This window comes from Methylosinus sp. PW1 (genome assembly GCF_000745215.1).
GTDB lineage: Bacteria > Pseudomonadota > Alphaproteobacteria > Rhizobiales > Beijerinckiaceae > Methylosinus.
The window spans coordinates 1,235,655-1,288,693 of sequence record NZ_JQNK01000009.1 but is presented as its reverse complement, the minus strand read 5'-3'; the positions used below and the strand labels follow the sequence as shown (position 1 = coordinate 1,288,693).

At 65.5% G+C, this 53,039-nt stretch carries 66 protein-coding genes and 1 other RNA gene (2 of these 67 cut by a window edge); 40 read left to right on the top strand and 27 right to left on the bottom strand.

The genetic code is table 11. The features are described from left to right. The 22 genes from rplC to K369_RS15700 all read left to right on the top strand — a co-directional run. Positions 1–496, top strand: the 3' portion of a protein-coding gene (gene rplC / locus K369_RS15805) for a 50S ribosomal protein L3 (RefSeq protein WP_036295463.1). Its footprint begins 218 nt before the window's first position; 496 of the gene's 714 nt are visible here — the last part of the coding sequence; its start codon lies beyond the left edge, outside the window; it ends in the stop codon at positions 494–496. A gap of 6 nt (positions 497–502) precedes the next feature. After that, entirely contained in the window at positions 503–1,123 is a 621-nt protein-coding gene (rplD, locus tag K369_RS15800) for a 50S ribosomal protein L4 (RefSeq protein ID WP_026191477.1), read from the top strand. Beyond that, positions 1,120–1,416: a 50S ribosomal protein L23 gene (locus K369_RS15795; protein ID WP_024881009.1), complete on the top strand. Its 297-nt coding sequence runs from the start codon at positions 1,120–1,122 to the stop codon at positions 1,414–1,416. The genes rplD and K369_RS15795 overlap by 4 nt, the downstream gene beginning before the upstream one ends. Positions 1,417–1,438: 22 nt before the next feature. Then, positions 1,439–2,278, top strand: a complete 840-nt coding sequence (rplB, locus tag K369_RS15790) for a 50S ribosomal protein L2 (RefSeq protein ID WP_036292388.1) — start codon at positions 1,439–1,441, stop codon at positions 2,276–2,278. Positions 2,279–2,281: 3 nt separating this feature from the next. Then, on the top strand, positions 2,282–2,560 hold the full coding sequence (rpsS, locus tag K369_RS15785; RefSeq protein ID WP_024881007.1) for a 30S ribosomal protein S19: 279 nt from the start codon (positions 2,282–2,284) through the stop codon (positions 2,558–2,560). Between the two features lie 5 nt (positions 2,561–2,565). After that, positions 2,566–2,952 (top strand): 50S ribosomal protein L22, encoded by a 387-nt coding sequence (rplV, locus tag K369_RS15780; RefSeq protein ID WP_018266635.1) that lies wholly within the window; start codon positions 2,566–2,568, stop codon positions 2,950–2,952. Positions 2,953–2,964: 12 nt separating this feature from the next. Then, the gene (gene rpsC / locus K369_RS15775) at positions 2,965–3,708 is read left to right on the top strand and encodes a 30S ribosomal protein S3 (protein ID WP_036292387.1); all 744 of its coding nucleotides are present in this window, start codon (positions 2,965–2,967) and stop codon (positions 3,706–3,708) included. 18 nt (positions 3,709–3,726) lie between these two features. Further along, positions 3,727–4,140 carry a 50S ribosomal protein L16 gene (gene rplP / locus K369_RS15770; protein WP_018266633.1) on the top strand — a complete coding sequence of 138 codons (414 nt, stop codon included), beginning with the start codon at positions 3,727–3,729 and terminating at the stop codon, positions 4,138–4,140. Between the two features lie 11 nt (positions 4,141–4,151). After that, positions 4,152–4,367, top strand: a complete 216-nt coding sequence (gene rpmC, locus K369_RS15765) for a 50S ribosomal protein L29 (protein WP_018266632.1) — start codon at positions 4,152–4,154, stop codon at positions 4,365–4,367. Positions 4,368–4,377: 10 nt separating this feature from the next. Then, positions 4,378–4,620, top strand: a complete 243-nt coding sequence (rpsQ, locus tag K369_RS15760) for a 30S ribosomal protein S17 (RefSeq protein ID WP_018266631.1) — start codon at positions 4,378–4,380, stop codon at positions 4,618–4,620. Positions 4,621–4,712: 92 nt separating this feature from the next. After that, the gene (rplN, locus tag K369_RS15755; protein ID WP_018266630.1) at positions 4,713–5,081 is read left to right on the top strand and encodes a 50S ribosomal protein L14; all 369 of its coding nucleotides are present in this window, start codon (positions 4,713–4,715) and stop codon (positions 5,079–5,081) included. Next, entirely contained in the window at positions 5,081–5,398 is a 318-nt protein-coding gene (gene rplX / locus K369_RS15750; protein ID WP_018266629.1) for a 50S ribosomal protein L24, read from the top strand. Before rplN ends, rplX begins: the two co-directional genes overlap by 1 nt. Beyond that, on the top strand, positions 5,391–6,083 hold the full coding sequence (gene rplE / locus K369_RS15745; RefSeq protein ID WP_036292386.1) for a 50S ribosomal protein L5: 693 nt from the start codon (positions 5,391–5,393) through the stop codon (positions 6,081–6,083). The genes rplX and rplE overlap by 8 nt, the downstream gene beginning before the upstream one ends. Before the next feature lie 39 nt (positions 6,084–6,122). Continuing rightward, on the top strand, positions 6,123–6,428 hold the full coding sequence (gene rpsN, locus K369_RS15740; protein WP_018266627.1) for a 30S ribosomal protein S14: 306 nt from the start codon (positions 6,123–6,125) through the stop codon (positions 6,426–6,428). 12 nt (positions 6,429–6,440) lie between these two features. Beyond that, positions 6,441–6,839: a 30S ribosomal protein S8 gene (rpsH, locus tag K369_RS15735; RefSeq protein ID WP_018266626.1), complete on the top strand. Its 399-nt coding sequence runs from the start codon at positions 6,441–6,443 to the stop codon at positions 6,837–6,839. A 35-nt stretch (positions 6,840–6,874) separates the two neighbouring features. Beyond that, positions 6,875–7,408, top strand: coding sequence for a 50S ribosomal protein L6 (gene rplF / locus K369_RS15730; RefSeq protein WP_024881002.1), 534 nt, complete (start codon positions 6,875–6,877; stop codon positions 7,406–7,408). Between the two features lie 11 nt (positions 7,409–7,419). Beyond that, on the top strand, positions 7,420–7,782 hold the full coding sequence (gene rplR, locus K369_RS15725; RefSeq protein ID WP_018266624.1) for a 50S ribosomal protein L18: 363 nt from the start codon (positions 7,420–7,422) through the stop codon (positions 7,780–7,782). Positions 7,783–7,972: 190 nt separating this feature from the next. Beyond that, the gene (rpsE, locus tag K369_RS15720; RefSeq protein WP_018266623.1) at positions 7,973–8,545 is read left to right on the top strand and encodes a 30S ribosomal protein S5; all 573 of its coding nucleotides are present in this window, start codon (positions 7,973–7,975) and stop codon (positions 8,543–8,545) included. 14 nt (positions 8,546–8,559) lie between these two features. Then, positions 8,560–8,748, top strand: a complete 189-nt coding sequence (rpmD, locus tag K369_RS15715; protein WP_018266622.1) for a 50S ribosomal protein L30 — start codon at positions 8,560–8,562, stop codon at positions 8,746–8,748. Between the two features lie 14 nt (positions 8,749–8,762). After that, positions 8,763–9,245 carry a 50S ribosomal protein L15 gene (gene rplO / locus K369_RS15710; RefSeq protein ID WP_036295460.1) on the top strand — a complete coding sequence of 161 codons (483 nt, stop codon included), beginning with the start codon at positions 8,763–8,765 and terminating at the stop codon, positions 9,243–9,245. Positions 9,246–9,561: 316 nt separating this feature from the next. Then, a complete protein-coding gene (secY, locus tag K369_RS15705; protein WP_036292385.1) occupies positions 9,562–10,896 on the top strand; it encodes a preprotein translocase subunit SecY in 1,335 nt (444 codons plus the stop codon). Then, on the top strand, positions 10,893–11,474 hold the full coding sequence (locus K369_RS15700) for an adenylate kinase (protein WP_036292384.1): 582 nt from the start codon (positions 10,893–10,895) through the stop codon (positions 11,472–11,474). Before secY ends, K369_RS15700 begins: the two co-directional genes overlap by 4 nt. A 64-nt stretch (positions 11,475–11,538) precedes the next feature. Here the strand turns inward: K369_RS15700 and K369_RS15695 are convergent, their stop codons facing one another. Beyond that, positions 11,539–12,843 carry a metallophosphoesterase gene (locus K369_RS15695; protein ID WP_036295457.1) on the bottom strand — a complete coding sequence of 435 codons (1,305 nt, stop codon included), beginning with the start codon at positions 12,841–12,843 and terminating at the stop codon, positions 11,539–11,541. Between the two features lie 118 nt (positions 12,844–12,961). On the opposite strand from K369_RS15695, the gene K369_RS15690 reads away from it, so the two are divergent. Next, positions 12,962–13,252 carry a hypothetical protein gene (locus tag K369_RS15690; RefSeq protein WP_024880996.1) on the top strand — a complete coding sequence of 97 codons (291 nt, stop codon included), beginning with the start codon at positions 12,962–12,964 and terminating at the stop codon, positions 13,250–13,252. Positions 13,253–13,304: 52 nt separating this feature from the next. On the opposite strand, the gene K369_RS15685 is transcribed toward K369_RS15690, so the two are convergent. Beyond that, on the bottom strand, positions 13,305–14,006 hold the full coding sequence (locus K369_RS15685; RefSeq protein ID WP_036292383.1) for a phosphatase PAP2 family protein: 702 nt from the start codon (positions 14,004–14,006) through the stop codon (positions 13,305–13,307). A 114-nt stretch (positions 14,007–14,120) separates the two neighbouring features. On the opposite strand from K369_RS15685, the gene K369_RS27225 reads away from it, so the two are divergent. Beyond that, positions 14,121–14,474 carry a hypothetical protein gene (locus tag K369_RS27225; RefSeq protein WP_198033137.1) on the top strand — a complete coding sequence of 118 codons (354 nt, stop codon included), beginning with the start codon at positions 14,121–14,123 and terminating at the stop codon, positions 14,472–14,474. A 37-nt stretch (positions 14,475–14,511) separates the two neighbouring features. On the opposite strand, the gene K369_RS15675 is transcribed toward K369_RS27225, so the two are convergent. Next, complete coding sequence (locus K369_RS15675; protein ID WP_036292380.1) at positions 14,512–15,480, bottom strand: beta-ribofuranosylaminobenzene 5'-phosphate synthase family protein; 969 nt, start codon at positions 15,478–15,480, stop codon at positions 14,512–14,514. A gap of 178 nt (positions 15,481–15,658) precedes the next feature. On the opposite strand from K369_RS15675, the gene K369_RS15670 reads away from it, so the two are divergent. From K369_RS15670 to K369_RS15615, 12 genes are all read left to right on the top strand, one after another. After that, on the top strand, positions 15,659–16,033 hold the full coding sequence (locus K369_RS15670; RefSeq protein ID WP_036292379.1) for a 4a-hydroxytetrahydrobiopterin dehydratase: 375 nt from the start codon (positions 15,659–15,661) through the stop codon (positions 16,031–16,033). An 89-nt stretch (positions 16,034–16,122) separates the two neighbouring features. Continuing rightward, positions 16,123–16,896 (top strand): dihydropteroate synthase, encoded by a 774-nt coding sequence (gene folP / locus K369_RS15665; RefSeq protein ID WP_198033196.1) that lies wholly within the window; start codon positions 16,123–16,125, stop codon positions 16,894–16,896. Continuing rightward, on the top strand, positions 16,893–17,402 hold the full coding sequence (gene folK, locus K369_RS15660; protein WP_036292376.1) for a 2-amino-4-hydroxy-6-hydroxymethyldihydropteridine diphosphokinase: 510 nt from the start codon (positions 16,893–16,895) through the stop codon (positions 17,400–17,402). The genes folP and folK overlap by 4 nt, the downstream gene beginning before the upstream one ends. Positions 17,403–17,970: 568 nt before the next feature. Then, positions 17,971–18,741: a bacterial ammonia monooxygenase, subunit AmoC gene (amoC, locus tag K369_RS15655; protein ID WP_084570631.1), complete on the top strand. Its 771-nt coding sequence runs from the start codon at positions 17,971–17,973 to the stop codon at positions 18,739–18,741. Between the two features lie 257 nt (positions 18,742–18,998). Further along, positions 18,999–19,757, top strand: a complete 759-nt coding sequence (amoA, locus tag K369_RS15650; RefSeq protein WP_018265152.1) for a bacterial ammonia monooxygenase, subunit AmoA — start codon at positions 18,999–19,001, stop codon at positions 19,755–19,757. A gap of 157 nt (positions 19,758–19,914) precedes the next feature. Further along, positions 19,915–21,210 carry a bacterial ammonia monooxygenase, subunit AmoB gene (amoB, locus tag K369_RS15645; RefSeq protein WP_036290909.1) on the top strand — a complete coding sequence of 432 codons (1,296 nt, stop codon included), beginning with the start codon at positions 19,915–19,917 and terminating at the stop codon, positions 21,208–21,210. A 158-nt stretch (positions 21,211–21,368) separates the two neighbouring features. Then, positions 21,369–21,947, top strand: coding sequence for a hypothetical protein (locus K369_RS15640; RefSeq protein ID WP_036292374.1), 579 nt, complete (start codon positions 21,369–21,371; stop codon positions 21,945–21,947). Between the two features lie 136 nt (positions 21,948–22,083). Then, positions 22,084–23,112 (top strand): sulfate ABC transporter substrate-binding protein, encoded by a 1,029-nt coding sequence (locus K369_RS15635; RefSeq protein WP_036292373.1) that lies wholly within the window; start codon positions 22,084–22,086, stop codon positions 23,110–23,112. A gap of 17 nt (positions 23,113–23,129) precedes the next feature. Continuing rightward, positions 23,130–23,996, top strand: a complete 867-nt coding sequence (gene cysT / locus K369_RS15630) for a sulfate ABC transporter permease subunit CysT (RefSeq protein WP_036292372.1) — start codon at positions 23,130–23,132, stop codon at positions 23,994–23,996. Continuing rightward, positions 23,989–24,882 carry a sulfate ABC transporter permease subunit CysW gene (gene cysW / locus K369_RS15625; RefSeq protein WP_036292371.1) on the top strand — a complete coding sequence of 298 codons (894 nt, stop codon included), beginning with the start codon at positions 23,989–23,991 and terminating at the stop codon, positions 24,880–24,882. Before cysT ends, cysW begins: the two co-directional genes overlap by 8 nt. A gap of 22 nt (positions 24,883–24,904) precedes the next feature. Next, entirely contained in the window at positions 24,905–25,978 is a 1,074-nt protein-coding gene (locus K369_RS15620) for a sulfate/molybdate ABC transporter ATP-binding protein (RefSeq protein WP_036292369.1), read from the top strand. Positions 25,979–25,999: 21 nt separating this feature from the next. Beyond that, entirely contained in the window at positions 26,000–26,374 is a 375-nt protein-coding gene (locus tag K369_RS15615) for a VOC family protein (protein ID WP_371033317.1), read from the top strand. A gap of 56 nt (positions 26,375–26,430) precedes the next feature. On the opposite strand, the gene K369_RS15610 is transcribed toward K369_RS15615, so the two are convergent. Continuing rightward, positions 26,431–27,060: a hypothetical protein gene (locus tag K369_RS15610; RefSeq protein WP_036295451.1), complete on the bottom strand. Its 630-nt coding sequence runs from the start codon at positions 27,058–27,060 to the stop codon at positions 26,431–26,433. Between the two features lie 195 nt (positions 27,061–27,255). On the opposite strand from K369_RS15610, the gene K369_RS15605 reads away from it, so the two are divergent. Further along, complete coding sequence (locus tag K369_RS15605; RefSeq protein WP_245278216.1) at positions 27,256–28,614, top strand: UDP-N-acetylglucosamine-peptide N-acetylglucosaminyltransferase; 1,359 nt, start codon at positions 27,256–27,258, stop codon at positions 28,612–28,614. A gap of 122 nt (positions 28,615–28,736) precedes the next feature. Here the strand turns inward: K369_RS15605 and K369_RS15600 are convergent, their stop codons facing one another. From K369_RS15600 to K369_RS15520, 17 genes are all read right to left on the bottom strand, one after another. Next, positions 28,737–28,973: a hypothetical protein gene (locus K369_RS15600; protein ID WP_036292367.1), complete on the bottom strand. Its 237-nt coding sequence runs from the start codon at positions 28,971–28,973 to the stop codon at positions 28,737–28,739. Between the two features lie 244 nt (positions 28,974–29,217). After that, positions 29,218–30,651, bottom strand: coding sequence for a homospermidine synthase (locus tag K369_RS15595; RefSeq protein WP_036292366.1), 1,434 nt, complete (start codon positions 30,649–30,651; stop codon positions 29,218–29,220). A 205-nt stretch (positions 30,652–30,856) separates the two neighbouring features. Beyond that, positions 30,857–31,672 carry a glutamate racemase gene (gene murI / locus K369_RS15590; RefSeq protein ID WP_156967946.1) on the bottom strand — a complete coding sequence of 272 codons (816 nt, stop codon included), beginning with the start codon at positions 31,670–31,672 and terminating at the stop codon, positions 30,857–30,859. A gap of 127 nt (positions 31,673–31,799) precedes the next feature. Further along, a complete protein-coding gene (gene truB / locus K369_RS15585) occupies positions 31,800–32,699 on the bottom strand; it encodes a tRNA pseudouridine(55) synthase TruB (RefSeq protein WP_036292365.1) in 900 nt (299 codons plus the stop codon). Beyond that, positions 32,696–33,121, bottom strand: a complete 426-nt coding sequence (gene rbfA / locus K369_RS15580) for a 30S ribosome-binding factor RbfA (RefSeq protein WP_026191473.1) — start codon at positions 33,119–33,121, stop codon at positions 32,696–32,698. Before rbfA ends, truB begins: the two co-directional genes overlap by 4 nt. A gap of 10 nt (positions 33,122–33,131) precedes the next feature. Next, positions 33,132–33,467 (bottom strand): hypothetical protein, encoded by a 336-nt coding sequence (locus K369_RS15575; protein WP_036292364.1) that lies wholly within the window; start codon positions 33,465–33,467, stop codon positions 33,132–33,134. 2 nt (positions 33,468–33,469) lie between these two features. Further along, entirely contained in the window at positions 33,470–33,760 is a 291-nt protein-coding gene (locus K369_RS15570; protein WP_036292363.1) for a hypothetical protein, read from the bottom strand. A gap of 91 nt (positions 33,761–33,851) precedes the next feature. Then, on the bottom strand, positions 33,852–36,551 hold the full coding sequence (gene infB, locus K369_RS15565) for a translation initiation factor IF-2 (RefSeq protein WP_036292361.1): 2,700 nt from the start codon (positions 36,549–36,551) through the stop codon (positions 33,852–33,854). Beyond that, positions 36,544–37,260, bottom strand: coding sequence for an RNA-binding protein (locus tag K369_RS15560; RefSeq protein WP_036292359.1), 717 nt, complete (start codon positions 37,258–37,260; stop codon positions 36,544–36,546). The genes infB and K369_RS15560 overlap by 8 nt, the downstream gene beginning before the upstream one ends. Before the next feature lie 20 nt (positions 37,261–37,280). Further along, positions 37,281–38,900, bottom strand: coding sequence for a transcription termination factor NusA (nusA, locus tag K369_RS15555; protein ID WP_036292358.1), 1,620 nt, complete (start codon positions 38,898–38,900; stop codon positions 37,281–37,283). Positions 38,901–38,924: 24 nt separating this feature from the next. Continuing rightward, positions 38,925–39,707 (bottom strand): ribosome maturation factor RimP, encoded by a 783-nt coding sequence (gene rimP / locus K369_RS15550; RefSeq protein ID WP_036292357.1) that lies wholly within the window; start codon positions 39,705–39,707, stop codon positions 38,925–38,927. A 187-nt stretch (positions 39,708–39,894) separates the two neighbouring features. Next, positions 39,895–40,296, bottom strand: coding sequence for an 8-oxo-dGTP diphosphatase MutT (gene mutT, locus K369_RS15545; RefSeq protein WP_036292356.1), 402 nt, complete (start codon positions 40,294–40,296; stop codon positions 39,895–39,897). A gap of 11 nt (positions 40,297–40,307) precedes the next feature. After that, complete coding sequence (locus tag K369_RS15540; protein ID WP_036292355.1) at positions 40,308–40,820, bottom strand: lipoprotein; 513 nt, start codon at positions 40,818–40,820, stop codon at positions 40,308–40,310. A gap of 75 nt (positions 40,821–40,895) precedes the next feature. Next, positions 40,896–41,297 carry a hypothetical protein gene (locus K369_RS15535; protein WP_156967944.1) on the bottom strand — a complete coding sequence of 134 codons (402 nt, stop codon included), beginning with the start codon at positions 41,295–41,297 and terminating at the stop codon, positions 40,896–40,898. 63 nt (positions 41,298–41,360) lie between these two features. Next, positions 41,361–42,059 carry an HAD family phosphatase gene (locus K369_RS15530; protein WP_036292353.1) on the bottom strand — a complete coding sequence of 233 codons (699 nt, stop codon included), beginning with the start codon at positions 42,057–42,059 and terminating at the stop codon, positions 41,361–41,363. A gap of 154 nt (positions 42,060–42,213) precedes the next feature. Then, positions 42,214–43,461 (bottom strand): bifunctional glutamate N-acetyltransferase/amino-acid acetyltransferase ArgJ, encoded by a 1,248-nt coding sequence (gene argJ / locus K369_RS15525; protein WP_036292352.1) that lies wholly within the window; start codon positions 43,459–43,461, stop codon positions 42,214–42,216. 102 nt (positions 43,462–43,563) lie between these two features. Further along, complete coding sequence (locus K369_RS15520) at positions 43,564–44,448, bottom strand: peptidylprolyl isomerase (protein WP_036295443.1); 885 nt, start codon at positions 44,446–44,448, stop codon at positions 43,564–43,566. Positions 44,449–44,697: 249 nt separating this feature from the next. Here K369_RS15520 and K369_RS15515 point away from each other — a divergent pair, with 249 nt between their 5' ends. After that, positions 44,698–46,008 carry an MFS transporter gene (locus K369_RS15515; RefSeq protein WP_036292351.1) on the top strand — a complete coding sequence of 437 codons (1,311 nt, stop codon included), beginning with the start codon at positions 44,698–44,700 and terminating at the stop codon, positions 46,006–46,008. A gap of 111 nt (positions 46,009–46,119) precedes the next feature. Here K369_RS15515 and K369_RS15510 read toward each other — a convergent pair whose 3' ends face one another. The 3 genes from K369_RS15510 to ssrS all read right to left on the bottom strand — a co-directional run bounded on the left by K369_RS15510 (position 46,120) and on the right by ssrS (position 50,102). Further along, positions 46,120–49,077, bottom strand: coding sequence for a bifunctional [glutamine synthetase] adenylyltransferase/[glutamine synthetase]-adenylyl-L-tyrosine phosphorylase (locus K369_RS15510; protein ID WP_036292350.1), 2,958 nt, complete (start codon positions 49,075–49,077; stop codon positions 46,120–46,122). Positions 49,078–49,325: 248 nt separating this feature from the next. After that, positions 49,326–49,916: a 5-formyltetrahydrofolate cyclo-ligase gene (locus K369_RS15505; protein WP_036292349.1), complete on the bottom strand. Its 591-nt coding sequence runs from the start codon at positions 49,914–49,916 to the stop codon at positions 49,326–49,328. A gap of 30 nt (positions 49,917–49,946) precedes the next feature. Continuing rightward, a non-coding RNA gene (gene ssrS, locus K369_RS25645) (6S RNA) lies at positions 49,947–50,102 on the bottom strand. Between the two features lie 155 nt (positions 50,103–50,257). Here ssrS and K369_RS15500 point away from each other — a divergent pair. Continuing rightward, the gene (locus K369_RS15500; RefSeq protein ID WP_084570812.1) at positions 50,258–50,548 is read left to right on the top strand and encodes a type II toxin-antitoxin system RelE/ParE family toxin; all 291 of its coding nucleotides are present in this window, start codon (positions 50,258–50,260) and stop codon (positions 50,546–50,548) included. Continuing rightward, the gene (locus K369_RS15495) at positions 50,542–50,859 is read left to right on the top strand and encodes an XRE family transcriptional regulator (RefSeq protein WP_036292347.1); all 318 of its coding nucleotides are present in this window, start codon (positions 50,542–50,544) and stop codon (positions 50,857–50,859) included. Before K369_RS15500 ends, K369_RS15495 begins: the two co-directional genes overlap by 7 nt. Before the next feature lie 4 nt (positions 50,860–50,863). Here K369_RS15495 and K369_RS15490 read toward each other — a convergent pair whose 3' ends face one another. The 3 genes from K369_RS15490 to K369_RS15480 all read right to left on the bottom strand — a co-directional run. Further along, positions 50,864–51,604 carry a class I SAM-dependent methyltransferase gene (locus tag K369_RS15490; protein WP_036292346.1) on the bottom strand — a complete coding sequence of 247 codons (741 nt, stop codon included), beginning with the start codon at positions 51,602–51,604 and terminating at the stop codon, positions 50,864–50,866. Next, positions 51,604–52,824, bottom strand: coding sequence for a tRNA 2-thiouridine(34) synthase MnmA (mnmA, locus tag K369_RS15485; protein ID WP_036295440.1), 1,221 nt, complete (start codon positions 52,822–52,824; stop codon positions 51,604–51,606). The genes K369_RS15490 and mnmA overlap by 1 nt, the downstream gene beginning before the upstream one ends. A 140-nt stretch (positions 52,825–52,964) precedes the next feature. After that, a protein-coding gene (locus tag K369_RS15480; RefSeq protein WP_036292345.1) for a GNAT family N-acetyltransferase crosses the window boundary here: on the bottom strand, positions 52,965–53,039 show its 3' end. Its footprint extends 639 nt past the window's final position; only the last 75 of its 714 coding nucleotides appear in the window; its start codon lies beyond the right edge, outside the window; its stop codon occupies positions 52,965–52,967.

Here is a 53,039-nt window from a genome sequence, read left to right as displayed (position 1 = left end):
GGTCGAGCCGAAGCTGAAGCTCGCCGAGTTTCGCGTCGAGGAGACGGAGCTGCTTCCCGTCGGCGCCGAGATCACGGCCGATCATTTCGTCGTCGGCCAGTTCGTCGACGTGACCGGCACGACGATCGGCAAGGGCTTCGCCGGCGCGATGAAGCGCTGGAACTTCGGCGGTCTGCGCGCCACTCACGGCGTGTCGATCTCGCATCGCTCGCATGGTTCGACCGGCGGCCGTCAGGACCCGGGCAAGACCTTCAAGAACAAGAAAATGGCCGGCCATATGGGCGTCGACCGCGTGACCACGCAGAATCTGCGGGTCGTGCAGACTGATGTCGAGCGCGGCCTGCTGCTGGTCGAGGGCTCCGTGCCTGGACATGCCGGCGGCTGGATTTTTGTGCGCGACGCGGTGAAGCGGTCGCTGCCGGCCGAAGCGCCGCAGCCCGGCAAATACCGTCTGGCGGAAGCTCCCGCCGCGCAAGAAGACAAGAAGGAGGACTGAGCCGTGGTGCAGATCAGCGTCACGTCGTACGACGGCCAGGATGCCGGCTCGATCGAGCTGGCGGACGAGATTTTCGGGCTCGAACCGCGCCAGGATCTCATCTTCCGCATGATCCGCTGGCAGCTCGCCAAGCGGCGCGCCGGCACGCATGCGGTGAAGAACCGCGCCGACGTCGCCCGCACGGGCAAAAAGCTGCATAAGCAGAAAGGCACGGGCGGCGCTCGTCACGGATCGCGGCGCGCGCCGCAGTTCATCGGCGGCGGTCGCGCCTTCGGTCCGGTGGTGCGCAGTCACGAGCACGACCTGCCCAAGAAGGTGCGCGTTCTCGCTCTGAAGCACGCGCTCTCGGCCAAGGCCAAGGACGGCGCCATCATCGTCTGGGAGAGCGCTTCGCTCACCGAGCCGAAGACCAAGCTGCTCAAGGCCGGTTTCGACAAGACCGGGCTTTCCAGCGCGCTCATCATCGACGGCGCGGAGCCGCAGGCCAATTTCGCGCTGGCTGCGCGCAATCTGCCGCGGATCGACGTGCTGCCGGTCCAGGGCGTCAATGTCTATGACATTCTGCGCCGGGAGAAGCTGGTGCTGACCCGCGCGGCGATCGATGCGCTGGAGGCGCGCCTGAAATGAGCAAGGATGTGCGCCATTACGACGTGATCGTCTCCCCGGTCATCACCGAGAAGGCGACGATCGCTTCCGAGCAGAACAAAGTGGTCTTCAATGTCGCCAAGACCGCCACCAAGCCGCAGATCAAGGCGGCTGTGGAGGGGCTTTTCGACGTGAAGGTCGAGGCCGTCAACACGCTGCTGCGCAAGGGCAAGCTGCGCGCCTTCAAGGGCGTGCGCGGCCGCCAGTCGGATGTGAAGAAGGCGGTCGTCACACTGGCCGAAGGCCATAAGATCGACGTGACGACGGGACTCTAAAGGCAGGCTCGAGGACAAAACCATGGCGCTGAAGACATTCAAGCCGGTCACGCCGAGCCTTCGTCAGCTCGTCATCGTCGACCGCAGCGATCTCTACAAGGGCAAGCCCGTCAAAACCCTCACCGAGGGCAAGACCTCCAAGGGCGGCCGCAACAATAATGGGCGCGTGACCGTGCGCTTCCGCGGCGGCGGCCATAAGCAGGCCTATCGCCTCGTCGACTTCAAGCGCCGCAAGCTCGATGTCGTCGGCAAGGTGGAACGGATCGAATATGATCCGAACCGCACCGCCTTCATTGCGCTCATCCGTTATGCGGATGACGAGCTGTCCTACATTCTCGCGCCGCAGCGTCTTTCGGTCGGCGACGAGGTGATCTCGGGCGCTCAGGTCGATGTGAAGCCCGGCAACGCCATGCCGATCGGCAATATTCCGGTCGGCACGATCGTCCACAATGTGGAGATCAAGATCGGCAAGGGCGGCGCGATCGCGCGCTCGGCGGGCAATTATGCGCAGATCGTCGGCCGCGATCAGGGTTATGTGATCATTCGCCTGAACTCGGGCGAGCAGCGCCTCGTTCATGGTCAGTGCTTCGCGACCATCGGCGCGGTGTCGAACCCGGATCACATGAACATCTCGCTCGGCAAGGCGGGTCGTTCGCGCTGGCTCGGCCGTCGCCCGCATAACCGCGGCGTCACCATGAACCCGGTCGACCATCCGCACGGCGGCGGCGAAGGCCGCACCTCGGGCGGCCGTCATCCGGTCACGCCCTGGGGCAAGCCGACCAAGGGCAAGAAGACCCGCACGAACAAGAAGACCGACAAATTCATCGTGTCCTCGCGGCACGCCAAGAAGAAGAAGGGCTGATCCATGGCTCGCTCTATCTGGAAAGGCCCGTTCGTCGACGGCTATCTGCTGAAGAAGGCGGAGACCGCGCGCGGCTCGGGACGCAGCGATATCATCAAGATTTGGAGCCGCCGCTCCACCATTCTGCCGCAGTTCGTGGGTCTCACCTTCGGCGTGCACAATGGCCACAAGCATGTGCCGGTGTCTGTCAGCGAAGACATGATCGGGCACAAGTTCGGCGAATTCTCTCCGACGCGGACCTTCCATGGTCATGCGGCGGACAAGAAGTCGAAGAGGGGCTGACGAACATGTCCAAGCCGAGCAATCCGCGCGCGCTGGCCGACAATGAGGCGAAAGCCGTCGCCAACACGCTGCGCGTCTCCCCGCAGAAGCTCAATCTTCTCGCCCAGCTCATCCGCGGCAAGAAGGTGGATCGCGCTCTCGCCGATCTCGAGTTCTCGCGCAAGCGCATCGCTCACGAGGTGAAGAAGACCCTCGAGAGCGCGATCGCCAACGCCGAGAACAATCACGGTCTCGACGTGGACGATCTGATCGTCGCGCAGGCCTTTGTCGGCAAGTCGCTGGTGATGCGGCGCTTCGCGGCGCGCGCCCGCGGCCGCTCGAGCCGCATCGAGAAGCCCTTCGCGAATCTGACGATCATCGTCCGCGAAGTCGAAACGCCGGCGAAAGCCTAAAGGGAGCCAACGATGGGTCAGAAGGTCAATCCGATCGGGCTGCGCCTCGGCGTCAACCGCACCTGGGACTCGCGCTGGTTCGCGAGCAAGGGCGAATACGCCAAGCTTCTGCACGAGGATCTCGCCATCCGCGCAGCGGTGGCCAAGAATCTCAAGCAGGCGGCGGTGTCACGCATCATCATCGAGCGTCCGCACAAGAAGTGCCGTGTGACGATCCACTCGGCGCGCCCGGGCGTCGTCATCGGCAAGAAGGGCGCGGATATCGACAAGATCCGCAAGCTGGTCGGCAAGCTCACCGGCAGCGAAGTGGTGATCAACATCGTCGAGGTGCGCAAGCCTGAGGTCGAGGCCACTCTGGTCGCCGATTCGATCGCTCAGCAGCTCGAGCGCCGCGTCGCCTTCCGCCGCGCCATGAAGCGCGCCGTGCAGTCGGCGATCCGGCTCGGGGCGCAAGGCATTCGCATCAATTGCTCGGGCCGTCTCGGCGGCGCGGAGATCGCGCGTCTGGAATGGTATCGCGAGGGTCGCGTGCCGCTGCATACGCTGCGCGCCGATGTCGACTATGGCGTCGCCACCGCGCATACCGCTTATGGCACTTGCGGCATCAAGGTCTGGATCTTCAAAGGCGAGATCCTCGAGCATGATCCGATGGCGCAGGACAAGCGTCTGGCCGAGCAGGCCGCCGGCGGCGGTGAGCGCGAACATCATGGCGAGCGTCGCCGTCGCGAGCCGCGCGAGCCGCGCGACGCGGCCTAATTTCGAGAGTTCGACATCATGTTGCAACCCAAACGCACCAGGTTCCGCAAGGCCTTCAAAGGCCGCATTCACGGAAACGCCAAGGGCGGCTTTTCCCTGAATTTCGGGCAGTTCGGCCTCAAGGCTCTCGAGCCGGAGCGCATCACTGCGCGCCAGATCGAGGCGGCCCGCCGCGCCATGACGCGCCATATGAAGCGCGCTGGTCGCGTGTGGATCCGCATCTTCCCCGACGTGCCGGTTTCCAAGAAGCCGACCGAAGTGCGCATGGGTAAGGGCAAGGGCGCGCCGGAGCTCTGGGCCGTGCGCGTGGCGCCGGGCCGCATCATGTTCGAGGTCGACGGCGTGTCCGGCGAGCTCGCTCGCGAGGCTCTGACGCTCGCCGCCGCGAAGCTGCCGATCAAGACGCGCTTCATCGAACGCATCGCCGAGTGAGGATTGCGACCATGAGCACGAACAAGCAACGCGTCTCCGACCTCCGCGCCCTCTCCTTCGACCAGCTGGACGAGGAAGTGCTGAAGCTGAAGAAAGAGCAGTTCAATCTGCGCTTCCAGCGGGCGACCGGCCAGCTCGAGAACACGGCGCGCGTGCGCGTCGTTCGTCGCGACATCGCCCGGGCCAAATCCATCGCCGCGCAGAAGCGCGCTGAACAACAGAGTTGAGAGAGCGCCAATGCCGAAGCGAATTCTCCAGGGCGTCGTCGTCAGCGACAAGCAGAACAAGACCGTGGTGGTGAAGGTGGAGCGCCGCTTCACCCATCCGCTGTTCAAGAAGACCGTTCGTCGCACGAAAAATTATCATGCGCATGACGAAGCGCAGACCTTCAAGGTCGGCGACGAGGTCACGATCGAGGAGACGGCTCCGATCTCGCGGCTGAAGCGCTGGCGAGTGGTGGAAGCCGCCGACAAGGCCTGATGAGGCCTTCAAAAAGACGAGACGAGTGAGATGGTTTTCTCGGACGAAGTCGGGGGACCGAAACCAGACCGAGACGAAAGGCGGGATAAGCCATGATACAGATGCAGACAAATCTCGATGTCGCCGATAATTCTGGCGCCCGCCGCGTCATGTGCATCAAGGTGCTGGGCGGCTCCAAGCGCAAATACGCCGGCGTCGGCGACATTATCGTCGTCTCGATCAAAGAGGCGATTCCGCGCGGTCGCGTGAAGAAGGGCGACGTGCTCAAGGCGGTCGTGGTGCGCACGGCCAAGGACATCAAGCGCGCCGACGGCTCGGTGATCCGCTTCGATTCCAATGCGGCGGTTCTGATCAACAATCAGAAGGAGCCGATCGGCACGCGCATCTTCGGACCCGTGCCGCGCGAGCTGCGCGCCAAGAACCATATGAAGATCATTTCGCTCGCGCCGGAGGTGCTGTAATGGCCGCGAAAATCAAGAAAGGCGACAAGGTCGTCGTTCTCGCCGGTCGCGACAAGGGCCGCACGGGTCAGGTGATTCAGGTGCTGCCGACGGAAGGTCGCGCTGTGGTGGAGGGCGTTAATCTCGTCAAGCGCCACCAGCGCCAGACGCGCCAGCAGGAGGCGGGGATCGTCACCAAGGCGGCGGCGCTCGACCTGTCCAACATCGCGATCGCCGATCCCAAGGACGGCAAGCCGACGCGCGTCGGTTTCAAGACTCTCGATGACGGCCGCAAGGTCCGCATCGCCAAGCGTTCGGGAGAACAGATCGATGGCTGAGGAAAAGAAGCCGAAAGCCGCCAAGGCTCCGAAGGCGGAAGGCGAGGCCAAGAAGGCCGGCAAGGCGAAATCCGCGCCTTCTTCTTCGCATGATGATGGCGAGCGCCGTTCGGCCGGCCCGAAATCGCTTCCCGAGGGCGCGTATGAGGTGCGGCTGAAGAAGCACTATGACGAAGTCGTTCGCGCCAAGCTCATGGAAGAGTTCGGCTATAAGAACGCGTTCGAGGTGCCGGCGATCGAGAAGATCGTGCTGAACATGGGCGTCGGCGAGGCAGTCAACGACAGCAAGAAGGTGACGGCCGCGGCCGGCGACCTCGCGCTGATCGCGGGCCAGAAGCCGGTGGTGACGCGCGCCCGCAAGGCGATCTCGACCTTCAAGGTTCGCGAGAACATGCCGATCGGCGCCAAGGTCACGCTGCGCAAGACGCGCATGTATGAGTTTCTGGACCGCCTGATCACGATCGCGCTGCCGCGCGTTCGCGATTTCCGCGGTCTCAATCCCAAGTCCTTCGACGGACGCGGCTCCTACGCCCTCGGCATCAAGGAGCATATCGTGTTTCCCGAGATCGACTATGACAAGGCCGAGTCGATCCTCGGCATGGACGTCATCGTCGTGACGACGGCGAAGACGGACGACGAGGCGCGCGCGCTCCTGCGCGCGTTCAATTTCCCGTTCCGGCAGTGAGACGATAAGTCTCAAACGCGGAAACCGAAGGCATAGAAAATGGCCAAGAAGAGTTCGATCGAGAACAACAAGCGCAGGGCGAAGCTCGCCAAGGCCTATGCGGGCCGCCGCGAGCGGCTGAAGGCGAAGGCGAATGACGAGGCGCTGACCGCCGAGGAGCGGTTCGAGGCGCGTCTCAAGCTCGCCGAGCTGCCGCGCAATTCCGCGGCGATTCGCATTCGCAATCGCTGCGAGGTTTCGGGACGTCCGCGCGCTTTCTATCGCAAGCTGAAGCTGTCGCGCGTGGCGCTGCGTGAGCTCGGCTCGCGCGGCCTCATTCCCGGTCTCGTGAAGTCCAGCTGGTAAGGGAGAGAGCGAATGTCGATCAGCGATCCGTTGGGCGATCTGCTCACCCGTATCCGCAATGCGCAGATGCGCCGCAAGGACAAGGTCCAGACGCCGGGCTCCCGCCTGCGCGGCCATGTTCTCGACGTGCTGAAGGAAGAAGGCTACATCCGCGGCTACACGACCACGGATTTCGGCAATGGCCGCACCGAGTTCGAGATCGAGCTGAAATATTTCGACGGCGAGCCGGTCATCAAGACGATCGAGCGCGTCTCGCGTCCAGGCCGCCGGGTCTATGCGGGCGTCGACAAGACGCCGCGCGTGGCCAATGGCCTCGGCATCACCATCGTGTCGACGCCCAAGGGCGTCATGGCCGATCACAAGGCCCGCGAGAACAATGTCGGCGGCGAGGTGCTTGCCAAGGTCTTCTGACCGAAGCTCGCAGGAATTGGGATAGGACTTCAACCATGTCTCGTATCGGCAAGAAGCCCGTCATCGTGCCGGCCGGCGTGACCGCGAAGGTCGACGGTCAGCTCGTTCAGGTGAAGGGCGCGAAGGGCGAGCTGCAGTTCCGGGTTCCCGACGATGTCGCGGTGACTCAGGACGGCAATTCGATCAAGGTCGACCCGCGCTCCAACAGCAAGCGCGCCCGCGCGCTGTGGGGCACGTCGCGCGCCCAGGTGAACAATCTCGTGGTCGGCGTCACCGCCGGCTTCGAGAAGAAGCTCGAGATCAACGGCGTCGGTTATCGCGCCGCGGTCGCCGGCAAGAATCTGCAGCTCGCGCTCGGCTATTCGCATGACGTGAACTATCCGATCCCGGCCGGCATTGCGATCGTGACGCCCAAGCCCACGGAGATCACCATCTCCGGCGTGGACAAGCGCCAGGTCGGTCAGGTCGCCGCGGAGATTCGTGCGTTGCGCGGCCCGGAGCCCTATAAGGGCAAGGGCGTGAAATACGCCGGCGAATTCATCTTCCGCAAGGAAGGCAAGAAGAAGTAAGGACGCGAGCCATGGCAAAGGACGTAAATGCAGCCGCCCGGCGCAAGGCCCGGGTCCGTCGGAGCATTCGCGCGCGCGCCTATGGCCGCCCGCGTCTGTCGGTGTTCCGCTCCTCGGAGCAGATCTATGCGCAGATCATCGACGACGAGAAGGGCGTGACCATCGTCTCCGCCTCGACGCTCGAAAAGGCCAATCGCGAGACGCTGAAGACGGGCGCCAACAAGGAAGCGGCGCATCTCGTCGGCAAGCAGATCGCCGAGCGCGCGGCGGCCAAGGGCATCACGGAAGTGGTGTTCGATCGCGGCGCTTATATCTATCACGGCCGCGTGCAGGCGCTGGCCGAGGGCGCTCGCGAGGGCGGCCTGCAGTTCTGACGCGTCTTCTCCCGCCGGCGGGAGGAGATTTCGCGCATTGGCGCGGCGAATGAGGGCCGGCGCGGCGTAGCGAGGCGATGGTCGAAAGGCTCTCGCCGACCTTGCGTCGTGCGGCCCCTCTCCTGTATGCGGGAGAGGATCCAATCCCCAAGCGAGCGGCACTATTGCCGCGTAAGTGACGGAAGAGAAAATGGCTCGTGAACCAGAAGGCGGCCGCGGCCGCGACCGGGATCGGGACGACCGCGACAATGAGTTCGTGGATCGCCTTGTCCACATCAATCGCGTCGCCAAAGTGGTGAAGGGCGGCCGGCGTTTCGGCTTCGCCGCGCTCGTCGTCGTCGGCGACCAGAAGGGCCGCGTCGGCTATGGCCACGGCAAGGCGCGCGAAGTGCCGGAAGCGATTCGCAAGGCGACGGAAGCCGCCAAGCGCGCGCTCATCCGCGTGCCCCTTCGCGAAGGCCGTACGCTGCATCATGACGTCAATGGCCGCCATGGCGCGGGCCGCGTCGTGCTGCGCGCCGCGCCTCCCGGCACCGGCATCATCGCCGGCGGCCCGATGCGCGCCGTTTTCGAGACGCTGGGCGTTCACGACGTCGTGGCCAAGAGCCAGGGCTCCTCGAACCCCTACAACATGATTCGCGCGACGTTCGACGCGCTCGAGCGCGAGGATTCGCCGCGTTCGGTCGCCGCTCGTCGTTCTCTCAAGGTCTCCGCGCTGCAGGCGCGCCGTCAGGGCGCCGAAGCCGAAGCCGTCGACGCTTGAGGGGAGGGCTTGCGATGAGCGATAAGAAAATCACCGTCGAGCAGACCGGCAGCGCCATCGGCCGTCCCGAGCGTCAGCACAGAACGCTGACCGGCCTCGGCCTCACGCGCATCGGCAAGCGTCGCACGCTCGAGGACACGCCCGCTGTGCGCGGGATGATCGCGAAAGTCGCGCATCTCGTCAAAATCGTCGACGAGAAGTGAGGGGCGGGACAATGGTGAAGCTCAACGATCTCTCCGACAATCCCGGCTCCAGCAAGAATCGCATGCGCGTGGGCCGCGGCATCGGCTCCGGCAAGGGCAAGACCGCAGGGCGCGGCGTCAAGGGCCAGAAGGCCCGCACCGGCGTCGCGGTGAAAGGCTTCGAGGGCGGCCAGATGCCGCTGCATCGTCGCCTGCCCAAGCGCGGGTTCTTCAATCCCTTCTCGACCGACTATAATGAGGTCAATCTGGGCCGCATTCAGCAGGCGGTGGAGGCAGGCAAGCTCGACGTCGCCGCTCCGGTGACGATCGACGCGTTGATCGCCGCCGGCGTGGTCTCCAAGCCGCGCGACGGCGTGAAGATCCTCGGCAATGGCAAGCTCGAGGCGAAGCTCGCCTTCGAGGTCGCCGCCGCGTCGAAATCGGCGGTCGCCGCGATCGAGGCCGCTGGCGGCACGATCAAGCTGCTGGTCGCGACGGAAGAGCCCGCTTCGGCCTGAAGCCTCCGCCCGGTCCGCGACGCGTAGGCCGGGCGTCAGCTCGAGGCGGCGCATTTTTCGCCGCCTCGAGGTTAATCGTATCGACCAAAAAACTGGCGATCCGCCCATCCGTCGTGATACGGAGTCGCCTGTGCGAGCCGGCGAGAAGAGGCTAGACTTTTTTTTCGCCGACATCGTGCGATAGACATGCGCCGGGTCCGGCCCCTCGAATGGGCCGGGCCGAAAACAGAGCGCGGCGTCGCGGCGGGCAGCGCTGCGTCGCTTCGACGCTCGTCTAAAAGAAAACCGCGCGGCGCGCGACGAGGGAGCCTCGCCCATGGCATCGGCAGCCGAACAGCTTGCGGCCAACGTCAATTTTTCCGCTTTCGGCAAAGCGGATGAGCTCAAGAAACGCATCTGGTTCACGCTCGGCGCGCTGATCGTCTATCGTCTCGGCACTTATGTGCCGCTGCCGGGCATCGACCCGGACGCCTTCGCCAAGAGCTTTTTCGGCCAGTCGAAGGGCGTGCTCGAGCTGTTCAACATGTTCGCTGGCGGCGCGGTTCAGCGCAGCGCGATCTTCGCCTTGAACATCATGCCCTATATCTCCGCCTCCATCATCATTCAGCTGCTGACGACGGTGATTCCGTCGCTCGAGCAGGTGAAGAAGGAAGGCGAGCAGGGCCGCAAGGTCCTCAACCAATATACGCGCTATCTCACCGTCATTCTGGCGACCTTCCAGGCCTATGGAATGGCCATCGGCCTCGAGGGCCAGCAAGGCGTCGTGACCGAGCCTGGGCTGTTCTTCCGTCTGACGACGGTCGTCACTCTGGTCGGCGGCACGATGTTTCTGATGTGGCTCGGCGAGCAGATCACGTCGCGCGGCATCGGCAATGGCTCTTCGCTGATTATTTTCGCGGGAATTGTCGCGGCCTTTCCGGCGGCGATCCTCAGCACTCTCGAGCTCGGGAAGCAGGGCGCGATCTCGACGGGCGTCATCCTCGGCGTGATCGCCATGTCCTTCTTCGTCATCGCCTTCATCGTCTATATGGAGCGAGCGCAGAGGCGATTGCTCATCACCTATCCCAAACGGCAGCACGGCAATCGTGTCTATGAGGGCCAGACGTCCTTCTTGCCGCTGAAGCTCAACACCTCGGGCGTCATTCCGCCGATCTTCGCCTCGTCGCTGCTGCTGCTGCCGACCACGATCGCGAATTTCTATCAGACGCAGGGCACGGATAATATTTTTGCGACCATCTCGGCCTATTTCGGGCATGGACGGCCGCTCTATATGCTGTCCTATGTCGGGCTGATCGTCTTCTTCGCCTTCTTCTACACGGCGATCGTTTTCAATCCGACGGAGACAGCCGATAATCTGAAGAAGCATGGCGGCTTCATCCCTGGCATTCGGCCCGGCGAGCGCACGGCGAAATTCATCGACGATGTGCTGATGCGCATCACCGTGCTCGGCGCCGCCTATCTCGCGGTGATCTGCCTGCTGCCGGAAATGCTGATCTCCTACGCCAATCTGCCGTTTTATTTCGGCGGCACCTCGCTGCTCATCGTGGTCAGCGTGACGATGGATACGGTGGCGCAGGTCCACGGTCATCTCCAGGCTCATCAATATGAGGGCCTGATCCGCAAGACGAAACTTCGCGGGCGACGCAAATGAGGCTGGTGCTGCTCGGACCGCCGGGCGCGGGCAAAGGCACGCAATCGGCTCGGCTCGTCGCCAAGTATTCGATCCCTCAGCTCTCGACCGGTGACATGTTGCGCGCCGCCGTCGAGGCGAAGACGCCGATCGGCCTCGAGGCCAAGGAGATCATGGATCGGGGCGCGCTGGTGCCCGACGCTGTCGTCGTCGGCATCATCGGCCAGCGCATCAAGGAGAAGGACGCCGCCAACGGCTTCATTCTCGATGGTTTCCCGCGCACCGTGGCGCAGGCTCAGGCTCTCGATCAGCTGCTGGACCACGAAGGTTTGAAGCTCGATGCGGTCATAGAGCTGAGCGTCGACGAGAATGCGCTGCTCGCGCGCATGCAGAACCGCGTCGATGAAACGCGCGCGCGCGGCGGCGAGGTGCGGGCGGACGACAATCCAGAAGCGTTCAAGACGCGGCTGGACGCTTATCGCACGCAAACCGCGCCAGTGTCGGATTACTATTCCGGCAAGGGCGAGCTGAAACAGGTGGACGGCATGGAGCCGGTCGATGCGGTCAGCGCGGCGATCGAGCAGGCGTTGAAGCACTGAACCCAAGGCGCTCGCTCTTTGTCTTCGCGCCTGCCGCGAGGACAAAGGGGAGCGAAGGTCATCTTCACTCGCAATCGAGCTGGCGTCCGCGCATATGGCAGCGCAGACGCGGCTTCGCTTCGGCGTCGTAATCGGTGACGAGCCATTCGCCGTCGCCGCGTTCGAATGTCGCGAAGCCGAAGGTGGTGGCGACGCCGCGGCCTCGTTCGACGGTCGCCTCGCCGATCGTCGCTCCGTCGAAATTCGCCGGAATATGCGGGTCCATTGTGGTTCCGCCGACGCCGATCACGAATTGCGCCGGCCGATCGTCGCGAAAGCTCAGCGCTTCGAAGGCGTGGAGATGGCCAGACAGGATCGCCTGCACCGCCGTCGGAATGCCGTTATGCGCCGCCGCGGCGAGCGTCTCATTGATCCCGAGCGTCTCGCCGATCCGCGATCGAAACAGCGAAAATATCGGCTTGTGGAACGCGTACCAAACCGGGCCGGGCGCGTCCTTCGCGATGGCGAGCTGGCTGCGCAGAAAAGGCAGCTGCGCGCCGACGACCGTGCGCTCCTCCGCCTCGGTGGTGTCGAGAATGAAGAGCGTCGGATCGGCGATATCGACGCGGTAGGCCTGCTCGCGATCGACGCATAGTGGCGTCTCGCCCAGCGGTAGCGGCGAGAGCGCGCGAGTCCAGCCCTGGCCGGCGCGCCTGCAAATTTCGTGATTGCCGCGCACGAGCGCCCAGGGGGCGGCACGTAGCAGGGCGTCGCCGGGCGCGAAAAAATCGGCCTTCCATGTCTCCCAATTGTCGCCATGAGGCGAGCCGGCGCAGCCGCTCATTCCCGGCAGGCAGGGCGTCTCGCGATAATGGTAATCGCCGACATGGATGACCAGATCCGGGGCCAATCTCGCGGCGGTCTCGGCGATCTTGCGGAAGGGCCAAGCGTCGCTCGAATTGCAGTCTTGCAGGAAGATGCCATTGAGCCGGCAGCCCGTATCGCCGAGGACGAGCACCTTATCGACGCGCGCGGGCGGCGCCGGCAGCGGCGCGCCAGCGATCGTGAGACTTCGCGTTCCCTTTGGAATCGTCGCGGCGCAAACGGTGATGGCGAAATGCTCTCCCGGCCGCGCACGCGGCGTCATCGGGACGGCGCGGCCGTCGAGCTCGGCGGCTGGGCAGGCGTCGCTCTGCGTTATGGCGCGGGCCTGCCAGCCATCGGCGGTGGCCTGCAGCCAGCGATAGGAGTCCTCGGCGCGCGCCGGCCCGGAGACGAAAAGCAGCGCGCCGAGCGCGAGCGAGCCCAAAGCGCGTGCGGGGAGAAATTCTCCACTGTCATCCGGATCGAAAGCGTGGGATTTATAGGGCGTTGCTTGGGTAGAGGTCATCTTTTCGCCGGTTTCGGAAAGTTGTCTCGGGCTCGGCTGCGGCGAATCCGCGTCGCATCGACGGAATTGCCGCTGGCCGGGCGCCTCGCATGGGCTCACAGGGTGGGAAGGATACTCGATGAAAAAGATTTTCGTGACGGCGGCGGCGCTGGCCATGGCCGCGTCGCTCGCAGGCTGCAACACGCCCGGCGAGCGCGCCGCGGGCGGCGCCCTCATCGGCGGCGCGGGCGGAGCAGCGATTGGCGCCGCGGCCTCCGGCGGCCGCGCGGGCGGCACGCTCGCAGGGGCGGCGATCGGTGCGGCGACCGGCGCCGTCGTCGGCGCGGCGACCGCCCCGCCGCAGCAATGCGCCCGTTGGGGCTGGGATTATTACGGCAATCGCGTCTGCGTCGCCTATTATAATTATTGAGACTGCCAAGGACGCGAAGCGCAGAGCTTCGCGTCCACGATTTTTTTGACCGTTAGTTTGCGCGGGCGAGACCCAGCGCATTGCGCAGCTCTTTCCGAGCGGCCTCTATGTCCTTGCGATAGGCGGGATCGAGCTCCATGATCGCATGCACCGCATAGGCGACGAGCCGCGCCGCAGCGACGTCGCTGGGGAAATGCACGCCGCAGACGAGCCGATTGTGGCCGTAGTCATCCGCCCGCGCGAGGATCTCGTCGCGACGCTCGGGCGCGATGTCGATCAGCGCCAAGCCCATGAGATAGCCGACGGTCGTATGGCCGCTCGGATAGGAATCATCCTTCGCTTTGGTCTTGCAGACGGGATGCAGCGTCTTGTCGACATTATAGGGCCGGATGCGATGAAAGGCTTCCTTGGCGGCGCCGGTGTTGGCGGATTCGTCGGCCTTCAGCCGCGCGCCGAGAGCTTCGACCGCCGGCAGATTCTCCTTGGTGAATTTCTCGCCGAAGACCGTGTGATAGAGGAAGATGGTCTGATTCTCGTCGTCCGCCTTGGCGCGCGCGGCCTGTTCCGGCGTGCGCGCATCCTCGATACGATGCAACTCGGCGAGCTCGGCGTCGCTTTTCGGCGAATGCGGCGCGGGCGGGGTCGCGAGGATTTCGAGCGGATGGCTCTGCTCGGGCGTCACAAAGCCCTCGCGCGCGGCTGCGGGCGCGCAGAGCAGAGCGAGAACCGAAAGGATCGCGGCGGTCTTCTTCATACGAGCTGGTCCCGGCGGCCGTCATTTTCGATCGCGCGCAGTCCCCGGGCCGCCCGGCCGCGCGCTCGGCGTACCGCTTTCTACCCGAAATTTCTCGTCCGTGCGATGACGGCTTTGCCTAGAAGCGCATTCATCGGCTCATCCTCCGCGGCTCTCTCTCGCTGGCGGGCTAGGCCGATCTCGCGGTCTCACGGACACGCGGCGCGACTGTTTTCTGCGCCGGACGAAACGCGGGACGCGCCCATCACGAAAGTCCCTCATGCGCGCCGCACGGGCGTCACCACGCTCTGGCGCGCCAAGCAGTTCGAATATTGCTTCATCCGCTCGGTCACCGGCCGCCATGCGGATTTTTTCGAGGTGATGGGCAATGCGCTCGTCTATGCCGCGCAGGCGATGAAGCTCGATCTTCCGCCCGCGACGCGCGAGCGGCTCATGAAGGCGCGCCGGATGTGGTCGCGCCGGATATGAAAGGGCTGCTGGAGCTGGTTCTCGGCCGTTCGTGAGGTCAGGCGATCTTCGCATAGACCGCGTCTATGCGCGCGCCCCGATCCGAGCCCGCGACGACGGCGAGCGTCAATCCGCTCGCCTCCGCCGCGCCGCGCGCCAGAGCCTCGAGGCGGCGCGCCTCCGCTTCATCGGGCGCGAAGGCGAAGCCGGTCGGCCCCCAGGAGGTCTGGCCGAGGCCGGTCGCGCCGGCCTGCGCCAGCCGTGCGAGCAGAGCTTCGACCGCCGCGCTGGTGAAGCGCCGCCCGCCCTGCGCCGGCGCGAAATAATCCCCGACGATCGCCTGAATGGCCGTGATCGCCGCGCCGAAGCCCGCGAAATCCGCCTCGGCCGCCGCCGGCAGCGCCTGCATCAGCACCAGCCGGCACAATTTCCCCGCATCCTCCTCCGAGAAGGGTGGCAGCTCGGCGAAGGCTTTGCGCTCCTCGGCGCCATGCAGGCCGATCGAGGCCGGGTCCGAGACGAGGAGAATGCGCCAATCTTCCGGAAAGGCGAGACGCGAGATCACCGGCGGGGTCATCGTATCGGCGCCGCGGCCGCCGTCGACCACGAGCCCCCCACGCGTGAAGAGTCCCGCCCCGAGCCCGGAGCGCGCGCCGCGTTGCAGCACAGCGGCGTCCGCCGCCACATTCTGCGGCATATCTTCGATGCGCCGCAGCGCGGCGGCTATGGCCAGCGCCAGCTGCGTGCCCGAGCCGAGGCCCGAATGCGGCGGGATCGCCTCGCCAATGTCGAGCCGATAGCGCTTGCCCGGCGCGAGCGCGGCGGTCGCCTTTTCGAGCAGAGCGAGCGCGCGTTCGGCGTCCGGACCGGAAGCCTCCATCTTTTCAGCCGGCTGCAGCGTCAACCGCGTCGCCGGCGCGTCTATGGAGAGGCCGAGCCCGCCGAATGTGCGGCCGAGCGCGCCATTCATGTCCAGGAAGCCGAGATGCAATCTCGCCGCGGCGACGACGCTCACGCTGATCGGCATGGAGCCTCATTTTCGGACTTTATGCGGAATATCCGCTATATCTCGCTTCCCGGCGCGGTTTCACGCCGTTGTCGACGGGGCTCGCGCGTATTCGACTAGGCCGAGTAAGGCGCCGCGCGTGCGAAGGCAAGAGCTTGTGCAGTGAACAAGAGCTCGTCACGAGCGAGAGGGGGACCCCATGGCCGCCGAGGAGCGCGCATATTCGCCAGATGAGATAAACGCTCGCCTCGCCGCCGAGCTGCCGCATTGGCGGCTCGAGAACGGCTGGATTCGCCGCAAGTTCAAGACCCACGGCTGGAAGGGCACGCTGATGGTCGTCAACACGGTCGGCCATCTGGCCGAGGCCGCTTGGCACCATCCCGACATAGCCGCCTCCTACGCATGGGTCGAGGTGAAGCTGATGACCCATACGGCCAAGGGCGTGACCGACAAGGATTTCGAGCTGGCGCGCAAGATCGAGGAGGTCGTGTCCTGGCGTCCCGGCAAGGAGGGCGGCGCGCTCGAGGGCGCGCCCGAGACCGACCAGCGCTTCGCCTATATCAAATACGACTGACAGGCTCATTCCCGGAGACCAGAGTGACGACGACGATTGAATCGTCGCGCGAGCGATTCTTTTCGCTCGTCGCGGCGCGGCCGGTCATCATGGGCATCGTCAATGTGACGCCCGATTCCTTTTCCGACGGCGGCCGCTTTTTCGCGCCGGAAGCCGCGCTGGCGCAGGCTCAAAAGCTCGCCGCCGACGGCGCGGACATTGTCGATGTCGGCGCCGAATCGACCCGCCCCGGCCATACGCCGCTGACCGCCGACGAGGAGTGGACGCGTCTCGCGCCGCTGCTCGAGACGCTGGTCGCGCAATGCGGCGTTCCGGTCTCCATCGACACCTATAAGGCGCAGACGGCGCGCCGGGCGCTCGCGGCCGGCGTGACGATCATCAACGATATCTGGGGCCTGCAGCGCGACCCCGATATGGCTCCGGCGATCGCCGAGACGGGCGCCGGCGTCGTCGTCATGCACAATCGCGCCGAGGTCGCGCCCGATATCGACATCGTCTCGGACATGCTCGGCTTTTTCGAGCGTTCGCTGGAGATCGCCGCCGCCGCCGGCGTGCCGGAATCGCGCGTGATCCTCGATCCGGGCGTCGGCTTCGGCAAGACGCGCGAGCAGGATTTCGCGGCGCTGCGCGGCGTTCCGCAGCTCATGCGATTCGGGCGGCCGGTGCTCATAGGCGTGTCGCGAAAACGCCTGTTCGGCGCGCTGCTCGGCGCCGAGGTGGATGCGCGCCTCATCGCCACAGTGGCGGCAAATCTGATCGCGGCGCTAGAGGGCGCGCGGATTTTCCGCGTCCACGACGCCGCAGAGCACCGGGCGGCCTTCGCCGTGCTCGACACTCTGACACAGGGAAAAGGACGGATATGACGACGTCTGAGACGCGGGTCGGCTTCGGTTTCGGCAGCAATCTGGGGGACAAGCCCGCCAATATTCGGCGCGCGGTCGCGCTGGTCGGGGAGCGTGGGATCGCGCGCCTCGACGCTGTCTCGCGTATCTATCGGACGCCCCCTTGGGGCGATGTCGATCAGGGCGATTTCGCCAACGCCTGCGCGCTCGGCTGGACCCGTTTGTCGCCCTATGAGCTGCTCGCCGCGGTCAAGACGATCGAAGCCGATATGGGCCGCACGCCGACGCGCCGCTGGGGGCCGCGGCTGATCGACGTGGATATTCTCTTTCTCGGCGATCACACGATGGATGATCCCGAGCTCACCTTGCCGCATAAGGAGCTGTTTTCCCGTGCTTTCGTGCTGAAGCCGCTGGCGGAGATCGGCCCCGATCTGACGCTCGACGGCGCCTCGATCGCGCGCGCGGCCGCCGAAGCGGCGGCGGAGGGGATCGGAATTTGGGAGGAAAAGTCCACCGACGCCCGATGAGCCATGACGCCACAATTCTATTGGGTAGTTTAGTTATCCATCCGGGCAGGGCTCCGCTCCAGGTTTTGAAATCAGCATTAAACATATGATTATATTGCATATAATAGTTGATAGAAGAAATCTATCAATGCGCTTAAGGGTGGGTATGTCGTCCAATACGGCATGGCGGCTCCCGCCCAAAATCGTTTTCAATACCCCTCAATAGATTGCCATATACTACCCTATTGGATATTGTCATTACGAAGCGGAACGGAAATGGTTGCGGCTCGCCGAACGAGGGCGTTTTGGATGTTTTGGCGCTGGGAGGCGCCGGGGGGTCTGGGGCTTTCGTTTCGCGCGGCGGTTTCGAGAAAATTCGTCTCCGAGCAAAGAAGAAGAATGCCGTCGTCGGGTCCTTTTGAGAGGGGTCGTCGGGCGGTGAGAGCGGGAGGTCGGGACAGCGGCTCGTCGAGCACGAGGCCGCGGCTGCGACAATCAACCGTTGGAGACGAAGGCGCGTGCCGAGCAGGGAGGCGGGACGCGGCGAGATCGCTTCGAGAATCCCTGGGAGCACTTAGGAGGAATTGAGATGAGCGTAACGACAGAGACATCGGCCGGCGCAGCCGCCGGCTCAGATGCCATCGTGGACTTGAAGGGCCTGTGGATCGGCGTGTCCGTCCTCAATGTTTTCTACCTCTTCATCCGCATCTATGAGCAGATCTTCGGCTGGCGCGCGGGCCTCGACTCGTTCGCTCCGGAGTTCCAGACGTATTGGCTGACGATGCTGTGGACGGAAATTCCGCTGGAGCTCGTCGCCGGTCTCGGCCTCGCCGGCTATCTGTGGAAGACCCGCGACCGCAATGTCGACGCGGTTTCTCCGCGTGAGGAGCTTCGCCGTCACGTCGTGCTGCTGCAGTGGCTGACGGTCTACTCGGTGGCCATCTACTGGGGCGCCAGCTTCTTCACGGAGCAGGACGGCACCTGGCACATGACGGTGATTCGCGACACGGACTTCACGCCGTCGCACATCATCGAGTTCTATCTCAGCTACCCGATCTACTCGATCTTCGGCGTCGGCTCGTTCTTCTACGCCAAGACCCGCATTCCGTTCTTCGCGCACGGCTATTCGCTGGCGTTCCTGATCGTGGCCATCGGCCCGTTCATGATCATCCCGAACGTCGGCCTGAACGAGTGGGGCCACACCTTCTGGTTCATGGAAGAGCTGTTCGTCGCTCCGCTGCATTGGGGCTTCGTGTTCTTCGGCTGGATGGCTCTGGGCGTGTTCGGCGTCGTCCTGCAGATCCTGGCCGGCGTGAAGCGCCTGCTCGGCAAGGACGGCGTTGCGGCGCTGATCGGCTGATAGCGGCCTGAACTCTCGGCCGCCCGCTCTGGCGGACGGCCGCCTCCGGCGAATGAATTTTCCGAATGCTCTCGGAACGTGAGGCTTCGTCCGAGCGGCCGCCGGTCGGCGGCTCGGACGGGGTTTCGGAGAGCGGGCGGGAAGCGTGGCCGCCGGGGTGACGCATTCAAAGGACAATCCGGCGCGAGAGAGCCGGAGGCAGGTCTCGAGACGCCGGCGCGAAGACGCCGGGCGGACAGACACCAAGGAGAAGAGTGATGTCTACATCGAAGAGCGGGGGGGCTATCGGGCCTTTCCATTCTGTCGCGGAAGCGGCGGGATGCGTTAAGACCTCCGATTGGCTGATTCTGACGCTGCTGTTTCTGGCAGTGCTGGGCGGCTATCATATTCACTTCATGCTGACGGCGGGCGACTGGGACTTCTGGGTCGACTGGAAAGACCGTCGTATGTGGCCGACGGTCATCCCGATCCTGGGCGTGACCTTCGCGGCCGCCGCTCAGGCGTTCCTGTGGGAGAACTTCCGTCTCCCGTTCGGCGCGACCTTCGCGGTTCTGGGTCTGCTCATCGGCGAGTGGATCAACCGCTATGTGAACTTCTGGGGCTGGACCTACTTCCCGATCAGCCTGGTGTTCCCGTCGGCTCTGGTCGTTCCGGCCCTGTGGCTGGACATCATCCTGCTGCTGTCGGGCTCCTATGTGATCACGGCTGTGGTCGGCGCCCTGGGCTGGGGTCTGCTGTTCTACCCGAACAACTGGCCGGCGATCGCCGCCTTCCATCAGGCGACGGAGCAGCATGGTCAGCTGATGTCTCTGGCTGATCTGATCGGCCTCCACTTCGTCCGCACCTCGATGCCGGAATACATCCGCATGGTCGAGCGCGGCACGCTGCGCACCTTCGGTAAGGACGTCGTGCCGGTGGCCGCGTTCTTCTCGGGCTTCGTGTCGATGCTCGTGTACTTCCTGTGGTGGTTCGTCGGCAAGTGGTACTCCACCACGAAGGTGATCACCAAGATCTGATCGGCCGCAAGGCGACGGATCGCGATCCCTCACGCGAGGAGGGGCGGCTGCGAAGGGCTCCTTAGAAGAGAGTCCGGGAGAGCCGCTCCGGCAAGGACGACAGCGGACGATCGGCCCGACGGGCCGGTCCGCGAAGAGAAACTTGGGAGGTTGTTCCATGAAACTGTTGGAGAGAATGGCCGTGCTGGCGACGGGACGCGTCGCTCGGCTCTTCGGCCTGGGCATGGCGGCTGCGGTCGCCGCGACGATGGGCTCCGTCGCTCCGGCGTCGGCGCACGGCGAGAAGTCGCAGCAGGCGTTTCTGCGCATGCGCACGCTGAACTGGTATGACGTGAAGTGGTCGAAGACCTCGCTGAACGTCAACGAGTCGCTGGTGCTTTCGGGCAAGGTGCACGTGTTCTCGGCTTGGCCGCAGGCCGTGGCGAACCCGAAGTCGTCGTTCCTGAACGCCGGCGAGCCCGGCCCGGTTCTGGTTCGCACGGCTCAGTTCATCGGCGAGCAGTTCGCTCCGCGTTCGGTTTCGCTCGAGGTCGGCAAGGATTACGCCTTCTCGATCGAGCTGAAGGCGCGCCGCGCCGGCCGCTGGCACGTCCATGCGCAGATCAACGTCGAAGGCGGCGGCCCGATCATCGGACCCGGCCAGTGGATCGAGATCAAGGGCGACATGGCCGACTTCAAGGACCCGGTCACGCTGCTGGACGGCACGACCGTGGACCTCGAGACCTACGGCATCGACCGCATCTACGCTTGGCACTTCCCGTGGATGATCGCGGCTGCGGCCTGGATCCTCTACTGGTTCTTCAAGAAGGGCATCATCGCTTCCTACCTGCGCGTCAGCGAAGGCAAGGAAGACGAGCAGATCGGTGACGACGACCGTCGCGTCGGCGCTATCGTTCTGGCGGTGACGATCCTGGCGACGATCATCGGCTACGCTGTCACCAACAGCACCTTCCCGCGCACGATCCCGCTTCAGGCCGGCTTGCAGAAGCCGCTGACGCCGATCACCGAGGAAGGCACTGTGGGCGTCGGCACGAAGGTCGTGACGGCGGATCTCAAGGGCGGCGTCTACAAGGTGCCGGGCCGCGAGCTGACGGTTCAGGTGAAGATCACGAACAAGACGGACGAGCCGCTGAAGCTCGGCGAGTATACGGCGGCGGGTCTCCGCTTCCTGAACCCCGACGTGTTCACGACGAAGCCGGAGTTCCCCGACTATCTGCTGGCGGACCGTGGTCTGTCGACGGATCCGACGCCGATCGCGCCGGGTGAGACGAAGACGATCGAGATCAAGGTGCAGGACGCGCGTTGGGACATCGAGCGTCTCTCCGACCTCGCCTATGACACGGACAGCCAGATCGGCGGTCTGCTGTTCTTCTTCGGCCCGTCGGGCAAGCGCTACGCCACCGAAATCGGCGGCCCGGTCATTCCGAAGTTCGTCGCCGGCGACATGCCCTGATCGAGCTCTCTGAAGCCTGAAAATACCGCCGGCCGGGCCTCGCGCCCGGCCGGTTTCTTTTTGCGGAGCGATGTTTTTCTTCTTCGCGCGGCGCCTTGCAGGGTGTGCGATAGCGGATTAAGTGCAATCTGAAACTCTGCGCTCATCGGGGGAAGCGCATGTCGCGTCGTCGTATCGCGCAATTGCTCTTGCCGGCCGCTCTCGTCGCGATGAGCGCCGCCCATTCGGCGCTGGCGCGCGGCGATCTCCTTCCCGACAAAGACAGCTGCGTGCTGAAGATCGGCCCCGAGATCATCTATTTCGCGGGCTACCAGCCCGGCGCGGCGCAGCAGAAAAAATTCTGCGAGGATGCTCCCCAATCGGGAGAAACGATCTTCGTCTTCGACTATGCGGCCCCCGAGCTTCGCGAAATGAAGGCGGGCTTTCGCATCTTGCTGCCGAGCGAGAACAGCGAGAACGCGTCGAGCATGGAGACGGCGACTGTCGCCTCGCTGCCTCCGCAGATCTATCCCAAGGGGACGTTTTCTTTCGCGCATGTCTTCGCCCAGCCGGGCGATTTCATCGGCGTCGTCACCATCGACGGCGCGGCCGGCGAGCATTGGACAGCGCGCTTTCCCTTTTCCGTGGGCAAGCGCCGCTTCGAAATCAGCCCCTATTATCTGATCGCCGTCGCCGGCTTGCTCGCCGCGTTTCTGTTCGTCTCCAGCCGCTCGAAGCCTGCGGGATCCCGGCGCTGATCGACTCGCGCGACGCCTTTTGCGCTGAAAAAGTATGAATTCGGCGTTCCGCGCGTCGAAGACACGGTTTACAGCATCATCAAAATATATTAGTCCATTACATGAGTGAATTTATAGACCATAGAAGGAGACCCGTATGAGGAGCGTTTCAATTTCGCGGCGCCGCTTTGGCGCGGTGGTCGCGCTCGCCGCGAGCGTGTCGTTTTTCGTCGATGCGACGGCGCAGGCGGCGACCTCGCTGCTCAATGTCTCCTATGATCCCACCCGTGAGCTCTATAAGGCGATCAATCCCGCCTTCGCCGCCGATTGGAAGGCGAAGACCGGCGATACGATCGAGCTTCAGGCCTCTCATGCAGGTTCGGGCGCCCAGGCGCGCGCGGTGATCGACGGTCTCGCGGCCGATGTCGTGACCCTGGCGCTCGCCGCCGACATAGACGCGATCGCGAGCAAGACCGGAAAGATCGCGCCCGATTGGCAGAAGAAGCTGCCGAACAACGCCTCGCCCTACACATCGACGATCGTCTTCCTGGTGCGCAAGGGCAATCCGAAGAAGATCAAAAATTGGGACGATCTCGCCAAGCCCGGCGTCGCGGTCATCACCCCCAATCCGAAGACCTCCGGCGGCGCGCGCTGGAACTATCTCGGCGCCTGGGGCTATGCGCTGAAAAAGTTCGGCGGCGACGAGGCGAAGACCAAGGAATTCGTCAAGGCGATCTATAAGAACGCCCCGGTGCTCGACACGGGCGCGCGTGGCTCGACGATCACTTTCGCCCAGCGTGGTCTCGGTGATGTGCTGATCGCCTGGGAGAACGAGGCCTTCCTCGCCTTCGAGGAATTCGGCAAGGACAAGTTCGAGATCGTCGTTCCCTCCAGCTCGATTCTCGCCGAGCCGCCGGTCGCGGTCGTCGATGGCAATGTCGACGCCAAGGGGACGCGCAAGGCCGCCGAGGCCTTTGTCAACTTCCTCTACACGCCGGCCGCGCAGGCGATCATCGCCAAGAATTACTATCGTCCCGCGCATCCCGAATTCGCGGCCAAGGAAGATCTGAAGCGTCTTCCCAAGCTCGAGCTCTTCACCGTCGATCAGGTCTTCGGCGGCTGGACCAAAGCGCAGAAGACACATTTCGCCGATGGCGGCGTCTTCGACGATATTCAAAAGCAGTAAAGGCGCAAGGAATTCTCATGAGCGCCGCTGCGCCCGTCGCGAACAAGAAGGCTCGGAGCTTCACCGCTCCGAGCGTTATTCCGGGATTTCGGGCGACCTTCGGCTTCACCATCTTTTATCTGAGCCTCATCGTCCTGTTTCCTCTTTCACTGCTGATTTTCCGCGCCTCCTCGCTCGGTCTTTCAGGCCTCTATGGAATAGCGGTCGAGCCGCGCGTCGCCGCGGCGCTGCGCACCAGCTTCTTCATCTCCTTTGCCGCCGCCGCGATCGATGTCGTCTTTGGCCTCGTCGCCGCCTGGGTGCTGACGCGCTATGAATTTCCAGGCCGGCGCTTTCTCGACGCCATCGTCGATCTACCTTTCGCCCTCCCCACGGCGGTCGCCGGCATTGCGCTCGCGGCGCTCTATGCGCCCAATGGCTGGCTCGGCGAGCCGCTCGCCGATTACGACATAAAGATCGCCTTCACGCGCTGGGGCATTCTGGTTGCGCTGGTGTTCGTCGGCCTGCCCTTCGTCGTGCGCACGGTGCAGCCGCTCCTGGCCGAAATCGACGCAGAGCTCGAGGAGGCGTCGGCGACGCTCGGCGCGAGCCGTGCGCAGACAGTGTGGCGCGTGCTGCTGCCGCCGATCCTGCCGGCGCTGCTCACCGGCTTCGCGCTGGCGTTTGCGCGTAGCGTCGGCGAATATGGCTCGGTGATCTTCATCGCCGGCAATCTCGCCTATATCTCGGAAATCGCGCCCTTGCTGATCATCGTCAAGCTCGAGCAGTTCGATTACGCGGGCGCGACGGGCATCGCGACCATCATGCTCGCCATCTCTTTTTCCGTGCTGCTCGCGATCAATCTGATCCAGGCCTGGAGTCAGAAGAGGTTCGGTCATGTCTGACGCGATCCCGTCCACGGCGCTCGCGCCGGCCATTGCGGTCGCGCCGCCGCGCAGCGTGACGGAGGAGACGCCGCTCACGCGCTATGTGCTGATCGGCGTCGCCGTGGCCTTTCTCGGCCTCTTCCTTCTGCTTCCGCTCGCCGTCGTCTTCACCGAGGCGGTCGCCAAGGGGGCCGGCGCGTTCTTCGCCACTTTCGAGGAGCCGGACGCCCGCGCAGCGATCCGCCTCACGCTCATCGTCGCGGCGATCGTGGTGCCGCTCAATGCGCTCTTCGGCGTTTGCGCGGCCTGGGCGATCTCCAAATTCTCGTTTCCGGGCAAGAGCGTGCTCATCACGCTCATCGATCTGCCCTTTTCCGTCTCCCCGGTGGTGTCCGGCCTCGTCTATGTGCTGGTCTTCGGCTCGCAGGGGCTGCTCGGCCCCACATTTGCGGCCTATGGAATTCAGGTCGTCTTCGCCATCCCCGGCATTGTTCTCGCGACAATTTTCGTCACCTTCCCCTTCGTCGCGCGGGAACTGATCCCGCTGATGCAGGAGCAGGGAACGGTGGAGGAGGAGGCGGCGCTGACGCTCGGGGCGAGCGGCTTCCGCACTTTTCTCACAGTGACATTGCCCAACATCAAATGGGGCCTGCTCTATGGCGTGCTCCTCGCAAACGCCCGCGCCATGGGCGAGTTCGGCGCGGTTTCGGTCGTCTCGGGCCATATTCGCGGCCTGACCAACACGATACCTCTCCAGGTGGAGATCCTCTATAATGAGTATAACATCGTCTCGGCGTTCGCCCTCGCCTCCCTCCTGGCTGGGCTGGCTCTCGTCACTCTTGGAATCAAGACGCTCCTCGAATGGCGCTACGCCGGCCAAATCGCTAGCCGCCGACGTCACTGAGGCGGCGCCGCGCCCCCATGGCGTGGAAATCAAGATCGAGCGCGTCGAGAAGGATTTCGGCGACTATCCCGCTTTGCGCGACGTCAATCTGACGATCGCGCGCGGCGAGCTGGTCGCGCTGCTGGGACCGTCGGGCTCCGGCAAGACCACGCTGCTGCGCGCCATCGCCGGCCTGTCCAGCCCCGATCGCGGCCGCATTCTCTTCGATTCGGAGGACGCGACCACTTTGTCGGTGCAGGAGCGGCGCGTCGGCTTCGTGTTCCAGAATTACGCGCTGTTCAAGCATCTGACTGTCGCCGACAACATCGCCTATGGGCTGAAGGTTCGCCCGCGCCGCTCGCGTCCGTCCCGCGCCGAGATCGCCGCGCGCGCGGCCGAGCTGCTGGAATTCGTGCAGCTCGACGGGCTCGGCGGACGCTATCCGGCGCAGCTCTCCGGCGGCCAGCGCCAGCGTGTGGCGCTCGCGCGCGCCCTCGCCATCGAGCCGCGCGTGCTCCTGCTGGACGAGCCCTTCGGCGCTCTCGATGCGCGCGTGCGCAAGGATCTGCGCCGCTGGCTGCGCGACGTGCATCGGCAGACCGGACTCACCACGGTCTTTGTGACGCACGACCAGGATGAGGCGATGGAGCTCGCCGATCGCGTGGTGGTGCTGGACAAGGGCCATATCGAGCAGATCGGCACGCCGGACGAGCTCTATGATCGGCCGGCTTCGCCCTTCGTGCTCTCCTTCGTCGGCGAGGCGCTGGCGCTTCCGGTGCAGGTCGCCGACGGCAAGGTGATCTTCCAGGGCAAGGAACTGCACGTCTCCTCGGAAAACCTGCGCAATGGACCGGCGCGCGTCTATTTCCGTCCCGCCGACATCGCTCTGCATGGCGGTCAGATCGGCGCGCTCGAGGGCCGGGTCGAGGCGGTGCGCCGCACGGCTGCGGGCTTGCGCGCGTCGATCTCCATCCCCGGCTATGACCAGACGGTCGAGGTCGACACGGATGATCGCGCCGGAGCGACGCTCGGCAGCAGCGTGCCGCTGTCGCTGAATAATGTGCGGATTTTCTCGACCGCGGCCGAGGAGACGCTCGGCGACGGCGCGGGGATTTGAGAAGGGCCGGCCGATCGAACGATGATGATCAGTCATCTATCGATCGGAGTGTCCGATCTCGGGCAGGCGATAGAATTCTATGACGCGGTTCTCGCCGTGCTCGGCTATCGGCGGCTCTACACCGGACCCAGATCTGTCGGCTATGGGACGCCGGACGGGCGCGAGCCTTTCGCTCTGAAGCAGCGCTCGGCGTCCGACATAGGCGTCGACGCGGGCTTTCATCTGGCTTTCGCCGCGCCGACTCCCGAGGCCGTTCGGGCTTTTCACGCGGCGGCGCTCGCGCGCGGCGCGCAGGATGACGGAGCGCCCGGTCCGCGGCCGCGCTATGGCCCGAGCTACTATGCCGCATTCGTGATCGACATCGACGGACACAAGCTCGAGGCCGTATACCAGTAGTTTCGCGGGGCGGCCGGCGCTCGACTCTGCCGCTGAAGCGCCGGACGCGCGAAGGCTCAGAGAACAGCGGACGAGAGGGATGTGATCGCCTTCTTATCAGCGAGCCATTCTGCGAACTGCTTCACCTCGCCGACGCCGTCCTCGACGACGGCCTCATAGACATATGCGCTCGGAATCCTGTTTTCCGACGATCCGGATTTCGTCGCCGCCAACGCCTGCTTGATGATCAGTATCGTCTTCCGGCGGTCGTCGTCGAGACGCGGCGGGAGCGTCTGCAAGTGGCGCAGGTCTGGCTGCCGTTCGGGCCGACCCACCGCCCAAATATCGAGAGTCCAGTCGATTCCCTCGCCGACGCGCGCCGACACTCCGAGATACAGACCGTCCGGATAGCTCGCCGGATCGGCGTTCCACGCGCCGCTGTCGTTTCTGAAGCGGACGGAAACCACATAGCGATCCATCGACATGAGTTCGGCTCCAGCGCGAATGAAGGCCTCGCGCGCCTCGCCGGACAGGCTTTCGCAAACCACAGTGATGTCGATGTCTCGCCGAACCATCAGGCCGAGAGCGGAACTGCCGACCCGGATCGGTTTGCCGACGCGGCTCAGCAAAACGTCCAGATCGAGGAGATCGACGATCTGGTCGGCTTCCTCCTGCAGAAGCCTTTGAGTCCTCAGAACTTCATCCATTTCGACGCCCCTATGTCGAAAGCGCGCCTCGGAACGAGCTTTCATAAAATAAAAGCAGAGCAGTCGCCATGCGGCTCCGCTTATGCCCCAGAGCGCCGAGAAATGGCGCGGCGATTGCTTCGGTCCGATGTCTGATCCGGAAGGCGACACGCGCCTTCATGCCCAGGCGAAGGAACTTCGACCTGGGAGACGGCGATGCGATCGCTCGGACGCAGCCGCAGCATGTGCGCTTGGGATGACTTCGCAGGCGACGCCAAAGCGCTCGACGATCTTCTCGCGGCCGACGGCTCCGGCGCGCTGCCGCCTTTTCTCTTTCTCTCGCAGCCGGGCGTCGATGCGGCCGATCAGCGGCGCTGCTCTGAGCTGTGGACGCGCGATCGGCGCGCCGCCGCGGTCGCGGCGCGGCTCGCGCTCGATTTTCGCTTTCGCGCCGCGGATGGACGAAAGATCAAGCTCGGCTATCTCTCCAATGATTTCCACGATCATGCGACGGCGCTGCTGCTGATCGAGACGTTGGAGGCGCATGATCGCGAGCGCTTTTGCGTGAACGCCTATTCCTACGGGGCCGATGACGGCAAGACCATGCGCCGCCGGCTCATAGGCGCTTTCGACTCTTTCGTCGACATAGAGGCGCTCTCCGATGGCGACGCCGCCCGCGCGATCCATCGCGACGAGGTGGACATTCTCATCGATCTCAAAGGCTTCACCGCCAATGCGCGCAGCGGCATTCTGATGCTGCGCCCGGCGCCCGTGCAGGTGAATTATCTCGGCTATCCCGGCACGCTCGGCGAGGATATCTGCGACTACATCGTCACCGACGATTATGTGACGCCGCTCGCCTCCGCCGGCGATTATTCCGAATCCTTCGCCTATATGCCGAACAGCTATCAGCCGCATGGCCGCGCCGGACCGATCGGCCGAAAGCCCGCGCGCGCCGGCATGGGCCTGCCGGAGCAGGGCGTCGTCTTCTGCTGCTTCAATCAGGCCTATAAATTCACGCCGGAGATTTTCGACGTCTGGTGCCGGCTGCTCGACGCCGTGCCGCAGAGCGTCCTATGGCTGCTCGGCGCGCCTATGGCGGAAGGCAATCTGCGCAATGAGGCGTGGAACCGCGGCGTGAACGGGGCGCGTCTCGTCTTCGCGCCGGATATGGCCCAAGGCGAGCATCTCGCGCGGATTCAGCTCGCCGATCTCGTGCTCGACACGGCGCCCTACAACGCCCACACCACGGCGAGCGACGCGCTCTGGGCCGGCGTGCCGATCGTCACTTGCAGCGGCTCGACCTTTCCCTCGCGCGTCGCCGGCAGCCTGCTGCGCGCGGTCGGGCTGACTGAGCTGATCGCCGCCGATCTCGACGATTATTTCGATCTCGCTTATCGGCTGGCGACCGATCCCGCTGGCCTCGCGAAGATCAAGGCGAAGCTCTCGGATAATCGGGCGAGCGCCGCGCTCTTCGATGTTCCCGCCTATACGCGGGATCTCGAAGGCCTCTATCAATCCATGTGGAATCGTCGATCCGCAGGCCTGCCGCCGGCGCTCATACCGGCGGCTTGAAGCCGCGAGTGTCTTCGAGCGAAGTGGGAGCCGCTTCGCGTGTTTGCACCGGAATGACACTAGAGCGTTTCCAGCCGAAGTGGGCGCCGGTTCGGCGTTGGAAACGCGTCAAAACAAAGACTCTAGTTGGAAATGTTGCCGGGGCCTTCCGGCCGCGTGGGGTCGGCGCCGAGGCCGAGCCGCCCGACCGTGCCCGAGAAATTATATCTCTGCCGTTCGCGGTCTGGTCCCGAGCCGGTCTCGGCGTTCTTCGAGACGACCGGTCGCGGCGGCAAATCTTCTGAGCGTTTTGTTTGCGCCTGCGCGACCGAGCAGATGATCGCCATGGCCAGGACGAGGGTCGATTTCGACGTGAGCATCGCTGTCTCCTTCGGAGAGGCTGGAGACCGACCGGCGCTGTCTCGAAGGCGTTCCTTCGCCCCGGCGTGGCTGCAGCATAGCAATGCGATTTGTATCACCGACCACAGCGCAGATTGCGGCGGCTCGCGGCGCTCGGCGCCGTAAATGCGCGCGCCTGTCGCAAATTTGCGACAGGCGCGCTGAAAAGCTCTCCGCCCGAAAGCGATCGCCTTCTCCCGCGAGCGGGAGAAGGACCGGGTTTCGTCACCGAACGAGAATATTCTTGAACTGCCAGGGGTCGCTCTCGTCGATATCCTCCGGGAAGAGACCCGGACGGCCGTCGAGCGGCGTCCAATCCGTGTAGACCCCCTCGACCGGGCCGAGATAGGGCGTCTGCACCTCGAGGCAGCGGCGGAAATCCACCTCGTCGGCCTCGACAATGCCGGCGGTGGGGTTTTCCAGCGCCCACACCATGCCGGCCAGCGCGGCCGAGCTGACCTGCAGGCCGGTGGCGTTCTGATAGGGCGCGAGCTCGCGCGTCTCCTCGATGGAGAGGCGGGAGCCGTACCAATAGGCGTTCTTGGCGTGGCCGTAGAGCAGCACGCCGAGCTCGTCTATGCCGTCGACGATCTCGTTCTCGTCGAGAATCTTCCAGCTCGCCTGCATCTTGCCGGCGCGGCCGAACATCTCGTGCAGCGACAGAACGGCGTCGTCGGCCGGGTGATAGGCGTAATGGCAGGTCGGCCGATAGACCACCTTGCCGGAATCGTCGCGCACCGTGAGGAAATCGGCGATCGAGATCGACTCGTTATGGGTGACGAGGAAGCCGAATTGCGGTCCCGGCGTCGGCGTCCAGCTGCGCACGCGCGTGTTGGCGCCCGGCGACTTCAGATAGATCGCCGCGCCGCAGCCGGAGGAATGCGTCCCTGCGATGTCCGGCAGCGACTTCTCATGCGTGCCCCAGCCCAGCTCGGCCGGCTGCTGACCCTCGGAGACGAAGCCTTCCACCGACCAGGTGTTGACGAAGACGTCGCGCGGCTTGGGGGTCGTGGCGCGCTGCGTGTCGCGCTCGGCGATATGAATGCCCTTGACGCCGAGCTTTTGCGCCAGCGCGCCCCAATCGGCGCGGCTCTTGGGCTCTTCGATCTTCAGGCCGGTGTCGGCGGCGATGTTGAGCAGCGCCTGCTTCACGAACCAGGACACCATGCCCGGATTGGCGCCGCAGCAGGAGACGGCGGTCGGCCCGCCCGGATTGCGTCGACGCTCCTCCAGCACGGTCTCGCGCAGCGCATAGTTCGTGCGCGCCTCGTTGCCGAGGCTGGAGTCGAAATAAAAGCCGGTCCAGGGCTCCACCACCGTGTCGACATAGAGGCAGCCGAGCTCGCGGGCGAGCTTCATAATGTCGAGCGAGGAGGTGTCGACCGACAGATTGACGACGAAGCCCTGTCCCTCGCCCTTGGTGAGCAGAGGGGTGAGCACCTCGCGATAATTGTCCTTGGTCAGCGCGACCTTCTGGAACGCGATGCCGCGAATATCCAGCAACTCGCGATGCGTATCGACAGGATCGATGACGGTGAAACGGCTCTTGTCATAGTCGAAATGGCGTTCGATGAGCGGCAAGATGCCACGTCCGATGGAGCCGAAGCCGATCAGAACGATCGGGCCGGAGATCTTCGCATGGACGGGCCAGTCTGCCATTTCGCTCACCTCTTGGAGTTCGAGAATTATTGTGCGGCGCGTTACAGCAAGAGCCGCGGACATAATCAAGGAAAAACGGGGGCGAGACGGTTTTCGGTCGGAAGGGCGCATTCCTTCTCCCGCTCTGCGGGAGAAGGTGGCCCGGCGTAGCCGGGTCGGATGAGGGCTCTGGCGACCGCGGCGGACCCTCATCCGTCGCGCACGATCATTGGGGCAAATCGTCTCGAGAAAAACCCATTCGCGTCAGCGCCGCGGCCAGCGCCGGCTCCGGGCGCGCCCCGCTGGTGAAGATTGCGCGGGGCGCGGGCGCCGTCGTTGCGCGGTCGGGGCCGAAGCGCTCCGCCAGCAGCCGATCGGCCTGGCGCGCTATGGCGGGGGCGGGGTCGATCCACTCGACCGGCCAGGGCGCGAGGCGCCGGAAAAAATCCAGCAGCAGCGGATAATGCGTGCAGGCGAGCGCGACGACATCCGTCCGCGCCTCGTCGCGCGTGACGAAGCAGGGCGCGATCTCGCGAGCGATGGCCTCCTCTGAAACAGCGGCGCCGCGCATAAAATCCTCGGCGAGCGGGGCGAGGCGCGTCGAGCCGATCAGCGTCACCGCGCAATCTTCCGCGAAGCTGGCGATGAGCGCGCGGGTGTAATCGCGCGCCACAGTGCCGGGCGTCGCCAGCACGGAGACGAGACGCGAGCGCGAACGCTCGGCGGCGGGCTTTATCGCCGGCACTGTGCCGACGAAGGGAAGCTGCGGCCAGCGCGCCCGCAGATGCGGTAGCGCGAGAGTGGAGGCGGTGTTGCAGGCGATGACGACGAGATCGGGCGCCAGCTCGGCGATCAGCCGTTCCATCACCTCCATGACGCGCGCGACCAGCGCCGTCTCGGAGAGCGGACCATAGGGGAAGCCGGCGTCATCGGCGCAATAGAGCAGCGCCGCATGGGGACGCAGCTTCGCGACCTCGGTGAAGACGGTGAGGCCGCCGAGCCCGGAGTCGAAGACGAGGATTTTGGGGACGGGGGGCGTCATGAGGGGCGGTCGGCTCGCAATGTCCTGACGTCCCCGAACCTGCTCCTCTCCCGCAAAGCGGGGGAGGGATGGGGAGGGGGCCTCTCCCCGAATAGAAACCCGTTCCCCCGCGAAGATCAACCTCGCGTCAGAACGGCAGGTTGAACACGCGCGAGGGCTCCAGCGCGCCTTCCACCACCTCGCCGAAAGCGACGGGCACGCCGCCGCAGGCCGCATAGACGACGCCGCCCGCAGGCGCGTCGCGGCCGCGCAGGATCAGCGAGCCGCCCCGCCGCAGCCGCGCCGCAGCGTCGCGATCGACGACGACGCAGGGCAGCTCGGTGAGGCCCGCCTCGACCGAGAGAAGCGCATTGGCCGCCTCGCCGCCCTCGATCTCGTCCAGCGTGTAGCTGTCCTCCTCGAGGAAAGGCCCGACGCGCGTGCGACGCAGCGCGGTCACATGGCCGAAGCAGCCGAGCAGCCGTCCGAGATCGCGCGCGATGGAGCGCACATAGGCGCCCTTGCCGCACTCCATGACCAGCCTCGTTTCCTCCGCCGTCGCATCGACGATGGAGAGGCGATGGATGGTGACGGGGCGCGGCTTCAGCTCCACCGTCTCGCCATCGCGCGCGAGATCATAGGCGCGCTCGCCGGCGATCTTGATGGCGGAATATTGCGGCGGCACTTGCAAAATATCCCCGAGAAAACGCGGCAGCAGCGCCTCGATCTGCGTGATCGTCGGCCGCTCCTCGCTCTCGCGCACGGATTTGCCGTCGGCGTCGTCCGTGTCGGTCTCGACGCCCCAGCGTACGGTGAAGGAATAAGCCTTCTCGCCGTCCTGGACGAAAGGCACGGTCTTGGTCGCCTCGCCGAAGGCGACCGGCAATATGCCGGAGGCGAGCGGGTCCAGCGTGCCGGCGTGTCCGGCCTTCTTGCCATTATAGATCCGCTTCAAGCGCGAGACAGCGTGCGTCGAGGTCATGCCGACGGGCTTGTCGAGCACCACCCAGCCGTCGACGACGGCGCGGGTCGATTTTCTTCCGTTCATTGCTGGGCGCCGTTCTCTTCGTCTGTGGGCTGCTCGAGATCGCGGCGCACGCGCTCGGAGTTCAGCAGCGCGTCGATGCGCGCGACATTGTCGAAACTATCGTCGATGCGGAAACGCACCTCCGGGGCGAATTTGAGATTGACGCTATGGGCGATCTCGCCGCGCAAATATTTTTTATGGCGGTCGAAAGCGCGCAGCACCTCCGGCTCGTCCTTGCCGCCGAGCGGCATGACATAGACGGTGGCGAGCTTCAAATCCGGGCTCATCGTCACGCGCGAGACGGTGACGACATGCTGCTCGAGCACGGGATCTGCGATATCCCCGCGCGAAAGCATCGAAGCGATCTGATGGCGGACGAGCTCGGCGACGCGCAACATGCGCTGCGACGGCTCCGCCCCATGGGCGTGATGGGCTCTGGACATGGTTTTTTGCTCAGTCTTCGCGAGTCTTGTCGTTTTCTCGCAACATCAGCATTTGTTCGACGAGACGAAGGGCGGCCTTCTCTCCGGCGCGAACCGCGCGTTCGTTCACGGCCGTTTCCATCAAGGTCATCATGACCTTCAACTGACCCGTATGATCGTCCACGATTCTCTGCAATCGGCTGACTTCCTCGCGAAGACGCTCATTGTCTCTTTTCAGCTGCTCCACAGAACGTTGCAGCTGAAACACGCCTGTGACGAACTCGGCGATCTTTCTCCACGATGGCGTAGACCACTTTTCCTCACCGAGGGGTCCAGGAGGCTGATGAGCTGGAGGCGCTTCCGTCATGGTCACCCGAGTATCAGCTCGGCGAGACGCCGCTTGTTCTCTTCGTTCAACCTATCGAGGCGTTCGCCTTTCGATTCGATTTCGCTCACACAGACGCCGCTCTCGTCGACGAGCGTCGACATCATCTGCGCCGTGTTCGTCAGAACATCTACGGCAAAATCGAATGCTTCCTTCGGCGTTTCTCGACAAAGCGATTCTATCGAGGACGAGAGTTCGGTCGTGGCCGACGCGCTCGCGGCGACATGAGCTGACCGGACCATCCCGGTCGCTTCGCGAACGCGCACGAAACGCATGGCCGAACGGAGAGCGTCTCGCCGCTTCCCTTCCCGTTCCCGAGGCTGGAGCATCGTCAAAATCCTTGATGGACGGTCGAGCGGACGCCGATCACAGCGTCCGCTTGATCTCCTCGACGCGATAGCACTCGATGACGTCGCCGGCGCGCATGTCCTGATAGTTCTCGAAAGCCATGCCGCACTCCTGTCCGGCCTGCACTTCCTTGACCTCGTCCTTGAAGCGCTTGAGCGTCGACAGCTTGCCCTCGTGGACGACGACATTGTCGCGGATGAGACGCACATTGGCGCCGCGCTCCACCGAGCCGTCGGTCACGCGGCAACCCGCCACCTTGCCGACCTTGGAAATGTCGAACACTTCGAGAATCTGCGCATTGCCCAGCATGGTCTCGCGCAGTGTGGGCGCGAGCAGGCCGGACATCGCCGCCTTCACATCATCCACGAGATTGTAGATGATGTTGTAGTAGCGGATTTCAATGCCGCCGCGCTCGGAGGCCTCGCGCGCTTCCTTATGGGCGCGCACGTTGAAGCCGATGACGACGGCGTTGGACGCTTCGGCGAGGGCGATGTCGGATTCGGAGATGCCGCCGACGCCCGCATGGACGACGCGCGCGCCGACCTCGTCGGTGCCGAGCTTGTCGAGCGCCGCGACGATCGCTTCCACCGAGCCCTGCACGTCGCCCTTGATGACGAGCGGGAACTCCTTGCGGCCGGCGGTCTTCAGCTGGCTCATCATATCGGTGAGCGAGGTGCGGGCGCCGCCGCCGCGCGCAGCCAGCTTGTCGCGACGCTGACGCTCGCGATATTCGGTGATCTCTCGCGCGCGGGCTTCCGTCTCCACAACGGCGACGCGGTCGCCGGCTTCCGGCGTGCCGGAGAAGCCGAGGATCTCGACCGGGAAGGACGGGCCGGCGGTCTGCACCACGACGCCCTTGTCGTCGAGCAGCGCGCGCACGCGGCCCCATTGCGAGCCGGCGACGATGATGTCGCCGACCTCTAGCGTGCCGCGCTGCACCAGCACCGTGGCGACCGGACCACGGCCCTTGTCGAGCCGCGCCTCGATCACCGTGCCCTCGGCGGAGCGCTCGGGATTGGCCTTGAGGTCGAGCACTTCCGACTGCAGGGTGATGGCGTCGAGCAGCTTGTCGAGATTGAGCTTCTCCTTGGCGGAGACCTCCACCTCGAGCGTGTCGCCGCCGAAGGTCTCCGTCTGCACCTCGTGCTGCAGCAGCTCGGTGCGCACGCGCTCGGGCTTGGCGTCGGGCTTGTCGATCTTGTTGATCGCGACGATGATCGGAACCTCCGCCGCCTTGGCGTGGTGGATCGCCTCGATCGTCTGCGGCATCACGCCGTCATCCGCCGCCACCACCAGGATCACAATGTCCGTGACCTTGGCGCCGCGGGCGCGCATGGCGGTGAAGGCCGCGTGGCCGGGGGTGTCGATGAAGGTGATCGGCGCGCCATTGGGGGCCTTCACCTGATAGGCGCCGATATGCTGCGTGATGCCGCCCGCCTCGCCGGCCACGACATTGGCGTGGCGGATCGCGTCGAGCAGCGACGTCTTGCCGTGGTCGACATGGCCCATGATGGTGACGACCGGCGGCCGCGACTCGAGCTCGCCCTCGGCGTCGGGCTCGTCGAACAGGCCCTCCTCGACATCGGATTCGGCGACGCGCTTGACCGCATGGCCGAGCTCCTCGGCGACCAGCTGCGCCGTATCGGCGTCGATGACGTCGGTGATCTTGTGCAGCGCGCCCTGCTTCATCAGCAGGCGAATAACGTCGACGCCGCGCTCCGACATGCGGTTGGCGAGCTCCTGAATGGTGATCGTCTCCGGGAGGATGACCTCGCGGGCGATCTTCTCCTTCTGCTCGGCCTGGCCGAAGGATTTGAGGCGCTGCGTGCGACGGCGGAAGGAGGCGACGGAGCGCGTGCGCTCTTCCTGCTCGGACGTCGCGGTGGAGACGGTGAGGCGGCCGCGGTCTTTCTGCGCGCCGCCGCGCGAGGGCGTCGGACGGGGCGGCGCCGGCGGCGCCTTGACGGCGATGACGCCGACGGGACGACGCACGACGCGCTTCTCGGCGTCTTCCGTCGCAGTCGCGGCGGGACGGGGCGCCTCTCCGCCGGCGGTCGGAGCCGGGCGCGGCTGGGCCGGGCGCGCGGCGGCGGGCGTCGCAGCATGCGGCTCGGGAGCGCCGCCCCCGGCGAGGCGACGGCGCGCCTCTTCCTCGGAACGGCGCTTCGACTCGGCGTCGCGGGCGAGGCGCTCTTCTTCCTCGCGCTTGCGGGCTTCGGCGGCGGCGCGCTCCTCGCGCTCGCGCTCCTCGCGCTCGGCGCGCGCCTTGGCTTCCGCCACGGCGCGGCGACGGTCTTCCTCCTCGCGGGTGCGGGCGTCGACCAGGGCGCGGGCGCGGGCCTCGCGCTCATCATCGGTCAGCGCGCGCAGCACCATGCCGGAGCCGCGCTTGGGCGCGGGCTGCGGGCGCGAGGTCTCGGCTCTCGCCGGAGGCGGCGGCGCGGCGGCGACAGGAGCTGTCGGCGCCGGCGGCGGCGGGGCCACGGGGGCCGCAGGCGCGGCGGGCGCCGCCGTCGCCGGAGCGGCCGGCTTGGTCTCGACGTGTCCGGGCGCGCGACGCTTCACCTTCTCGACCACGACCACCTTGGAGCGGCCGTGGGAGAAGCTCTGGCGCACCATTCCGCCATGCTCGGTCGGACGCTGCTTCAAATGCAACGTCTTCGACGGCGTGACGGTCAGCGTCTTGTCGCCGCTGTTCTCGGTCTCGGTCTCACTCATCCAGTTTCCGATCCTCGGGCTGCGCCTGTTCGGTTGCGTCTTTCAGCGGGCCGATCTCGTCGGTCCGCTCGCTGTTCAGAGTCTGCGCGTCGCCGGATGCGCTCTCGCCTCTATAGGCGGCGAGGCGGCGGCAGCGCGCCAAAAAGGCTTGCGTCGGTCCGCCCGGCGCGAGGGCTGCATGTATCACATTTGTGCGGCCCAAAGCCAAATCCAATTGAAGAGAATCGAACAGAGAGATCGTCTCTGTGACCCTCTCGCCGCATCCGCGCGCCGTGGCCGCGCGCCGCGCCGCCTGAGCGAGCTTGCGTCGTCCATCCGCCGAGCCGTCGCGCGCCTCCAGCACAGCGGCGACAGCGCCTTTCTCCAGCGCCTCGCACACCTTGCCGAAGCCGGCGACCACCGCGCCCGCCTTATTGGCCATCGCCAGCGATTGCAGGCAATCGGCCTCCAGCAGCCGGTCGACCTCCGCGGGGAGCGAGGGCGAGGCCGAGACCTCGGCCTTCAATTGGCGGGCGAAGGCGCGCTTCTTCAATGCTTCGGCCACGACATCGGCGCGCGCCGTCACCCAGGCGCCGCGGCCGGGCAGACGCGATCTGATGTCCGGCGTGAGAACGCCGTCCGGCGCGCGCACGAAGCGGATCATCCCCTCCGGCGCGTCGCGCCGGCGGGTGACGATGCAGGTCCGTTCGCTCGCCTCCGCCTCTCTCATTCGCTCGCCGTCTCGTTTCGTCACTGCGTCTCGGTCTGCTGCGCTTCCGCCGGTTCTGCGGCCTCGGTCTCCTCGGCTTCCGCCTCGGGCTCCGGGGCCTCGATCCAGCCTGCGCGCACGCGCGCATCCATGATCAGCGCCTCCGCCTCCTCGCGGGAAATGTCGATCCCGTCGAGGAAGCCGGTCTGCTTGACCGTCTCGCCATCCTTCTTCTCGGTCCAGCCGACGAGATCGTCCGGCACGCAGCCGGCGAGATCCTCGATCGACTTCACGTCATTCTCGCCGAGCTTGACCAGCATCGCCGTGGTGACGCCCTCGAGCTCCTTCAGCTCGTCGAGCACGCCGAGCTCGACGCGACGCGCCTCGTTCTCCGCCTCGACCCGCTCGAGATAATTGCGGGCGCGATTTTGAATCTCGGCGGCGGTGTCCTCGTCGAAGCCTTCGATCGTCGCCAGCTCGCCGAGATCGACGAAGGCCAGCTCCTCGACCGATTGAAAGCCTTCCGAAGCGAGCAGGCGGCCGACGACCTCATCGACGTCGATGGCGTTCATGAACACTTTGGTGCGCTCGACGAACTCGCGCTGACGGCGCTCCGATTCCTCGGCCTCGGTCAGAATGTCGATATCCCAGCCGGTGAGCTGCGAGGCGAGGCGCACATTCTGGCCGCGGCGGCCGATGGCCAGCGACAGCTGATCGTCCGGCACCACCACCTCGATGCGCGCGGAATCCTCGTCGAGAACGACCTTCACCACCTCGGCCGGCTGCAGCGCATTGACGATGAAGGTCGCCGCATCCGCCGACCAGGGGATGATGTCGATGCGCTCGCCCTGCAATTCGCCGACGACGGCCTGCACGCGCGAGCCGCGCATGCCGACGCAGGCGCCGACGGGATCGATGGAGGAATCGCGCGAGATGACGGCGATCTTGGCGCGCGAGCCCGGATCGCGCGCCACCGACTTCACCTCGATCACGCCGTCATAGATCTCCGGCACTTCCTGGCGGAACAGCTTGGCCATGAATTGTGGATGTGTGCGCGACAGGAAAATCTGCGGACCGCGCTGCTCGCGGCGCACGTCATAGACATAGGCGCGCACGCGATCGCCCGGACGGAATGTCTCGCGCGGGATCATCTCGTCGCGGCGAATGATCGCCTCGCCGCGGCCGAGATCGACGATCACATTGCCATATTCGACGCGCTTCACGACGCCGTTGACGATCTCGCCGATACGGTCCTTGAACTCTTCATATTGGCGGTCGCGCTCGGCCTCGCGCACCTTCTGCACGATGATCTGTTTCGCCGATTGCGCGGCGATGCGGCCGAAATCGAAAGGCGGCAGCGTCTCGGAAATCCAATCGCCGACCTGCGCCGCCGGATTGCGCTTGCGCGCGTCCTCGATGGAAATCTGCGTCGCGTCATTATCGATGAGATCGACGACCAGCAGCAGACGCGAGAAGCGCACTTCGCCGCTCTTCGGATTGATCTCGGCGCGGACCTCCGTCTCCTGCCCATAGCGCGAGCGCGCGGCCTTTTGCAGCGCGTCCTCCATGGAGGCGATGACGATCGAGCGGTCGATCGATTTCTCGCGCGCGACCGCATCGGCGATCTGCAGGATTTCCAACCTGTTGGCGCTGACGGCCATATCTTGCTCCCAAAAACGTCGGCCCTACGCGTCGCCGCGACGGCCGGGTCCGCTGCCTTTTTTCTTGAATCCCGTCTGCACGCCGGCCGGAACCAGCGGCTTGGCCTTATTGCCGCGCGCCATGGCGAAACGGCCCGGCCCACGGCGGGGCCGCGTGTCGTCTCGAGGCGCGGCCTCTTCCTCGCTCGGGCCGTCGTCCTCGAGCTGCGCCTTGCCGGCGCGCAGCGCCTCGCGGATCAGCGCGTCGGTCAGCATCAGCTTGGCCTCGTCGAGATCGCGCAGCGGCATTCGCACGATCTTGTCCTCGTCCGGCGGGGCGTCGTCGCGCTCGAGCGTCACCACGGCGTCGCGGCCGTCGCCCTCGACGGAAACGATATTGCCCCGAAAGCGCTTGCGGCCAGAGGCGAGCGGCTGCGTCAGCTCGATCTTCGCCTCATGGCCGATCGCGCGACGAAAATCCGAGACTCGCACCAGCGGGCGATCTATGCCGGGGGAGGACAGCTCCAGCCGATAGGCGTCCGAGATGACGTCCTCCACGTCCAGCTCCGGCGACAGCGCCTGGCTCGCGGCCTCGCAATCGTCGATGGTCATGGTTCCGTCGGGACGCTCGGCCATGATCTGCAGAACCATGCCGTTCTGCGAGAGAATGCGCGCACGCACGAGACGAAAGCCGAGCTGCGCCAGCACGGGCTCGGCGATATGGGCGATGCGCGCCGCAACGCCCGTATCGCCGCAGAGGCGCGGCTCATCGAGCAGGGAGGGCGCCTCCACGGCGCCGGCGGCGGGCGTTTCTGCCAAGCGGCTCATCCTGTCTTGCGAGAATTTCCGGCCGGGGCAAACAAAAAAGAGCGGGTCCCGGCCGGGCCCCACTCTCAAGCAGCGATCATCCGAGAATGACCGTTATGAGATAGAACGAGGCGCTTATACACCGGGATCGCGCGCCGGCGCAAGAAAAATGCTCGGCGGCGCCGCGGCATGAGTCAACTCGCGCCGCTCACCCCAGCAACGCCGCCAGCGGGGCGATCAGCGGCGCGTCGGCGGGCGGCATTTGCGCCGCATCGAGCTCGCTCGGCCTCATCCAGGCGAGCGCTTGGCCCTCGCGGGCGTGCGGCGCGCCGCGCCAGCGCCGGCAGAGGTAGAGCGGCATCAGCAGATGAAACGTCTCATAGCCGTGGCTGGCGAAGGTCAGCGGCGCGAGATCGGCTGTCTCCACCTCTATGCCCAGCTCCTCGGCCAGCTCGCGCGCCAGCGCCTGCTCCGGCCGCTCGCCGGGGTCGAGCTTGCCGCCGGGGAACTCCCACAGGCCGGCGAGCTGCTTGCCTTGCGGACGCTGAGCGATCAGCACGCGGCCTTGCGGATCGACGAGCGCGGCGGCGACCACGAGAAGCAGAGACAAAGCGTTTCCCTTTAATTGCCGGAGAGCACGACCTCGATCGGATCGGTCTCCTTGCCGGTGACGACAATCTCGTCGTACATCGCGCCGCCCTCGCTGATCAAGCCGCCCTTGGGAAGCCAAGTGAGCTGCGTCGTCACGAAATAGCGGCCCGGCGCGACCTTGTCGAAAGTGAAGCGGCCGGTCGCGCCCGCCTTGGTCGTGCGCGTGTAGGCCGCATATTCGGCCTCCTGCGTCGGCGTCGGCATGAGCAGGGCCGGGATGAATTTGCGCTTGCCGTAGAATTGCGAGATGCGCGCCTGCGCATAGGCGGTCGCGGGAATGAGCCGCACCACCTCGCCGGCGGCGTAGCGCACATTCGTCTTGCCCTGCTGGTCGCGCAGAAAGGCCTGACCTTCGATCGTCGCCTTGCCCTCCTGCCTGATGAAGGCGGCCTCGGCGGGATCGAAGCGCATTTCCGGCGCGGCGCTGTTGCAGGCGGAGAGAGCGAGCGGCGCGAGGGCGACGCAGAGGGCGGCGGAACGCATGGGGAATGGCCTCGTTGCGGCGAATGCGCGGCCAATGTCGCCGCTTCGTCCGGCCGAGGCAAGGCTCGAGCTATTTTAAGGTTTCTTCTCGGGCGGCGAGAGAAAGGCCGCGGCGCAGCTCATTTCCTTGCGCCAATCGACGACATTGCTGCGCTTGTCGTAGCAATCGCGCTTGGCGATCGCCTCCTCGCAATCGGCCCCGCCCATGAACTGATAGGTGACGCAGGCGCCGACGGCGGGCGGAGCCTTCGCGTCCTTCTCGACCGCCGCTTTCTCGGCGGGCTTCTTCTTGCCGGCGGTCTTTTTCCCGGCCTTTTTCGCTTTGGCTTTCTTGGCGGGAGAGTCCACGCTCTTCTCCACGACGACGCCGGAGGCGGCGGCATAGTCGCGCGCCTCCTCATAGGCGCCGGCGCAGGCGGCGAGCGATAATGACAAGCCGAAAGGAGCGATGACCAAAAGCGGATGGCGCGGGGGCATGATCTTCGTCTCTTCGCGAGCGTGTCGCGTCGGCATGAAGTCTAAAAACCGAAACGAAGCGCGTCATCGCGCAATGGCGCCTAGGGGCCACTGCGTGTCCGCATGCGCGCGCAGCATTTCGAGCACATCGCGCAGGCTGGCGACGACAGCGAGGCAGAGGGCGCGCTCCTCGGCGGAGGGCTGCAGAACATCGGGCGCCATGATCGTCATCGCGCCGGAGGCGGCGGCCGAGCGCAGGCCGGTCGGCGAATCCTCGAGCGCGAGGCAACGCCGCGGCTCCTTGCCGAGCGCGCGCGCGGCGCGCAGATAGGATTCGGGATGCGGCTTGCCGCGCTGAACATCGTCGCGCGTCACCAGCGCAGAGAAGTGCGAGAGCAGCCCGCAGCGGCTCAGATGATGCTCCGCGGTCGGCCGCCGCGAGGAGGTGGCGATGGCGAGCGGAATATTCATCGCCGTGAGATAATCGACCAGCTCGCGCGCGCCTTCCTTCAGCGGCACGCCGGAGCGCGAGGCGCGGGCGACATAGGCGCCGCAGGCTTCTATGCAGGCGTCGAGCGGGAAATCGGCGCCGAAGCGCTCGATCATCATCGTCTCGCAATCCTGCATCGGCTTGCCGATCATGCGATGGCAGAAAGCCTCGGTGATCTCATGGCCGACGGCGCGGCCGGCGGCGATCCAGGCGTCGACATAGAGCCGCTCCGTGTCGAGCAGCGTGCCGTCCATGTCGAAGAGAACCGCTTCTACAGCATGGGGGAAAACCATAGGTCCGCTTCCTCGCCGCCCGAGCCGAGGCGAGTAGAAGCCGATTCTCGAAACGCTGCGATGACGAACAGGTCACGAGCGCATGTCACGCGCCCATGTCACGCGCGCTCCTTCTCCCGCAGGCGGGAGAAGGAAAGGTTCGCGAAGGAAACGATCAGCTGCGATAGTCGCCGTTGATGGCGATATATTCCTTCGTCAGATCGCAGGTCCACACGCGCGCGGCGCCGGAGCCGAGGCCGATGTCGACATGGATGGCGATCTCGTCGCGTTTCATGATCTGCGAGACTTCCGCCTCGTCATAGTCTGGGTCGCGCAGGCCCTTATGGGCGACGCGAATGTCGCCGAACCATATGGCCAGCTTGTCGCGGTCGGCGGCCTCGCCGGATTTGCCGACCGCCATCACCACGCGGCCCCAATTGGCGTCCTCGCCGGCCACCGCCGTCTTCACCAGCGGCGAATTGGCGATGGAGAGGGCGATGCGCTTCGCCGCCTTGGCGCTCTCGGCGCCCATCACCGTCACCTCGACGAATTTGCGCGCGCCTTCGCCGTCCTTCACCACCTGATGCGCGAGATCGAGCAGAACCTCGTCCAGCGCGCGGCGGAAATCCTCGAGGCGGCGATCGCTCGCCTTCTCGATATGCGGGGCGCCGCGCTCGGCCGCCGCGCCCGTGGCGAAGAGCAGCAGCGTGTCCGAGGTGGAGGTGTCGCTGTCCACGGTGATGGCGTTGAACGAGCTCTGCACCGATTTCGACAAGAGGTTCTGCAGAACCTCAGCGTCGATCGGCGCGTCGGTGAAGACGAAGGAGAGCATGGTCGCCATGTCCGGCGCGATCATGCCCGCGCCCTTGGCGACGCCCGCCAGGCGCACCTCGACGTCGCCGAGCTTGGCGACGCGGGTCGCGAGCTTGGGATAGGTGTCGGTGGTCATGATCGCCGAAGCGGCCTCGCGCCAAGCGTCGCCGCGCGCCTCGGCCACGAGCTTGCCCAGCACGGGCTCGAATTTCGTCGCGTCGAGCGGCTCGCCGATGACGCCTGTGGAGGCGAGGAAGACCTGCTTCTCCGGCACGCGGGCGGCTGCGGCGACGAGCTTGGCGGAGAGCTTCGTCGCCTCCTTGCCGGCCTTGCCGGTAAAGGCGTTGGCGTTGCCGGAATTGACGAGCAGCGCCCGCGCCTTGCCGCCCTCGAGCCGCGCCCGGCACCAATCGACCGGAGCCGAGGGGCATTTGGAGCGCGTGAACACGCCGGCGACCTGCGTGCCCTCGTCGAAGAGGGCGAGCATGGCGTCGGTGCGCCCGGCGTAGCGTATGCCCGCTTGCGCCACCGCGAAGCGGACGCCGGCGATCGGCGGAATGTCGGGATAGGTCTTGGGGGCGAGCGGCGAAATGGGGGCGGCCTTGGCCATGGGGCGGTATAGGTCCTGAAAAAGCGAGAGCGAAGGGGGATAGAGTGGCGAGCGTGAGTGGGCGTCCCCACTCACTACTCTTCGGTCACAACCGTCCGATGACTATTTCTTCTTCTCGGCGGGCTTGGCCTCGGCGGGCTTGTCGCCCGGCTTGGCTTCGGCGGCCGGCGGCTCGGTGCGCTCGATCTTGGCGCCCTGGCGCAGCTCGACGATGAGGTCCGACTGGGCCTTCTGCGCCACATAGCGGGAGACCTGGTCGCGCACCTGGTCCAGCGGCGGGAAGACTTTCGGGCGCTTCTGGTCCAGCTTGATGATATGCCAGCCGAATTGCGTCTTCACCGGATCGGAGATCTGCCCCGGCTCCAGCTTGAAGGCCGCCTCGCCGAATTCCGGCACCATGCGGTCCTTGGTGAACCAGCCGAGATCGCCGCCCTGCGCGCCCGTGTCCTTGGACAGCTCGGTCGCGACCTTGCCGAAATCCTCGCCGCCCTTCACGCGCTTTTGCGCGGCCTTGGCCTCGTCCTCCGTCGTCACCAGAATGTGATGCGCGTGGATCTCGGTCTCGGGCTTCTGATTCTTGGCGGCCTCGTCATAGGTCTTCTTGACGGCGGCCTCTGTGGTGGCGTCCTTGGAGACCTTGCCGAGCAGCGCCTCCATCAGCGCCTTGTCGCGCAAATAGGCGAGCTTCTTGGCGAAATCCGGCGTCTCGCCGAGCTTGTCGCGCTGCGCCTTCTGCACGACGAGCTGCTCGTCGATGAGGAAATCGAGAATATAATTCTCGCGCGCCTTGCCCTCCAGCTGCCGCGGCAGACCCGCCCCCAGATCGTCGAGCGCGATTTTCACGTCTTCGTCGGTGATGTCGACGCCATTGACCTTGGCGAGGACCTTGGCCTGCGCCGGGGCCGCGCCCATCGCCAGCAGAGCGAGGACGCCGATCGCGGCGAGGACGCCCCGGCTGCCGAGACGCGTGGTCTTGAGGTGAGGCATGATGGTCTCCAACAAAAGTGCGACAGGCGGGGAGGCCTGTCGCGAACAGCGTTCCACTAGAGCAAGACTCCGCAAAGGGGAACACGGAAATTTGGGCGCGGAGACGAGGATCGGCGTCGTCTCTATGGAATTGGTCAAGATTATATTGCAAGGGTCGAGGGTCGCGCAACGCCGCTCGCGCCGTAGCCGGGAGGTTCTTCCGGCTCCGCTCGGGAAATCTCCGCCTGCGCGCGAGCCGGGGGAAACATCATGACTCTCGTTCCGCCGCTCCACGGGGCCGCTTCGTCGGCCGCTCTCGAGCAGCGCGTCTACGCCAAGGTCACGCGGCGCGTGCTGCCGCTGCTCTTTCTCTGCTACATCCTCGCTTATCTCGATCGCGTGAATGTCGGCTTCGCCAAGCTGCAGATGGTCGGTGATCTGAAGTTCAGCGAGAGCGTCTATGGGCTCGGCGCCGGCGTTTTCTTCATCGGCTATTTCCTGTTCGAGATTCCGAGCAATCTGATCCTGCATCGCGTCGGCGCGCGGCGCTGGATCGCGCGCATTCTCGTCACCTGGGGGCTTGCCTCCGCGGCGACAATGCTCGTCTCGACGCCGCTCATGTTCTACGTCATGCGCTTTCTGCTCGGCGTCGCCGAGGCCGGCTTCTTTCCCGGCGCCATCCTCTATCTCACCTATTGGTTTCCCGCCGCGCGCCGCGGCCGCATCACGGCGCTGCTGATGATGGCGGTGCCGCTCGCCGGCGTCATCGGCGGGCCGCTCTCGGGCTGGATCTTGCAGAATCTCGACGGCGCTCACGGGCTTTCGGGGTGGCGCTGGATGTTCCTCATCGAGGGGCTGCCGTCCATTCTGGTTGGCGCGATCGTCTTTTTCGCGCTGGAGGACAATATCGAAAAAGCCGGCTGGCTGTCGGACAGCGAAAAGAGGCTGCTCGCCGATAATCTCGCCGCCGATCACGCCGCCCATGCGTCCCATTCCTTCCGCGATGCGATGCGCGACGCCAAGGTCTGGGTTTTATGTCTCGTCTATTTCGGAATTGTGATGGGGCTCTATGGCGTCGGCTTCTGGCTGCCGACGCTGGTTCAGGCGACGGGCGTCAGCCGGCCGCTCGACATCGGCCTCTTGTCGGCCGCGCCCTACGCCGTCGCCAGCGTCGCCATGCTATTGGGCGGAATCAGCGCCGACAAATATCGCGAGCGCCGCTGGCATCTCGCTCTGCCTTGCGCCTTGGGCGCCGTCGGCCTCGTCGCCAGCGGGCTCTTCGCCGCCGACACGGCGACGGCGCTGATCGCGCTCACTGTGGCGAGCGCCGGCACGATGACGGCGCTGCCATTGTTCTGGAGCTGCCCGACCGCCTTTCTGCGCGGCGTCGCCGCGGCGGGCGGCATAGCGCTCATCAATTCGGTGGGAAATCTCGCGGGCTTCGCCAGCCCCTATATGGTCGGCTTCATCAAGGATCAGACCCAGCGCGCCGATTACGGGCTCTATGCGCTGGCGCTGTTCATGGCCATGAGCGCGATGCTCGTCATCAGCGCGATTCCGTCACGGCTCGTCGATCGCTGATGGAATGCGTCCCCTCATCCTGAGGCGCTTTTTGCGGGAGGCAAAAAGCCTCGAAGGATGCTCCAGAAGGCGACGCGGTCGACCCTTCGAGACGCCGGCTTCGCCGGCTCCTCAGGGCGAGGGCGCTGCTTTGCTTTCGGCGCCGAGAATGGACAGGAAAATCGCCCGCGTCGCGCGCTGCGTTTCCACGATCTGCGCCTCGAGATGGGAGATATCCACCGCCTCGCCGCCGCGCAGCAGCAGCTCGACGAGACCGCGCGGCGCATGCGCCGGATCGAAATCATTGTCAATCGAAAGCCGCAGCAATTGCGTGAGGCTCTGATAGAGGCGCGCGGCTTCGATCAATGTCGCGGCATCGTTCGGGTCCAATAGGGAGAGATCGGAAAGTCGCTCCAGCGCGGTCGATGTCATGGTGGAGAGGCACGCCGGATGCGCGTTCGCATGGCGAAGCTGCAAATATTGCGCGATGAACTCGACATCGATCAGCCCGCCCGGCGCCTGCTTCAAATCCCAAAGGCTCTTCGCCGGCTTGTCGCGCTCGAGACGGGCGCGCATACCGAGAACGTCCTGGCGCAGCTTTTCGACGTCGCGCGGACGCGTCAGCGCGGCGCTTATCGCTTCTTCGACGATCGTCGCGAAATCGCTCGGCCCGGCGACGACGCGCGCGCGCGTCAGCGCCATATGCTCCCAGCTCCACGCCTCATGTGCGTGATAGTCCTCGAAAGCCTTCAGGCTCACCGCCAGCGGCCCTTTGCTGCCGGACGGCCGCAGCCGAAAATCGACCTCATAGAGCAGGCCCTGCGCCATTGGCGCAGACAGCGCGGAAATGAGCCTCTGCGTCAGCCGCGCATAATAGGCGGGCGTGGCGAGCGGCCGCTCGCCATCCGATTCGGCATGCGGATCGGAGTCATAGAGCAGCATGAGATCGAGATCGGAAGCGGCGGTCATCTCGCGTCCGCCGAGCTTGCCCAGCGCGACCACGCAAGCGCGGCCGCCTGCGATGCGCCCATGTGCGCGCGCGAGCTCTGTCTCGACGCGCGGCAGCAGAGCGGCGATGAGGCGTTCGGCGAGCCGCGCATAGGCGAGGCCGGCCTCCGCCACAGAGAGCGCGCCGGTCAAGACGCGCACGCCGACGAGAAACTTCTGCTCCTGTCCGAAGACGCGCGCGGCGTCGAGCGCCTCCTCATAGGAGCGCGTCTCGGCGAGGCTGCGCGCGAGCGCTGCGGCGAGCTCCGATTCATCGGGCAAATGCTCGAAAAAGGCCGGCTCCAGCACGGCGTCGAGCACGCGCGGGCGCCGCGAGATGGTGGCGGCGAGCTTGGGCGCGGCGCCGGTGATCGCCGTCAGCAAAGACAGCAGCGTCGGATTGGCGAGGAGCACGGAAAACAATTGCACGCCGGCCGGAAGCCCGGCGAGCAATTTGTCGAAAGCGAGAAAGGCCCGATCGGCGTTCTCCGTCGCGGCGAGCGCCTCGAGCAGCGCCGGCGTCAGCTCGGTCAGGCGCTCGCGCGCCTTGGTGGAGCGCGTCGCGGCGTAGCGGCCGAAATGCCACCCGCGTATCGTCTCCGTCACTGTCTTGGGATGCGCGAAGCCGAGACGCGATAATGTTTCGAGCGTGCCGGGATCGTCCTCGCCGCCGGTGAAGACGAGATTGCCCGTTTGCGAGGAAAGCTGCGGCGCGCTCTCGAAGAGATGCGAATAATGGCTCTGCACCGTCTCGAGATGCGCGACTAGCGCCTGCGTGAAATCCTCGAGCGTGGCGAAGCCGGCCATGCGCGCGATGCGCAGCGCCTCTTTCTCGTCGCGCGGCAGAATATGCGTCTGCTTGTCGGCGACCATTTGAATGCGATGCTCGATATCGCGCAGAAACACGTAAGCCTCGCGCAGCTCGTCGCGCACGCGCGGCTCGATCCACCCATTGGCGAGAAGCGCGTCCAGCGTCTCCAATGTCGCGCGGCCGCGCAATGCGGGATTGCGTCCGCCGGTGATGAGCTGCTGCGTCTGCGCGAAAAACTCGATCTCGCGAATGCCGCCGCGGCCGAGCTTGAGATCATGCCCCAGCGCGGCGATCTCGCCATGGCCTTTGAAAGCGTGAATCTGCCGCTTGATCGAATGCACGTCGGCGATGGCGGCGAAATCGAAATTCTTGCGCCAGACGAAAGGAGACAGCTCTTTCAGAAAAGCCTCGCCGGCGGGAATGTCGCCGGCCGCCGCGCGCGCCTTGATGAAGGCGGCGCGTTCCCAATTCTGGCCCATGCTCTCATAGTAAGAGAAGGCCGCCTCGAGCGGTATGGCGATGGGCGTCGCGCCGGGGTCGGGACGCAGGCGCAGATCGACGCGAAACACATAGCCGTCCGGCGTGATCTCCGAGAGAATGCGCACGACGCGCTTCGTCATTTTGACGAAGAGATCGACATCCTCGCTCGGCTGCGCGACGCGCGCGCGCGAGCGGTCGAAGAGGACGATGATGTCTATGTCGGAAGAGTAATTGAGCTCATAGGCGCCTTCCTTGCCCATGGCGAGGAATATCCAGCCGCAGCCGCGCTCGGGGCTGCGCTGGTCATAGAGCTCGAGCTTGCCGGCGGCGGCGGCCTCGCGCAGCGTGAAGGCGATGGAAGCGGAAAGCGCGGCGTCGGCGAGGCGCGTGAGCGCATCGGTCGCCTGCATCGTGTCCCAGGCTTTGGAGAGATCGGCGAGCGCGACCAGCAGCGCGCCCTCCTGCTTGGCGCGCCGCAGCGCGCGCATCAGCTCGGCTTCATCCGCGACGCCTTTGGCGGCGTTGCGCGTGGCCTCGACGAGCCGCGTGAGGCTGGCGTCGGGATCGTCCGTGAGCAGGCGCGCGAGCCGGGCGGGATCACGGGCGGAGAGATCGGTGAGAAAAGGCGAGGAGCCGAGGACGCCTTCGAGCAGAGGGCGCGCTTTTCCATGCACAGCGAGAACGGTGGCGAGCACGCCATCGGCGTCTCGCTCCAGCACGCGCGCCAGCGCGGCCGCGGCTTGCGCATGGTCGATCGGCTCGATGATGAGGAGGGCGCGGGAGAGCAGCGAGCGGGAATTCGTCTGCGTCATTTTTTATCCGTTGCCTGCGGGCAGCGCTTCCTTCTCCCGCAAGCGGGAGAAGGTGGCCCTCGCGTCAGCGAGGGTCGGATGAGGGTCCGAGCCGAAGCGGCAGGTTCGAAATCCGACGCCACGCCTCAGAGTTGTCGCCAACCGCCGCGTCCCTCATCCGACCCGGCTCCGCCGCGACTCCTTCTCCCACAAGTGGGAGAAGGAGTCGCGCGGCGAGACTCGGCCGAACGTGGCGACGCAAAAGCGCCTCACGAAAATTCGATCAGCTCCCGCTCGGTCAGCAGGAAATCCAGCTTCTGATCGTGCGGCTCGGTCGGCACGGAATCGGTCTCCTGGCAGGCGTAGGCGACGCCGACGGCCACGATGCGCTTCTTGGCGCGCAGCTGAGAGAGCGTCGCGTCATAGATGCCGCCGCCATAGCCCAGCCGATAGCCCTTGCGGTCGAAGGCGGCGAGCGGCGAGAAGACGATATCGGGATCGAAGCAGGGCTGTGTCTCGGCCGGTTCGGAGAGGCCGAAGGGGCCTTTCACCAGATCGTCGCCGGGCGCAAAGGCGCGGAAGATCAACGGGCGCTTCACCGCCGTCATCACGGGCAGAGCGGTGGCGATCTTCGCCGCCGCCAAAGTCTCCAGCAGCGGGCGCGTGTTCAATTCGCTGCGGATCGGCCAATAGACCGAGACGACCTCGCCGGTCGCTTCGGCGCGGGGCGCGAATCGGCGCACCAGCGTCAGTGCGCGCTCGGCGACTTCGAGCGAGGCGGCGTGCGCCTCCTCATGGGAGACGAGATCGCGGCGGGAGAGCGTCCGCCGGCGCAGTTCGGTCTTGGCGTCGACGGTCATTGGGGCGTTTGATCGTCCGATGTGTAAAAGCGCGGGCCGCGTGAGCCGTGGGACATCGATCCCGGGAACCTACAACGTAGGTGGGCGCCGTAGTGGCCGAGCCCACGGGCAAGGCCAGGGACAGCTCCCTTAGAGATCGATAAGGCCCCGGGGAATTAAAGTCCGTCACGCACCCCGCAGCGCCGCGAAAGCAATGTAATCCCGCGCGGGCGAGAACGCCAGAGGCGACATGGAGATGCTTGTGGGTCTGTATCTTTTTTGATACGATGCCCTATTCTATGACCGGAACTTTCGAGCCCATTCCCCTCCGTTTCTGGCGGACTCTCGCTGGCCGAGAGCCGGTGCGCGAATGGCTGAATGAATTGCCGCTCGACGATCGTCGCGCCGTCGGGCGCGACATGATGAAGGTCCAGCTCGGCTGGCCGGTGGGCTTGCCCTTGTGCCGAGCGTTGAGCTGCGGCTTGTGGGAGGTTCGGTCGTCCTTGCCGAGCAAGCGCGAGGCGCGCGTCTTCTTCGGCTTTCATGGGGGTGCGCTGATCGCGCTCCATGCATTCGTCAAGAAGACGCAACGCACGCCGGCGGGTGAGCTGACGCTCGCGCGGCAGAGGCTGAAAGAGGTCGCATCATGGTGACGAAAAAGCAAAACCCTGCGCCGGGCGTCAGAGAAAATCCTCATCTCGGCTCGACTTTCGAGAGCTGGCTGGACGAGCAGGGCATTCGCGAGGAAGTCACGGCCGCGGCGATCAAGGAGGTGATCGCCGCGCAGCTCGCCGCCGAGATGAAAAAGAAAGGAATCACCAAAGCGCGGATGGCCGAGATGATGGAGACGAGCCGCGCTCAGATCGATCGGCTGCTCGATCCGAAGAACGACAGCGCCACGCTCGCCACACTGGTGCGTGCGGCCAAGGTCGTCGGCCGGCGCTTGCGCTTCGAGCTGGTGTGACCGCTCACGCGTGCTCGAACGGCCGACGATGCTCGTCATAGGGCCGGCGGGAATGCTCGCCCCAGCGGGCGAGGCGCTCTATGCGCGTCAGCGTGAACAGGCCGAAGGGCGGCAGCACGCGGCGCTCGGTGAGGCGCATGTCGGTGCGCGAGTCGATCCAGTCGCCGATGATCGACCACGGGAATTGCGGGCGCCAGCCCAGAGTGACGGAAAAGCTCTCGCCGATGAGCTGTTCCAGCGCCGACATCGGCCAATCCGGCGAGCTGACGTGATTGACCAGCACGATCTCGCCGCCCGGCCGCACCACGCGGGCGAGCTCATCCAGCGTCTCCTCCGGGTCCGGCACCACGGTCAGCAGATAAGGCGCCACCACGCAGGCGAAGCTGGCGTCGCAGAAGGCGAGGCGGCTCGCGTCCATGCGGGCGAGGCCGGCGATATTCTTCAGCCCCTCGCGGGCGACGCGGGCGGAGGCGCGCTGCAGCATGTGCTCGGAGAGATCGACGCCGACAACCCGCGCTCTATCGCGGAACATGGGCAGCTCGAGGCCGGTGCCGACCCCGACGTCCAAAATGCGCCCATCGGCGCGCGAGGCGATCGTCGCCACGGCGCGCCGGCCGGGGCCGAGCATATGGGAGAAGACGAGATCATAGACAGGCGCCCAGCGGGCGTAGGCGGCCTCTATCGCCTGGCGATCGAGGCCGTGCTCGAAAAAGCTGAACCCGGAAACGCCACGCGCATCGCTCATCACGCACTCCGATCGAGCTCGAGCGCCGGCTCCGGCGCGGGGGGCTCCGCCTCGGCATGCGCGATGAAGCCGCCGCCGAGCACGCGGCCGCGCGTGTCGTCGCGCTCATAGAAGACGCAAGCCTGGCCCGGCGAGACGCCGAACTCGCCGGTCTCGAAAACGACCTCCGCCCCGCCGCCCGGCAGCGGCCGCAGCAGCGCCGGCGTCGGCGGACGAGTGGAGCGCACGCGCGCGGAGATCGGCAGGCCCTCGGCCGGCAGATCGGAAAGATCGCCCGCGCCGATCCAATTCACGTCGCGCAGGGCGATTCGGCGCGTCTCCAGCGCCTCGCGCGGGCCGACGACGACCTGCGCCTTGGCGGCGTCGAGCCGCACCACGAAGAGCGGCTCGGCCGCGCGGCCGGAGACGGCGGCGCCGAGGCCGAGGCCGCGCCGCTGGCCGATGGTGTAATGGATGACGCCGGCATGGCGGCCGAGCACGCGCCCATCGACATGGACGATGTCGCCGGGCACGGCGGCGCCGGGCGACAGGCGTTCGACCAGATCGGTGTAATGGCCGCTCGGAACGAAGCAAATGTCCTGGCTGTCCGGCTTCTCGGCGATGTCGAGGCCGAAGCGCCGGGCCAGATCGCGCACCTCGGATTTGGCGTATTCGCCGAGCGGAAAGCGCAGCATGTCGAGCTGCGCGCGCGTCGTGGCGAAGAGAAAGTAGCTCTGATCGCGCGCGGCGTCGAAGGCGCGATAGAGCGCGCGGCCGCCGGAGCCGTCCTCGCGCGAGGCGATGTAATGGCCGGTGGCGAGCGCGTCGGCGCCGAGATCCTTGGCGGTCTCGAAAAGATCGACGAATTTCACGAATTGATTGCAGGCGACGCAGGGAACCGGCGTCTCGCCGCTGGCGTAGCTCTGCGCGAAAGTGTCGATGACGGTCTCGCGGAAGCGGCTCTCATAGTCGAGCACGTAATGCGGAATGCCGAGCCGCGCCGCTACCTGGCGCGCGTCTTGAATGTCCTGGCCGGCGCAGCAGGCGCCCTTGCGATGCGTGGCCTCGCCATGGTCGTAGAGCTGCAGCGTGACGCCCACGACGTCATAGCCTTCCTCGCGCAGAAGAGCGGCGACGACGCTGGAGTCGACGCCGCCGGACATGGCCACGACGACCCGCGTCTCGCCCGGCGGCTTGGGCAGATCGAGGCTGTTGAGTAGGCTGGCGCCGGCCGTCGTCATTGTCTTTGGACCGTCCGAAGAGCGTTGCGCGAGAACCGCCGGCGGAAGCTTCAAATCCGCGCCAACGTCTCGCAATTCATTGTAAACCATCATCCGTTCGGCGAGGCAATCCGTCCGAGCCGGGCTCGGCCGCGCCGCCGTCAGTCCCTATCTGCCGCGCGGGCCTGCCCGTTCAAGGCCGAAAGCGGCGTTTTCTGGCGGCCCGAGGCGTCGAA

Bases quoted from the DNA above. Each gene is read 5' to 3' on its own strand.
- K369_RS15795 (WP_024881009.1), top strand. From the start codon at position 1,120: ATGAGCAAGGATGTGCGCCATTACGACGTGATCGTCTCCCCGGTCATC.
- rplB (WP_036292388.1), top strand. From the start codon at position 1,439: ATGGCGCTGAAGACATTCAAGCCGGTCACGCCGAGCCTTCGTCAGCTC.
- rpsS (WP_024881007.1), top strand. From the start codon at position 2,282: ATGGCTCGCTCTATCTGGAAAGGCCCGTTCGTCGACGGCTATCTGCTG.
- rplV (WP_018266635.1), top strand. From the start codon at position 2,566: ATGTCCAAGCCGAGCAATCCGCGCGCGCTGGCCGACAATGAGGCGAAA.
- rpsC (WP_036292387.1), top strand. From the start codon at position 2,965: ATGGGTCAGAAGGTCAATCCGATCGGGCTGCGCCTCGGCGTCAACCGC.
- rplP (WP_018266633.1), top strand. From the start codon at position 3,727: ATGTTGCAACCCAAACGCACCAGGTTCCGCAAGGCCTTCAAAGGCCGC.
- rpmC (WP_018266632.1), top strand. From the start codon at position 4,152: ATGAGCACGAACAAGCAACGCGTCTCCGACCTCCGCGCCCTCTCCTTC.
- rpsQ (WP_018266631.1), top strand. From the start codon at position 4,378: ATGCCGAAGCGAATTCTCCAGGGCGTCGTCGTCAGCGACAAGCAGAAC.
- rplN (WP_018266630.1), top strand. From the start codon at position 4,713: ATGATACAGATGCAGACAAATCTCGATGTCGCCGATAATTCTGGCGCC.
- rplX (WP_018266629.1), top strand. From the start codon at position 5,081: ATGGCCGCGAAAATCAAGAAAGGCGACAAGGTCGTCGTTCTCGCCGGT.
- rplE (WP_036292386.1), top strand. From the start codon at position 5,391: ATGGCTGAGGAAAAGAAGCCGAAAGCCGCCAAGGCTCCGAAGGCGGAA.
- rpsN (WP_018266627.1), top strand. From the start codon at position 6,123: ATGGCCAAGAAGAGTTCGATCGAGAACAACAAGCGCAGGGCGAAGCTC.
- rpsH (WP_018266626.1), top strand. From the start codon at position 6,441: ATGTCGATCAGCGATCCGTTGGGCGATCTGCTCACCCGTATCCGCAAT.
- rplF (WP_024881002.1), top strand. From the start codon at position 6,875: ATGTCTCGTATCGGCAAGAAGCCCGTCATCGTGCCGGCCGGCGTGACC.
- rplR (WP_018266624.1), top strand. From the start codon at position 7,420: ATGGCAAAGGACGTAAATGCAGCCGCCCGGCGCAAGGCCCGGGTCCGT.
- rpsE (WP_018266623.1), top strand. From the start codon at position 7,973: ATGGCTCGTGAACCAGAAGGCGGCCGCGGCCGCGACCGGGATCGGGAC.
- rpmD (WP_018266622.1), top strand. From the start codon at position 8,560: ATGAGCGATAAGAAAATCACCGTCGAGCAGACCGGCAGCGCCATCGGC.
- secY (WP_036292385.1), top strand. From the start codon at position 9,562: ATGGCATCGGCAGCCGAACAGCTTGCGGCCAACGTCAATTTTTCCGCT.
- K369_RS15700 (WP_036292384.1), top strand. From the start codon at position 10,893: ATGAGGCTGGTGCTGCTCGGACCGCCGGGCGCGGGCAAAGGCACGCAA.
- K369_RS15695 (WP_036295457.1), bottom strand. From the start codon at position 12,843: ATGACCTCTACCCAAGCAACGCCCTATAAATCCCACGCTTTCGATCCG.
- K369_RS15690 (WP_024880996.1), top strand. From the start codon at position 12,962: ATGAAAAAGATTTTCGTGACGGCGGCGGCGCTGGCCATGGCCGCGTCG.
- K369_RS15685 (WP_036292383.1), bottom strand. From the start codon at position 14,006: ATGAAGAAGACCGCCGCGATCCTTTCGGTTCTCGCTCTGCTCTGCGCG.
- K369_RS15675 (WP_036292380.1), bottom strand. From the start codon at position 15,480: ATGCCGATCAGCGTGAGCGTCGTCGCCGCGGCGAGATTGCATCTCGGC.
- K369_RS15670 (WP_036292379.1), top strand. From the start codon at position 15,659: ATGGCCGCCGAGGAGCGCGCATATTCGCCAGATGAGATAAACGCTCGC.
- folP (WP_198033196.1), top strand. From the start codon at position 16,123: ATGGGCATCGTCAATGTGACGCCCGATTCCTTTTCCGACGGCGGCCGC.
- folK (WP_036292376.1), top strand. From the start codon at position 16,893: ATGACGACGTCTGAGACGCGGGTCGGCTTCGGTTTCGGCAGCAATCTG.
- amoC (WP_084570631.1), top strand. From the start codon at position 17,971: ATGAGCGTAACGACAGAGACATCGGCCGGCGCAGCCGCCGGCTCAGAT.
- amoA (WP_018265152.1), top strand. From the start codon at position 18,999: ATGTCTACATCGAAGAGCGGGGGGGCTATCGGGCCTTTCCATTCTGTC.
- amoB (WP_036290909.1), top strand. From the start codon at position 19,915: ATGAAACTGTTGGAGAGAATGGCCGTGCTGGCGACGGGACGCGTCGCT.
- K369_RS15640 (WP_036292374.1), top strand. From the start codon at position 21,369: ATGTCGCGTCGTCGTATCGCGCAATTGCTCTTGCCGGCCGCTCTCGTC.
- K369_RS15635 (WP_036292373.1), top strand. From the start codon at position 22,084: ATGAGGAGCGTTTCAATTTCGCGGCGCCGCTTTGGCGCGGTGGTCGCG.
- cysT (WP_036292372.1), top strand. From the start codon at position 23,130: ATGAGCGCCGCTGCGCCCGTCGCGAACAAGAAGGCTCGGAGCTTCACC.
- cysW (WP_036292371.1), top strand. From the start codon at position 23,989: ATGTCTGACGCGATCCCGTCCACGGCGCTCGCGCCGGCCATTGCGGTC.
- K369_RS15615 (WP_371033317.1), top strand. From the start codon at position 26,000: ATGATGATCAGTCATCTATCGATCGGAGTGTCCGATCTCGGGCAGGCG.
- K369_RS15610 (WP_036295451.1), bottom strand. From the start codon at position 27,060: ATGGATGAAGTTCTGAGGACTCAAAGGCTTCTGCAGGAGGAAGCCGAC.
- K369_RS15605 (WP_245278216.1), top strand. From the start codon at position 27,256: ATGCGATCGCTCGGACGCAGCCGCAGCATGTGCGCTTGGGATGACTTC.
- K369_RS15600 (WP_036292367.1), bottom strand. From the start codon at position 28,973: ATGCTCACGTCGAAATCGACCCTCGTCCTGGCCATGGCGATCATCTGC.
- K369_RS15595 (WP_036292366.1), bottom strand. From the start codon at position 30,651: ATGGCAGACTGGCCCGTCCATGCGAAGATCTCCGGCCCGATCGTTCTG.
- murI (WP_156967946.1), bottom strand. From the start codon at position 31,672: ATGACGCCCCCCGTCCCCAAAATCCTCGTCTTCGACTCCGGGCTCGGC.
- truB (WP_036292365.1), bottom strand. From the start codon at position 32,699: ATGAACGGAAGAAAATCGACCCGCGCCGTCGTCGACGGCTGGGTGGTG.
- rbfA (WP_026191473.1), bottom strand. From the start codon at position 33,121: ATGTCCAGAGCCCATCACGCCCATGGGGCGGAGCCGTCGCAGCGCATG.
- K369_RS15575 (WP_036292364.1), bottom strand. From the start codon at position 33,467: ATGACGGAAGCGCCTCCAGCTCATCAGCCTCCTGGACCCCTCGGTGAG.
- K369_RS15570 (WP_036292363.1), bottom strand. From the start codon at position 33,760: ATGCGTTTCGTGCGCGTTCGCGAAGCGACCGGGATGGTCCGGTCAGCT.
- infB (WP_036292361.1), bottom strand. From the start codon at position 36,551: ATGAGTGAGACCGAGACCGAGAACAGCGGCGACAAGACGCTGACCGTC.
- K369_RS15560 (WP_036292359.1), bottom strand. From the start codon at position 37,260: ATGAGAGAGGCGGAGGCGAGCGAACGGACCTGCATCGTCACCCGCCGG.
- nusA (WP_036292358.1), bottom strand. From the start codon at position 38,900: ATGGCCGTCAGCGCCAACAGGTTGGAAATCCTGCAGATCGCCGATGCG.
- rimP (WP_036292357.1), bottom strand. From the start codon at position 39,707: ATGAGCCGCTTGGCAGAAACGCCCGCCGCCGGCGCCGTGGAGGCGCCC.
- K369_RS15540 (WP_036292355.1), bottom strand. From the start codon at position 40,820: ATGCGTTCCGCCGCCCTCTGCGTCGCCCTCGCGCCGCTCGCTCTCTCC.
- K369_RS15535 (WP_156967944.1), bottom strand. From the start codon at position 41,297: ATGCCCCCGCGCCATCCGCTTTTGGTCATCGCTCCTTTCGGCTTGTCA.
- K369_RS15530 (WP_036292353.1), bottom strand. From the start codon at position 42,059: ATGGTTTTCCCCCATGCTGTAGAAGCGGTTCTCTTCGACATGGACGGC.
- argJ (WP_036292352.1), bottom strand. From the start codon at position 43,461: ATGGCCAAGGCCGCCCCCATTTCGCCGCTCGCCCCCAAGACCTATCCC.
- K369_RS15520 (WP_036295443.1), bottom strand. From the start codon at position 44,448: ATGCCTCACCTCAAGACCACGCGTCTCGGCAGCCGGGGCGTCCTCGCC.
- K369_RS15515 (WP_036292351.1), top strand. From the start codon at position 44,698: ATGACTCTCGTTCCGCCGCTCCACGGGGCCGCTTCGTCGGCCGCTCTC.
- K369_RS15510 (WP_036292350.1), bottom strand. From the start codon at position 49,077: ATGACGCAGACGAATTCCCGCTCGCTGCTCTCCCGCGCCCTCCTCATC.
- K369_RS15505 (WP_036292349.1), bottom strand. From the start codon at position 49,916: ATGACCGTCGACGCCAAGACCGAACTGCGCCGGCGGACGCTCTCCCGC.
- K369_RS15495 (WP_036292347.1), top strand. From the start codon at position 50,542: ATGGTGACGAAAAAGCAAAACCCTGCGCCGGGCGTCAGAGAAAATCCT.
- K369_RS15490 (WP_036292346.1), bottom strand. From the start codon at position 51,604: ATGAGCGATGCGCGTGGCGTTTCCGGGTTCAGCTTTTTCGAGCACGGC.
- mnmA (WP_036295440.1), bottom strand. From the start codon at position 52,824: ATGACGACGGCCGGCGCCAGCCTACTCAACAGCCTCGATCTGCCCAAG.